The following is a 42,463-nucleotide window of genomic DNA, read 5'->3' on the forward strand; positions in this document are numbered from 1 at the left end:
TGAAAGGATAAAGCCCTGTGTGCAGAGAAGAAGGAACAATGATAATTCTCTAAGGCAGGTCATGAACGGAAGAAGATATCCGCTTATGATAGATGACTTCTGGATCGGAATAATGATCCTTGTCATTCTCTTTATCCATGAGGTGTTCTGTATTATCGCTGCTTCCTCCAGCTCGTTACTGATCTGGAGCATTGAGTTAAGTGAACTCCTTGAAGCAAATGGAATGTACTTAACTACGCCGGCGATGATCAGAAGTGTGTATGTGTTAAACAGATTGATGTGCTCATTTGAGAAGAGAATAAAGAAGGCAGCACCTACTGCGATTGATGGCATAAGGTAAGGGAGGAATGCCACGTTGTTAACGTAGTTTGCCCACTTATTTCTTCTCTTTTTAGCAACGGCGTATCCGATGAGTGTTCCGATGGTTCCTGCGATCAGTGCGCAGACAACAGCCAGGAACAAGGTTCCGAAGAACGCATGCCAGATGGTCTTGTTATAAAGAATACCTGGCTGACCATACATACCGTTTTCTGTGATGTTCTCGTTTGTTACCCACCACTTGTTTGTCAGATGTGCAAGGTTTCCTGTGTAGAGGAAGCTGTAATCACCTGGGTTTGGAAGGAAGGTCTCAAGCGCAAACAGAAGGATTGGCCAGATACTTGTAAAGAATGTGATAAGGATAAAGATTATTCCTACAAGATACTTTCCCACCTTACCGATCGAGAGCTTTGTGAGCTGTCCTGACTTACCTGTTACAGTGGTGTAGTTTTTGCGGCTCTTAAGTGAGAGCTGGTTCATTCCAAGGATCAGCACTCCGAAGATCATCATGATGATCGCAAGGATACTTGCCTCTCCGGTGTATTTACTGTTCATGGAAATGTACTTGGTTGAAAGTGTTGTAAGGTTTAAGTAGTGTGGTACCGGGTAACTTCCCATGGCACTTCCGAATACCAGAAGGATTGTGGAAAGAATAGCCGGCTTGATCATTGGAAGTGTTACCTTGAACATGATCTTCCACTTTGGTGTATCAAGAATTGTGGCAGCCTCTTCCAGGTTTGCGTCCATATTCTTGAAGATTCCTCCGATGAGGATGTAAGCAAATGGTGCGTAATGAAGTCCCAAAACCATGGCGCTTGGAAATACTCCCTGGCACCACCAGTGTGGCATGTAGATTCCAAAGATTGCTGCAAGCAGTCCATCTGATGTTCCGGTTATCTTGTTTGAGTAGAACATGTGCTGCCAAACAACAGCCAGTGTCCACTGAGGCATGATATATGGGAAGATGAAGATGGAGCTTAGGTACTTTTTGAACTTCATGTCTGTCCTTGTAACAAGGAATGCGAACAGTCCGCCAAAAAGAATTGATATAAGGCAGGTAAGTACTGACAGGATAACCGTGTTAAGAAGTGGCATCCACAGGTTTGTTCTTGCCAGCTTACTTGTGAAAAGATCTGTGTAGTTAACTATTGTGTATCCGGATACCCGCTTGGTCAGATGCTGATCAATGGTTCCTGGATGGATCGCAAAGGTATCTTTTACAATTGCGATTATTGGTGCGACTGTGGAAAAGGTCAGAACAATCCCAAACAGCAAAAGTATTATGTTCTGAGGCTGGGAAAACCATGTCTTTACCTTATTCTTGAAAATCGCACTTTTGTCTGGTTTTGCGATTGTCTGCATGTTATCTCCTTTATTATGGGGATGAAGCCATGGGCTCCATCCCCTAAATCTTAGATCTGCCGAGTAATGTTATCATTCACCTGGTGCGTAGTGATCAAGCACATCGATCCAGCTGCCAACTGAGAATGAAACTTCTGAGCAGTATGCAGGATCCTCAAGTACGAGTTCTCCTGTTGTTGTCCACCAGTCATATCCTCTGTCGTTCTTTGCTGGGAACTCATCTCCGCCGCCCTGAGAGTGATTGAATTTCTCTTCAACCTCTTTTGCAACGTTAGGATTTGCTGAGTAACCACCCATATCCTTGCCCCAAGGCTCAAAGCCTGCTTCTGTGCATGTCATGAAAGCAATGAATGCGCATGCTGTCCAAGGAAGAGGGCTGTTCTTTGTAAGGAAGAGGTAGTGGCAGTAGCCATATCCGCCGATTCCTGTGTAGCCATCCTGGTAAGCTGCAACGTTGATGTTGTTAACTGATACTGTAGCTGACTCCTCAACTGAACGGAGCTTTGAATAAACTAAAAGTCCTGACTGATCTGTAGCTGATGCATCTACAAGAGTGTTGCAGATAGGGCCATCATCAGTCTGCTCGTTGTAGTTGTTAACCCAGAGCTTGATCCATGCAAGAGCGTAAGCGCCGTTTGCACCAAGGCCAAGGTCGTTAGCATCTGCCTGCATCTCCTGGATAGTAGGCTCAAAGTATGCTTTCTTTGTGTCGTCAAGTTTGTCATAAGCTTCTTTAAGCCATGTAGCGTACTTGTCTTCTGTAAGCATCATAAGGAAGTTCTTTCCTACGATCTCAGAGTCAACGCCCATGAAAAGAGGATGTGATCCGTCATATACGAAATCCCAGCAGTTAGTGTACTGAGCACTTCCTGTGTTGTTGTACATAAATACCTTGTTAAGTGTCTGAAGAGGTAAAAATCCTTCGTAAGCATCAGCTGTAGTTCCATTTGCTTCTGCCCACTCCTTAGGAACAAAAGTCTTAAGGATATCTGTGTCTACCATCTTGGACTGGATCTGGTTACCATCCTGGATAAGAGTCATTGCAAATGTGCCTTCGCTCTTAAGTGAATCAGATGTGAGCTGCTCAAAGATCTTGTTGTTCTTTGGCTGCTGCCACTCGAACTCCATTGTGTAAGATGGATCGATTGTCTGTAAGTACTCTATGAATACTGGAAGTGCTGACTTACCACGGCTACTGTTTCCTACACCGTAGAATGTCTTTCCGTTAGACTCTTCGATAGCTTTTTTAGCCAGATCTTCCATTGACATGGTCTCGGCTTCAGCTATGATAGCGTCGATTCCTGTAAGCTCTGCTGCAGGTGCCTCTGCTGTCTGCGCTGCGTCAGCTGCTGGAGCTTCTGCAGTCTGTGCTGCATCTGTAGTAGCAGACTGTGTGTCAGTGGTAGCTGCCGGAGCACTTGCTGCGCCGCCGCATCCTGTCAGTGCAGAAACTACCATTGTGAAGGTTAAGATTGTTGATAATACTTTCTTTTTCACTTTGTTTCCTCCTTTTATATTTGCCTGATTTTTTTCTGAATAAAAAATGTACTTATCAGGCAACACTCTTTGCTTGATAAGTACATTCTAATTTTTTGTGATTTTCCTTTGCAGATGACAATTCTGATATTATTTGTAAATTCTTAACATATTTTTTATAAATTACTCAAGGCCCTTACTCTGGTAGTCTGAGGGAGTTTTCCCCACAAGCTTCTTAAAAGTATTGGAAAAATAGGCTATATCCTGATACCCGACTTTCTCCGCAACCTCATAGACCTTGACCTGTACATCCTTAAGATAATCCATGGCCATCTTTATCCGGTACTTGGTCAGATAGTTGTTAATGCTGATGTCAGTCTCTGACTTAAAGAGCCTTGAAATGTGACCTTCGCTTACGCTCATGGATTCTGCCAGAGCCCCAAGGGAAAAGTCACTATCCGGGTAGTGGTCTTCTATATATTCTATGGCTGACTGAACATAGCGGTTTGAGACTTCCTCTTTTTTCTTAAGAGGTATAAGCTGCTCCTCAAGTTCTGTGCTGGTGGCTGGCGCATTTGGATGAAGGTGCAAAAGGCGCTGGATCGATCCTTCCAGTTCACCATCTGAAAATGGCTTTAAAAGATAATCCGACACGCCGATCCTCACTGCCTGTCTTGCATACTCGAACTCGTTATAGGCAGTAAGAAAGATAACCTTGATGCCCGGAAATTTTTCAATGAGCTTTTCAGCGAGCTCTATTCCGTCCATTTTAGGCATTCTTATATCAGATACCACAAGGTCTGGCCTTGTATTTTCTGCTACTTCTAAAGCTTCAAGACCGTTACTTGCTTCTCCCACAACTTCGCAGCCAATAAGAGCCCAGTCTGTATCGCTCTTTATGCCCATTCTCACATATTTTTCATCGTCCACTATAAGTACTTTTGTCATATCATTCCCCTGTTGGCGCTTTCTCAAGATAAGGAAGAGTTACGATCATAACTGTTCCTCCCTCCGACGGCCTTATGGCCATAACACCATACTCTTTTCCATAGTAGAGTCTTATTATGGTGTTTACATTGTTAAGTCCAAGATGTCCTTCTAAAGTCTTGGTATCATCAGTGTTTAATGCAGTAAGCATCTCATCGCTGATGCCCTTGCCATCGTCCTGAACTGATATCTTAAGAAGGTCCTTTCCATCCTGCTGCTGACGCATGGCGGCTATATAAATGTGGCCGTTGTCCATTTCATCCATTCCATGGATGATGGCATTTTCAACGATGGGCTGAAGTATCAGCTTAGGGATCACCGCTTCCTCCACTTCCATCGGTACATCTATTGTGATGTCAAACTTATCGTCAAACCTGATCCTTTGAATATCGCAGTAATTCTCGATAAGCTTTAATTCCTGCGAGAGCTTGCAAAACTGCTTCTCTGAAATGCTGGTACGTAGGATCCCAGCAAGGGACGCTGACATTGTAGCAACCTCCGGAACATTGTTTGCCTTGGCAACCCACTTGATGGTATCTAAGGTGTTATATAAAAAGTGAGGATTTAACTGGGCCTGCATCATCTTGATCCTGGTTTCGTTGACAGTTCTTTCCGCCTGGACCCGCTCCTCCATAGTGTCCTTTAGCTGTGTTGTCATCTTGTTAAAGCCAACTGCCAGCTGCTCAAACTCGTCCTCTCTTTCCAGCTCTATCTTGGCGTCGAAATCTCCTTTTCTAAAGCGCTTCATCCCCTGAGCAAGAACGCTTATGGGCTTTGAGACATAGTTACTTAACCTGTTTGCCACAAAAAGGCAGATCAGTACACTTGCGATAGCTAAAAAAATGATTATCTGATATCCTGCTCTTACTGCAGTTTCATCGAGAGCTGGTGGCGTTATATATATTCCAAGAAGGCCTGTTGTTCCAATCTCATTGATATAAACGTTGCTATCAAAGCCCTTGTTGTAAAGCTCTCCTCCAAAGAAGTTTTCTCTGATAAGCGTAAGGGCCGTTTTATCTTTTGCTGAGCCCAAAAGGCAAAATGGCCTTAGGAACTGGTTCGTCAGCATGAATCCATCGTTGGCATTAAGAAGGCCCGACAGCTGCGATTCAAGCTCTGCCTGCTCAATCCTTATAACAACAAATCCTGGGACATCACCCTTTACCACCTGCCGTGCAACCATAAGGGCTCCGCCACTTCCTGACGCATCACCCGAATCTAACGTGTAGATGACCTTGCCCTCATTGTCCGATGCTTCCTTAAGAACCGAGTAGTATAGCGGAAGTTTGGCGGATTTATAGCCGCTTCTTGTGCTGTACATGCAGATTTCTCCAAGGTATAAGTCAACCACCGCAAAATCTCTCACCTGCCTGGTTTCCTCATAGAGCGCAGTGTATATGTTAAGCGCGTTTTTCCTTCCCTTGGATAAAGAGTCCGTAAGCACAGCGTTAGTAGCTATACCATCAATGGTGCCTTCCACACCTTCCAGTATCTCCCCAAGCTCCTTTTCGATCATGGCTTCCTGCTTGAAATCCCTAAGTTCATAGTCTGCTCTGATCCTGGCCTGGAACCCCTGAACTGTAAGAATGCCTCCTCCGATAACAAGGATAAGGGTGACTGCAAGAAAGGTTATGAACATCTGCCTTTTAAAGGACTGTCTGACAAATCCCATATCACTGCCCTCCTTGACTTGAGAGCTGATCCCACAGGGAAAAGACATCCATCTCTTCTTTTGCAGATTTCTTTACGTCAAAGTCTATCTGATCCAGAGAATTACTAAAGGAGTTTTCAAGATCTGTACGTACAGATCTCCTGTAGAAATTCTCAACTGCATATTCCTGGGTGTCATGGCTTACTATAAAATCTATGAACTTTCCCGCATTATAGCTGTGGGGCGCATTTTTTACCATAGCACACCCATCGGGAACAGCACTGGTTCCATCTTCAGGAAGAAGCATTGAGATATCTTCTCCAAGATCAATTCCCTTTTTTGCAGTTTCTTCAAGGGTTATCCCAATTAAAAAATCGCCGTTTGAAACTTCAGGAACCACCTGACCAGATGAAGGCAGAACTCTTCTGTCCAGCTGATCATAAAAATCAGGCAATATCTCTTTTGCATCCCTTTGAAGGATCTGCTCAATGGTGGAAATAATAGTATAGCTGGTTCCAGAGTTATGGATATCAGCGAAAGCTATCTGTCCCTTCCACTTTTCATCAAACAGCTCCTCCCAGGTCTTGGGAACTTCAGAGTAGGACACAAGTTTTTTATTGTATATAAAGACTATTGGCAGCTCAGTAAATGCCGTCCAATAGTTATCTCTGTCAACGTAAGTTTGATCAAGGTCCTCTTTTCCCTGGACCTCATATTGCATGAAGAGGTCCTTCTGGGCCTCGTAGCTCTCAATACCACCGCCAAACATAATGTCGCATTTTCCCTCATCGATAGCCTCTCTGACTTCGGAAAACATCTCAGCTGTTCCACCTGCATGGATCTCAACCCAAATACCTGTGCGGTTCTCAAACTCCCTGATTATTGGAAGGTATACTTCTTCCTTGTGAGAAGTGTAGACAATAAGTTGCTTTTCTTCCGGAACGTTGTATTTCTCAGAGATATACTGAATCTGTGCCTGTCTTTCACTGTTTCCGCAGGAAGAAAGCAAAAGCATCAACGCCTCTGCCACTATTGCTACTACTATTCTCTTTACCCTCTTACTTGCATGAACTTTGCGTTTCATCTTGTTACCCAATCAGACTATAATCTCTTTTGCCTTATTTTACTATACTACCACGACGTGGTGCACCTTGCTTACCTTGATTTACGCTTAACTTTGTGATAATATACTTATTGCGTGTTTCCGTAGCTCAGCAGGATAGAGCGTTCGCCTCCTAAGCGAAAGGTCGTGCGTTCGAATCGCATCGGGAACATTCGTGAAGGCTACAAGCCATGCAAAAAAGGATACATAAAGCTCGACGGGAATTTATTCACGAGAGAGCCTTTATGTATCCTTTTTTATAGGGCGCCAGCCCGCGACGAAGGAAGCTTAGCTTCCGAGTTCGCACATGGCTGTGGCTGAAGAACGCTTTGCTTCCGAGTTGCGCATGGCAAACATCTCCCTTCAATTGACATTTACCCATATTCCCATTATATTCAATATACCAAATGATACATATGTCATTATCTCTAGGAGGAATATGCGCCATATGAATAAACTTAGCAGACAGGAACAGGTACTTATGGCGACCTATGAAGCAACCATAAATTATTCCTTTCTCTGCCCGATCATCATGAGCATACTTGAAGTTTTTATGCTGATATATTCCATTGGCACCAAAGAGCTATATGGTGTTTATCTGTGGAGATATCGCTGTTTTTATATTGCCTTATTATCTGCAGCTGTTATTTTCATAGCCATAAACCTGTATGTAAGAGGTGACATTGGAAATCGATTCAAAATACTGAACATATCAAATCCTGTATTTGCAGCCTTTACTTTCGGATGGTCTTTGGCTGTCACTTATTCTGACGCTATTGTTACAGGTGTGGTGGATCAGACCCTTTTCATGACATTCTCGCTGATGGTACCACTTAGTATTTTTCTTCTTCCCTACGTTTATGCGGTCATTGTTTCCATTGCTGATATTTTGCTACTTTCTATCACTGTCTACTATACTCAGATCACTATGGGCCTCATCAACCTGATCGTTTTCTTTATTTTCCAGTTATTTCTTGGTATCAGTTTCTTTAAACTCAGGATCAAGCTCAGTGAAAGACTTGTGGAAGAACAGGAAAATGCAAACTTTGACAGCATGACAGGTCTCATGAACCGCCGCAGTTATCTTCAGTGGATGGAATCATTTGGAGAAACTGACCTCTCGAAGGACCTGACCTATATCTCCATCGACATTAACGGATTAAAAGAGATCAATGACAGTATGGGGCACCATGCTGGAGACATCCTGATCAAAGGGGCGGGGCAGTGTATCAGTCAGTGCTTTGCAGATATTGGCTCGGTGTATAGGATAGGTGGCGATGAGTTCGTAGTTATCCTTACGGCGGAAAAGGAATATGTTGATGCTAAGCTTTCTGATCTCGAAAACGCCATGAAGAAATGGTCTGATGAAAAGAAAATTCAGCTGGAAGCGTCTTATGGTGCTGCCAGGCATGAAGAAGCTATAGAGAGTGGTATCACGGAACTTGCCAAGTTGGCAGACAGGAAAATGTATGCTGCCAAGGAACAATTCTACCTGACCACTGGCAAAGATCGCAGAATAACATTTGCTCAAAGCAATTAGACAAAAGAAAGCACTTTTTATCGGGAGTAGTATGTACAAGTCCTCTATATTTTGGTTACAATCAAGTTGGAGGTTACATATGAACTGGACTAAGATAATTGAGGACGCCTTAAAGTTTATCGAGGAGAACATCACTGAAGATCTGACGGTAGGCAGGATTGCTCAGGAAGTAAATACATCCGCTTTTTACTTTCAAAAAGGCTTTTCCATGCTGTGCGGATACACTGTCGGAGAATACATTCGGATGAGAAGGCTGTCTCTTGCAGGAGAAGAGCTTGTTTCATCTGATATCAAGGTGATCGATCTTGCTGTTAAGTATGGCTATGATTCAGCAGGCAGCTTCACTAAAGCGTTTTCAAGATTCCATGGAAGCACTCCAACTGATGTAAGACTTGGTGGTGCAAGCATAAAAGCTTTTGCGCCGCTTCACATTAAACTGACTTTAGATGGAGGAAAAACTATGGAGTACAAGATTGTAAAGAAACCAGCATTTAAGGTAATGGGTGTTTCAAAGATTGTTGGATATGGAAATGGCTACAGCGATATCCCTAAGTTCTGGGATGAAGTTTTTTCCAAAACTGATAACAAGCTCATGGGTATGTATGGAGTTTGTCTTGATGACGAGGTTCCTGGAGATGAATTCCGCTACATGATCGCTGATGATTATAGTGAAGATGTGGCCGCTGCAGAAGGTTTTGAGGTAAAAGAAATCCCGGAATACACCTGGGCAGTGTTCCCCTGCCGAGGCGCAATGCCACAGGCTCTTCAGAGTGTAAATACCCAGGTGTTCAACGAGTGGCTTCCTGCCAGCAACTACGAGATCGCTTCTGGCTTTAATATTGAATTCTACACCGACGAAAAGAAATATCCACTTGGATCACAGGATCCCGAGTATTATTCAGAGATATGGGTTCCTGTTAAAGCTTAAAAATAATAAAAGAAAACAGCGGAAAATACGTTCTTGTATTTACCGCTGTAAATATAGTATTTCTGGTAGTTCTGGTTCTGACATACATTGTTTTTGAAAAATTAAATTCTGAAATATTAACCCCGCTATTATTTCAGGTCACTGGAAAACTCCAAAAGACTTGTGATGTATACCAAATCTGCAAGACTTGCTTCCGATAGTCTGCAGGCGCTGTCTTTTCGGCTTATAAATGTCAAATAGCCATCAAAATCATCTGTGGTTAAAAGACACACTACCATGCTTCTGAAAGCCTTTTCATCCATAAAGCTGTAAATATCAGCTTTTTTCTCCTTGTCAATTTCGTGGATGTTGACCACAGCCATCCTGTTAGCATCAAAAAAAGCTGTTAAGTTTTCTGAGGCCAGTATTGGAAGCTGCGTTTCTGACGGATTAATTATGACCTTATCTTTCTCAACATTTTTCTCAATACCTGCCACACTTTTATAGTCGGCCTTTTTGATCACATAAATGTAATCGATGTCATATGTTTTTGACACCCTCTCAATTATCTCACGTATGGTATGACTCTTCCCTGTAAGATAGTCCCTCATAAGGTCTCTTATCATTCTGACCTTGGATGAGTTCATGGCAAGATGCTCAACCGGAGTTACCATCTTTCCATTAAGTCCGATTATTCCATGAACTTGGGGCTGATAAATTATATATCTGTTTCTGCCTTTGATTTTGGCAGTGTACAGCATATGATCAGCCAGCATAAAGAGGGAATCGTAGTCCCTGGCATTATCCGGGAAAAGAGCTCCTCCAAGGGATACGGTAATATCAAGCTTATCACCGAAGTTATGATACTTATCTCTTACCGTGTCCTTGATCTTTCCTAAAATCTCTCTGAGCTTGGCCTCTGTATTTATCTTCTCAAGAACCAGCATAAATTCATCTCCGCCGATCCTTCCCACTACTCCGTTTTCACCTACACAGTCCTGCAATATATGGGCCACGTCAATGATAACCTCATCTCCGCGCATATGTCCAAAGGTATCATTGACTGTTTTAAAATGATCTATGTCCATGAGAAATGTATAAAAAGACCCCGACTCCGGATCCTCTATCAGCTCGTGGAGATAATCGATCACAGCCTGCTTGCTCAAAAGCCCTGTCATCTTGTCATAGGTTCCGCTTATGTTTTCTGACTTCATGATCTGAATGTCAGTCATATCAAGAGTTATAGGGCCATCAAAGGCAAGGGATTTCTCTATGCTGGATGCCATCCAGTTCAGCTTGCCTATGTAAGTCCTGACTCTGAAACATGTAAAGCCTGTGCTCCCGGGATTTACTGCAAAAATCGCATTCCGAAGCTGCATCACATCCTGGGGAGGTATAATTTGATCCAGGTTAAAGATCTGGTCCGTACCGATATACTGTAAAAATACATCATTGCACTTAAGTACATTCAGATCTTTATCAATGGATATGTAGAATTTTTTGAATTGCTTCATACGTTCTACCTCATTTTTCAAATCTTGATCCTGCAACCTGCCCATTGACATTATATCTGGCAAACTGATTGGAGTAAAAGCCCTGGAAATTCTTTTCCGTCACATCGACACGGCCCTCTGCCACATCACTGTGCCTTCCGGAATAGTCATCATCTTAGCATTAGTCCTCATATCAGAGCTGGATTGCTGTCTTAAGTGCGATCTCCATCATATCTGTAAAGCCTGTCTCTCTTTCTTTTGCAGAAAGATCCTGATCCTTAAACAGATGATCAGAACATGTAAGGATAGTGAGGGCATTCTTTTTAGCTTCTGCTGCGTTCATGTAAAGGGCAGGTGTCTCCATCTCTACTGCCAGAGCACCGAAGTTTCTGTAAAGCTCGCTCTCATTGCACTTCTTGTAGAAAGCATCTGAAGAAAGAACATCTCCTACATGGTATGTAACGCCTTTTTCTTTTGCGATGGCTACTGCCTTCTCCAAAATCTCAAAGCTTGCTGTAGGAGCAAAAGTTCCTGGAAGACCATACTGGAATCCGTAGTTGGAATCTGTATGTGCGCCCTGAGCAAAGATAATGTCCATGACATTTACCTTGTCCTGAAGTCCGCCTGCACTACCAACTCTGATGATGTTATCAACATCGTAGAAGTTAAAGAGCTCGTAAGTGTAAATACCAATTGATGGAATTCCCATTCCATGTCCCATTACAGAAACTTCTTTTCCCTCGTATTTACCGGTAAAGCCCAGCATTCCTCTAACTTCATTTACACACTTTACGTCTGTAAGAAAATTCTCTGCTATAAATTTTGCCCTTAGTGGATCTCCAGGCATAAGAACTGTTTTTGCGAAATCACCTTTTTCTGCACTGTTATGTGGTGTTGCCATAGTCTGTCTCCCTTCTTATTTTAGTTGGCATTTGGGAAATTGATAAATCCCTGCATCCAAATGTTACCTTTAAATCTCCTGCCCACTGCAGGTTCTCCTAAAAGATCTGCCTCATTGATGCACACATCAAACTCAAGCTCATTGCAGTTGATCCTCATGATATGCACATTCTCTCCAGTGTAGCTGTTAGTAACCTTCCTAGCATCAATTACTTCTCCAAGAACTGAGTACTGGTCGCATTCAACACCATATGGCATAAAGTAAGTATCTACAAGGCTGTAGATATCTTGCTTTCTTATCTTTTTTGAAAGGGTCGTATAAAGGTCCATATCATCCAGAGTCAGTGACTCGATGGCTGTCTCGTCACCTCTTCTGGCATTGTTTATCAGTTTGTTTCTATAATTTAATTTCTTTTTTGCTGCTTCCTTCTCTTCTTCCGTTTTGGCTATTGGCATAAGGATCTGTCCCTTCACCGATAGGGCTGAAAGATTGAGCGTAGTTCCTTTGATCGGGAACTTGTCTTCATTTTCATACTTCACATATGGAATGATGTTCTGAAGATAGAAAATAAGCGTAACTCCAAGCCTCGGCTCATTGCAGACTCCGGCGTAGGAATAGGTAGCAGCATGTCTTTCTACATTAAGGTCCTCTTCTGTACTGACAGCTGAAGGGATAAGGTATGGATAGTAATATTCATAGATGAACTTATCCTCTTCATCAAACTCACCGCAGACCGCAAGGCCTATGCCATCAGCATAATCCCTGCAAAACTCTGCAAGCAGTATTCCCTCACTATTTGATACATAAGCTCTTTTGTCTGAGTTCTGGATAGAGCTTGTAATGAGAGTTGTGAGCTCTTTTCTATTTTTAATTTGTGAGAACCCAACGGCACGCAAAAATTTATGCAAGGATATCTGCCTCTCTTATTACTTCTTATTTGGGATGAGAACTTCCTTTCCTCCCATGTATGGGCGAAGAACCTCAGGGATCTTAACTGATCCGTCGGCCTGAAGGTTGTTCTCAAGGAATGCGATAAGCATTCTTGGTGGAGCAACAACAGTGTTGTTAAGTGTATGAGCAAGATAGTTACCATCCTTGCCCTTGATCCTGATCTTAAGTCTTCTAGCCTGAGCATCTCCAAGGTTAGAGCAGCTGCCAACTTCGAAGTACTTCTTCTGTCTTGGTGACCAAGCCTCTACGTCGCAGCTCTTGCACTTAAGATCTGCAAGGTCTCCTGAGCAGCACTCAAGAGTTCTAACTGGAATATCAAGGGATCTAAACAGATCGACTGTATTCTGCCAGAGCTTGTCATACCAGGTCTTAGAATCTTCTGGCTTACAGATAACTACCATCTCCTGCTTCTCGAACTGATGGATACGGTAAACACCTCTCTCCTCAATTCCATGAGCACCTTTCTCTTTTCTAAAGCAAGGTGAATAGCTGGTAAGCGTAAGAGGCATCTGCTCCTCAGGAATGATCTGGTCGATGAACTTACCGATCATTGAATGCTCAGAAGTTCCGATGAGGTAAAGATCCTCACCCTCAATCTTGTACATCATAGCTTCCATCTCAGGAAAACTCATAACACCTGCTACAACATTTCCATGGATCATGAAAGGTGGTACGCAGTATGTAAATCCTCTGTCAATCATGAAGTCTCTTGCATAGCTGATAACAGCTGAGTGAAGTCTTGCGATGTCGCCCATGAGGTAGTAGAATCCATTACCTGCAACTCTTCTTGCTGCATCAAGATCGATTCCAGCAAAGCTCTCCATGATATCTGTGTGATAAGGGATCTCAAAGTCAGGAACAACTGGATCTCCATATTTCTGGATCTCAACATTTTCTGAATCATCTTTTCCGATAGGAACTGACTCATCGATGATCTGTGGAATGATCATCATCTTTCCTGTTACCTGCTCATCAAGCTCCTTCTGCTTTGCTTCAAGAGCTTCAAGCTCAGCAGCCTCTTTTGCAACTTCATCCTTAAGTGCCATGGCCTCATCTTTTTTGCCCTGGCCCATCAAAGCACCAATTTCCTTAGAAATCTTATTTCTATGAGCACGGATCTCATCAGCCTTCTGCTGATTGCTTCTTCTCTCCTCGTCAAGCTTTATCACTTCGTCTACAAGTGGAAGCTTCTCGTCCTGGAATTTTTTCTTGATGTTCTCCCTAACTGCGTCAGGATTCTCTCTTAAGAATTTAATGTCGATCATTGTGATCTCCTCCAACTTAATATATTTTAATCAATTAAATTTTATACCTTTTATCTTCTGTTTGTGCTTTCCAGCGCCTTATCCAGTGCTTTCTTTTCTTCTCCAGACAGTTCTACGTCTGCAACTCCTGCATTTATATCTTTTGCATAAGAGTAGTTGAGGCCATCTGTGCTATGTACTGAATTAAGTAAAAATCCATTATCATTCTCATCCAGCATACACAGAGCAAAGCTAAGTTTTCCTCCGCTCTGATTGAAAGCATCATACTTCTCAAGACCAATCTTCTGGAAAGTGTTATTCATACGTCTGTTGATGTCGATGATGTCTTTTCTGTTTTTATCGTTCTCGGCCCTTATCATTCTGTTGTCATGGAAGAGACCAACTATCTCATCCTCAAGGGAAGATGCTTCTTTTCCCTTCATGAACTTATTGTACTTCTTCTCAAGTTTTCTGAACTTAGCGTTAGTGACAATGAAAAGTACAAAAAGAACTATTACAAGAACAACTAATGCGATGAATAATATTCCAGGATCAAGACTCCCCAGTCCTATTGCAGAAAAAATATTGCTGTTCATTTCTCCCCCTGACGATTACTCTTTACATAATCTGTTTATTATCTTTTCAAGATCATCGTTATTATAAAACTCGATCTGGATGACGCCTACTCCATCGCCCTTAGAGGTAACCTCTACTTTTGTGCCAAGAGCCTGCTTGCACTTTTCAGATACGTCTGCATATACAGCGTCGATACTTGGGTTGGCCTTGGTCTGAGTTTTCTTCTTTGTCGTTTTGCCAAGATTCTTTACAAGCTTTTCAGTTTCACGAACGCTAAGGTTACTATCAAATACCTGCTGAGCAATCTCTTCCTGATCAGCTTCATTTGTTATGGACAAAAGAGCTCTCGCATGTCCTGCGGTAAGCATTTCTCCAATTACCATATCCTGAACTTTCTTGGTAAGCTTCAAAAGTCTCATGGAGTTTGTAACATATACACGGCTCTTGGAAATCTTCTCAGCTACCTGGTCCTGTGTATAACCATGATTATCAATGAGCTGTTTAAAAGCAAAAGCTTCTTCAATAGGATTGATACCTACACGCTGCAGGTTTTCGATGATGGCTATTTCAGCAATTTCTTCATCAGTAAGATTCTTTACTACTGCAGGAACTTCCTTAAGTCCTGCCTTTCTTGCTGCTCTCCATCTTCTCTCACCTGCTACGATCATGTACATTCCATTTCTCTTGGTTACAAGAAGCGGTGTAATGATTCCGTGCTGTTTGATGGAATCTGCCAGTTCAAGAAGATCATCTTCATTAAATGTCTTTCTTGGCTGATCCTTGTTTGGTTCAACTTCTGTTATCTTTAAGTTCTGTACCTGTCCATCTGCTGGCTTAGCCTTGCTGGATGATACTTCCTCATCTTCTCTTTTTGTTGTTGGGATCTTAGCTGGGATTATAGAATCAAGCCCTTTTCCAAGTCCTCTCTTTGCGCTCTTAGCTGCCATTATATCCTCCGGATGCTATTAAAATTTTCTATCTATAACTTCTGCTGCAAGAAGTCTATATGCCTCTGCACCTGCTGACTTTGGTTCATACAGGTTAATGGGCATTCCATAACTTGGTGCTTCTGCAAGACGAATATTTCTTGGGATGATTGTCTTATATACGTTCTCTTCAATATGTTCTTTTACATTCTCTACTACCTGAAGAGAAAGATTTGTTCTCGAATCAAACATTGTGAAAACTACACCTTCCATTTCCAGATCTGGATTAAGTCTGTCCTTCACAAGATTGACTGTGTGAACTAACTGGCTAAGTCCCTCAAGAGCATAATACTCACACTGTATTGGAACAAGCACTGTATTAGCTGTAGTCATAGCATTGACTGTCAACATACTAAGAGATGGTGGACAGTCAATTATTATAAAATCATAATTATCTTTTACACTGCTGATTGCATTCTTAAGAATAAATTCCTTGTCATCTGCATCGATAAGTTCTATCTCTACAGCTGCAAGATTTACATTTGATGGAATGATATCTACATTCTCACATACATCTTTTGTGATCGCTTCATCTGTAGTTATCTCTCCAATGAGCAGTTCATAGATGGTATTTTCAAGTTCGTTTTTATCAAGTCCCAGGCCACTGGTTGTATTACCCTGTGGATCAGTATCAATAACAAGAACCTTCTTTCCTTTTTCACCAAGAGCTGCTGAAAGATTGATAGAAGTTGTGGTCTTACCTACTCCACCCTTCTGGTTTGCTATCGCAATTACTCTTCCCATATTTCCTCCACTTTACTCAAAACGCTATATTGATTGTATCACAATTTATAATCTATAGAATAAAATAACTTATATTTTTACCCTGGTACTAGATATAGGGATTCAAATTTGTTTCACTAAAATATACAATTATAATCTTTAAAAATGTTTCACGTGAAACTTCCACAATATCTTGGGTATAAATGTTTCACGTGAAACAATTATTTGTATAACAAATTGTTCTGAATTTGAATGTTTCACGTGAAACAAAAAAATCTATAAATCAATATTTAGGATAATGGTTGCTTAGATGGTGTACCAGCTTTGCGAGGATATTTTTTAGATGTAGCTTCAACCTTATCAACTATACAGATAGTTCTGCTTACATCTGAGTCTGGTAAAAGAAATTCTTCTGAAGATACAAGCTTTCCTCCCAGAAGATGAAGTGCACCTTTCGCAGCCTTAAGTTCATCCTGAGCTTTCTCACTCTTATAAGCGATGAACTTACCACCTACCTTTACATATGGAAGACAATACTCAGATAAGGTAGACATATTTGCTACTGCTCTTGATACTGCAATGTCAAAACTCTCTCTTAGTGTTCCCTGTTTAGGAGCGCAATGATCTTCCGCCCTACCATGAATTGTCTTAATAGAGCCTTGATCATTTAGTGATAACTCATCAATAACTTCATTTAAAAAATTCAGCCTCTTGTTAAGTGAATCCAAAAGAATAACATTTAGATTTGGAAATACTATCTTAAGTGGTATACCTGGAAAGCCGGCTCCTGTTCCAATATCTATAAGAGAATAATCTGATGATGTAAAATCAAAATACTTATAACTGGATATGCTATCTACAAAATGAAGTTTGCATACATCATCAAACTCAGTAATTGCTGTAAGGTTCATAACCTGATTCCACTTGATCAGTAGTTCAAAATATTTATCAAACTGCTGAAGCTGTTTATCAGATAGTTCTATACCAAGAGAAGAAAAATCTTTTATCATCTGTTCATATTTAGTTCTCATTGGATTGTCCTCTTCTTAATGAATCAAGGTAAATAACAAGTACTGTAATATCTGCAGGATTAACTCCACCTATCCTTGAAGCTTGTCCAATATTTGTTGGTCTGAACTTTTCAAGTTTCTGTCTTGCTTCAAGTCTTAAACTAGATACGTCTCCATAATCAATATCAGCTGGTATTAATTTCTTTTCAAGCTTTTTAAACTGCTCTACCTGACGGAGCTGTCTATTAATATAGCCTTCATATCTTATAGTAATTTCTACCTGCTGCTTAACAGACTCTGGAAGTTCTTCTCTATCAGGATCGATCTCAGCAATATTATCATAGTTAAACTCAGGTCTACAGATAAGTTCTGCCAAGGATGTAGCAGTCTTAAGTGGAGTTGAATCATTCTTTTCCATGAATGATTGTATGATAGGATTAGCTCCAACCTTAGTATTTTTAAGTCGCTGAACTTCTTTATCAATAAGTGTCTGCTTATTTAAAAGAGCATCATACTTTTCCTGACTGATAAGTCCTACCTCGTATCCTTTTGCCCTAAGTCTAAGGTCCGCATTATCCTGTCTGAGAAGGAGTCTGTATTCAGCACGGGATGTCATCATCCTATAAGGCTCAAGATTTTCTTTTGTTACAAGGTCATCAACCAGAACTCCAATATATCCCTCAGACCTGTCTATTGATAAAGGCTCTTTTCCAAAAATTTCCATGGCAGCATTAACACCAGCATATAATCCTTGAGCTGCTGCTTCTTCATAACCACTGCTACCATTAAACTGTCCAGCAGAAAATAGACCATGTATCTTTTTAAGCTCCAAATTAGGATGAAGCTGACCAGGACAAAGGCAGTCATACTCAATAGCATAAGCACTCTTTACGATCCTGCAATTTTCAAGACCAGGAACTGTTCGATACATAGCAATCTGAACATCCTCTGGAAGAGATGAACTCATTCCATCTATGTACATCTCATTTGTAAAGGTACCTTCAGGTTCAACAAATACCTGATGTCTCTCATGATCAGGGAATTTAACAACCTTATCCTCAATAGATGGACAATATCTAGGACCAACACCTTCGATAATACCTGCATATATAGGTGATCTATCTATGTTATTTCGTATTATTTCATGTGTCTTTTCGTTAGTATATGTCAGCCAACATGATACCTGTGGTCTTTGTACATCTTTAGGATCAGTATCAAAAGAAAAAGGAATAACCGGATCATCACCAAACTGCTCGGTCATTTTTGAATAGTCCAAAGTCTTTCCATCCATTCTTGCTGGTGTTCCAGTTTTAAATCTTCTAAGTTCTATTCCTGCTCTTAGTAGTGATTCTGATAAAAGGTTTGAAGGCTGAAGTCCATTTGGTCCGCTATAGGTTATTGCTTCTCCTGTTAGACATCTGCTCTTAAGGTAGGTTCCAGTACAAAGGATAACTGCCTTAGCCTCATATATGATTCCTGAAAAAATCTTTACGCCAGTGATCCTTCTTTCATATCCCTGACTTTTCAATTTTTCATCAGTGATGTCCTCATATAAAAGTTCAGAAACTTCAGCCTGCTTTACGGTAAGATGGTCCTGAGCTTCAAGAATTCTTTTCATCTCTTTTGAATATTCCATCTTATCAGCCTGGCAGCGAAGTGAATGTACAGCAGGACCTTTGGAAGTATTGAGCATCTTGGACTGCAAAAAAGTCTTATCTATTACTTTTCCCATCTCTCCGCCAAGAGCATCGATTTCCCTTACCAGATGTCCCTTTGATGATCCACCGATATGTGGATTACAAGGCATAAAAGCAATGTTGTCAGCACTCATTGTAAATATATAAGTATCCAGACCAAGTCTGCTACATGCAAGAGCAGCTTCGCAACCAGCATGTCCAGCACCAACAATTGCTACATCAATTTTTTCTCTAACTTCAACCATAAATCATTTACCCATACAGAACTTTGAAAAAATCTCTTCGACCAGATCATCTCCTACTTCCTGACCGATGATCTCTCCGAGAGAAGAATATGCATTGCTAAGATCAATAGTATAAAAATCTTCCGAAAGATCTTTTTCAATACTATCAACTACAAGTTTTAAACTATCAAGTGCTTCTTCAAATAATTTCTTGTGACGAAGGTTTGTAATATAGGTTTCCTGCTTGGGCGCAAGCTCTCCATTAAAGAAAATGTCAGTAATGGCGTGCTTTAGCTCATCCAAACCCTCTCTATTCAATAAAGAAGTTGTGATGATAGGAAAATCTATGCTATTACAATCTGAAAACAGCATAGGAAGGATATCTTTTGATATTTTAATATCTGGTGTCAGATCATTTTTATTTAAAATAACAATAGTCTTCTTGCCTTCGCATAGTTTAAAGATATCTTTGTCGATTTCTTCAACATCAGATGTAGAGTCCAGAACATAGAGACAAAGATCAGCTTCAGCAATTTTTTCTTTTGCTCTGTCTACACCAATCTTCTCAATAAGATCTTCTGTCTCTCTTATTCCAGCAGTATCTATTAGATTAAGAACAATATCATCAAGACGAACTGTTTCTTCAATTACATCTCTGGTTGTTCCAGCAATGTCTGTAACAATTGCCCTGTCACTTCCAGAGAGCGCATTTAATAAAGATGACTTACCAGCATTAGGCTTTCCGATAATAACAGTTTTTATACCATCTTTTCTTATGATGCCTTCATCTGCTGAACTAAGAAGCTTTGATATTTTATCTATCATTGGAAGGATCTTACTTTTCAGCTCAGAAGAAAAACCAGTAAGATCATAGTTTTCCGGATCATCCAGAGCTGATTCGATATACGCCATCTCATATAAGATTTCTTTTCTTAGAGAAACGACCTCATCATATATGTTTCCTGAAAGCTGTGCTCTTGAACTTTCAAGTGCAAAAGAGCTCTGAGCTTCGATGATGTCCATGACAGCTTCAGCTTTTGTCAAATCAATCCTGCCATTTAAAAAAGCTCTCTTAGTAAACTCTCCTGGTTCAGCAAGTCTGCAACCATTTTTTAAAAGAAGAGATAAGACTTCATTCATTACCAGCATTCCGCCGTGGGAATTGATCTCAATCACATCTTCACAGGTATATGAGTGAGGAGCTTTCATAAAAGAGATCATAACTTCATCAACAATCCTGTCACCATCAACTATATATCCATATCTTATGGTGTTTGGTTCGTGACTTGTTAAATCTCTTTCCTTCTTTCCGGAAATATAGAGTTTGTCACAAATTGAAACTGCTTCCTTACCACTTACTCTGATGATACCAATACCAGCATCAGTCATGGCAGTTGCGATAGCACATATTGTGTCATCATTAAAACTTCTAAGTACGTTACCCATAGTATTTTTACCTAAACAAAACCCCTCAAGACAAATCTCGAGGGGTATCTAGTTAAGATTATTTCTTTAAAGTAACAACTACTCTTCTGAAAGGCTCATCACCTTCACTGTGAGTTGTAACATATCTGTCGTTCTGAAGAGCTGAGTGAATGATCCTTCTCTCATAAGGATTCATTGGCTCAAGAGCAACTGACTGTCTTGTCTTCTTAACCTTAATTGAAATATTCTTAGCAAGGTTCTCAAGAGTAGCTTTTCTTCTTTCACGATAATTCTCTGTATCAACTTTTACGTGGATATAATCCTGAACATCTCTGTTGACTACCAGTGAAATGAGATACTGAAGTGAATCAAGAGTCTGTCCTCTCTTTCCGATAAGGACACCCATCTCTGCTCCGCTAAGTTCAACATCGAGAATGTTCTCAGAAGCATTGAACTTGGTATCTACCTTTACTTCCATCTTCATGGCATCGAAGACTTCTTTTAAGAAAGCGTTTGCTTTTGCGATAAGTTCATCGCCATTTACATCTGACTTCTTAACTTCTTCTTTCTTATCTTCCTTAACTACTTCTTTTGTTTCTTTCTTAACTTCGCTCTTTACTTCCTTAGGTGCTGGAACTTCTTCCTGTACAGGTTCAGCATTTTCTTCCTTGATCCTAGCCTTGATCACAGCAGGCTTACTTGCAATTCCTAAGAATCCTGAAGAACCATTTGAGATAACTTCATAATCAAGTCTGTCGCTTGTTACCATAAGTGTTTCACAAGCTTCAGTTATAGCATCATCCACATTTTTTGCGGAAAATTCCTGGTATTCCATATTTCCTCCTCACAAAGGTTACTTATTTTGTATTTTGTTCGTTAAACTCTTTTACCATGTTTGCTTTTGCTAAAAGAGAATCTTTTCTGATGTTCTTGTTTGCGTAAACATCCTGTGCTTTCTTAAGCTGTTTTTCTTTCTCAGCTTCGCTTATAGAAGAATTCTTAACAGTATTAAGATCACCACTTCTTGTTGAAAGATTAGCATAAAGGTTCATCTGCTTGGTAGACTTCTGTTTTTCAAGCTTCTCTTTATACTTAGCTGTGTTCTTGGCAATCTCAGCGTCGATGTCGATCTTATCAATATGTCTGTTGATAACAATCTGCTGTATTGATCTTACTACAGCACCTGCAATCCAGTAGATACCCATACCTGCAGGAAGACTTAAACAGAAAACTGCTGACATGATAGGCATCATGAGGTTCATTGTCTTCATTGACTGCTGCATCTGAGCTGTTGGATCATTAGGATCAACCTTGCCATTATCGTTTGCAGCCTGTGGCATGAGCTTTACATTGATCCACTGTGTAAGAGCTGCAAGCAAAGGAACAATAACTCCTCCGATAAGAAGAAGGAAATTCTTGTCAGCAAATGCAGTCTTCATTGTATACATAGGTGTATCACCAATGTTAAGACCAAGGAAATTGTTAAATCTAAGAAGTGCTGTGTGTGTGTTCTCAATTGATGCTGTCAGTGAAGGGAACTGAGCTGTTAAGCTGCTCCAATCTGCAGATGAAGCCTTGTTGAGAACATCAATAAATGTGTTCTTGATGTAAGTAGTATCACCAGCAGTAAAAGCTGCATCTGTGAACTGCTTTTTAAACTGACTGGCACTTGAAAGATTCTGCAAAAATTCTGCAGCTCCGCTTGTACCCATAAGATCCTCTACAAGTGGAGAAAAAGAATCTCTTACAATATTAACATAAGCAGGAATTGAATAGATAACACGGTAAAGAGCAAAGAGGATGGGCATCTGAATGAGAAGCTGAAGACAGCTACCAGTCTGAGATACACCATATTTAGCATAGACCTCTTTTGTTTCCTGCTGCATAGCAAGCATGGAGTCGTTATCTTTCTTTCCCTTATACTTGTCCTGAATAGCTTTAAGTTCAGGACTCATCTTGCTCTGAAGCTTAGAAAACTTCTGCTGCTTGTATGTCAAAGGCAACAGACATAAATAAATTACAATAGTGAAAATGATGATAGCAAGACCAATGTTTGGAATACCGATAGCATTTAAAACATTGAAAATGCCATTCATAAGATGACCGAGCAGCCAGGCTACTGGTCCAACAATTCTACCCTGATACTGGGTAAGTAAAACTCCCGTCAAAATATACCTCCTCGAATCAGATACTAATTACCCGAAATTTATGGGACCGGATCATAACCACCACTTGAAAATGGATTACACCTAAGTATCCTCCATGCAGCAAGTAGTCCCCCTTTAATGGCTCCATACTTTTCTATTGCTTCCAGTCCATACTCAGAACAAGTTGGTATGTATGGACACTTTGTTCTCTTTAATGGAGAAATGTACTTCCTATAAAGCTTGATCAAAAAAATTAAGATATGTTTCATCTTAAACACCGCCATTTTTTCTTATGCGGGCCTTCCCTGCCAGGCTAAGTAGAGACTCCTCAATATCAAAATATGTGGCGTCCTGCGCACAGGCTCTGGCAACGACTACTATGTCCAAACCACTATTGAACATATCTTCATGTAGTCGGTACGATTCTCGAACAAGTCTTGCAAATCTGTGCCTTACAACACTGTTCCCAACTTTTTTACTACATGAAATCCCCAGCTTGTTACAAGAAGTCCCATTTTCCCACACATACATTACAATAAACTTATTGGCAAAGCTTTTACCCTTCTCATAACAGTTACGGAAATCATTTGTCTTTTTCATTGAATCTGAAAAAAGCATCGTATCATCCTTTATATATAAGGAATAAAAATTATCAAGATGAAAAAAGGTCACATATCTGTGACCTTTAAAATCATGCTGATAATCTCTTTCTTCCCTTAGCTCTTCTAGCAGCAAGAACCTTTCTGCCACCCTTAGTAGCCATTCTAGCTCTGAAACCATGAACTCTGGCTCTCTGAAGCTTATGAGGCTGGAATGTCATCTTCATATTAAAACACCTCCTTCTTGAACAGACTAACCTTCTATTAAAAGGTCCATTAAATGAGATAATGATCTCAAAATTGTCAATTGATTACATCCTGTGTGGAAAAAATCTTTATCATTATAATAGATAAAAAGGGCTTGGTCAAGCCATTAATCCAAGGTTTTTAAATGAAAAAATAATTTATATTTTTTTGAAAAAATAATAACCCACATATAGTAGAGTAAAAAATTATCCACACCAAAATGTTGATTTTGTGGATAACTTGTGAATAATTATTTTTCATTAAAAGATATCCACATTTTTTCTGGATTTTGTGGAAAAAGCTGTACATAAAATGGACTTATTTTTTAAAAAATCCAGTATTTAAGCCATTTGTCATGGTAGATATTTAATGGTGGAAAATAAGTGGTTTTTCCACAACCATAATTATAAATCATTTTTCCACTGATTTTTAAAAAAGTTATCCACAATTTCAGTCTGTTTGATATTTAAGGGCTTTTAATATAAAATAGAAAAAGTCTAAATTTATGCTTTGTTGGGGTTTTTTTATGCAATCATCTAATGAAATCGTTGAAAAATTAAAGGAAAATTGGGAGTCAATCAAGGTTACCATCAAAAATGAAGCTGGTATCACTGACATTTCTTATAAAACCTGGATTGATCCTCTCTCCGTCTATGGTTTTGAGGACAACACTGTAAAAATCCTTATACCTTCAGACAATTCCTTCACACTTACTTATATAGTTAATCACTACGTTGATTTCTTTAAAGTAACGATCTCTGAGTTTTTGGAATCAATGGTGGATGTATCTTTTATTTTAAATAAGGATACTATTAATAATGAAGAAACACATGATGATTTTCCATCAGCAAGTGATGAAACCCAGTCATCTTCTAATATTGTCTACGAACAGGCCAATCTAAATCCAAGATACAGATTTGATACCTTTGTCGTAGGTAGCAACAACAAGTTTGCTCACTCTGCTTCACTGGCTGTTGCTGAGTCACCTGGAATTTCTTATAACCCTCTTTTCTTATATGGAGGACCAGGACTTGGTAAGACTCACCTTATGCATTCAATTGGTCATTTCATTATTGAACACAATCCACGTGCTAAGGTTTTATATGTTACTTCAGAGCAGTTTACAAATGAAGTTATCGAATCCATCAGAAGTTCAAGAGCCGAGAACATGACAAGACTTCGTGAAAAATACAGAACTGTTGATGTTCTTATGGTCGATGACGTTCAGTTTATTATAGGAAAGGATGCAACACAGGAAGAATTTTTCCACACCTTTAATGCTCTTCATCAGGCTGGTAAACAGATAATCCTTTCATCTGATAGACCTCCAAAGGAAATGGAAACTCTTGAAGAGAGATTCAGATCAAGATTCGAGATGGGTCTTATAGCAGATATCCAGTCTCCTGACTATGAAACAAGGGTTGCCATCCTTCGTAAGAACGCTGAGAACTTTGGACGCAGCATTGGCGATGATGTCATTGATTATGTTGCTTCAAACATCAAGTCAAACATCAGAGAGCTTGAAGGAGCTCTTACCAAAATCATTGCACACTCAAGACTTAATAATGTAGAGATTACTTTAGACAACGCCAAAGATGCTCTAAAGGATATCATCTCTCCAGATACTACCAAGATCATTACTCCACAGCTTATCGTTGATACAGTTTGTGAACAGTACGGTATCAAAAAAGATGACGTGGTTTCTAAAAAGAGAAACGCTGAGATTGTTCTACCTCGCCAGGTAATAATGTATCTTTGCAGAGAACATACTGATGCTTCTTTAGAAGAAATTGGAAAACTTCTTGGTAAAAAGGATCACACAACAGTTATGAGCGGAATCAGCAAGATAAAATCAATGATTCCAACAGATGAGGATCTTAACAAAAACTTGGATATCATAGTCAAGAAGTTAAATCCTTCTCTTTGATAAAAGATATTACCCACATATTGTGGATAACTCAGAGTAAAAAAGTGAATTACCAGAGGATTAATTGTTGATTAAGGGTGGATAAGTATTTTCCACCCTTTTTTTAAAAAATTTGGCTTGTTTATAACTTTAAACTTTTCAACATGTAATTTTTTGTTTTCAACAGCTAAAAATTTGTAAAAAAGCCTTTAAAATTGTATAATAGAATAGGTTTTACACTTATCAACATCTATTAATACTGTTTTTATTATTTATTAATAATTATTTTATAGTTACAAACTTGAAGGGAGTATTATCCAAATGAAATTCGTATGCTCTAAGTCTAATCTTGTGAGTGGACTACAGATTGTATCAAAGGCTGTTCCTTCTAAAACAACAATGTCAGTCCTTGAATGTATCCTTGTAGATACAACAGAAGGGATCATTAAGTTTATAGCCAATGATATGGAGCTTGGTATCCAGACCATTGTAGAAGGAAATATTATAGAAAGAGGTTTTGTCGCAATTGATGCCAAGATCTTTGTTGACATTGTAAGGAAGCTTCCTGATAACGAAGTAACTATTGAAGCTGATGCATCCAGCAAAGTTACTATCAGCTGCGAAAAGGCAAAGTTCAACCTCATTGGAAGAAAGGGAGATGACTTTACTTATCTTCCAACTATTGAAAAGATAGACGGAGTAGAGGTTTCTCAGTTTACTCTTAGAAATGTTATTCAGCAGACTATTTTCTCTATTGCAGAAAACGATGCCAACAAGATGATGGGCGGAGAGCTTTTTGAAGTAGATGGAGATAATTTAAAGCTTGTATCCCTTGATGGACACAGAATTTCTATCAGAAAAGTTAAGCTTGGATCAAACTATCCATCAAAGAAGGTAATAGTTCCAGGTAAGACACTGGGAGAGATCAGTAAGATCTTAAGTGACAGCACAGAAAAGCAGGTAAGCATCTATTTTACTGACAAGCATGTTTTATTTGAGTTTGATAAAACAACTGTAGTTTCAAGACTTATTGAAGGTGAATACTTTAGTATCGATCAGATGCTCTCAAGTGATTATGAAACAAAGATGAGCATCAACCGCAAGGAATTCCTTGATTGTATAGACAGAGCAACTCTTCTTGTAAAAGAGGGAGATAAAAAGCCTGTTATCATCTCTGTTACTGATGGAAAGATGGAACTTAAGATCAATTCCACAATCGGAAGTATGGATGAGGAAATTGATATAGAAAAGCAGGGTAAGGATCTTATGATTGGCTTCAATCCTAAGTTTCTTATTGATGCACTCAGAGTAATAGAAGATGAGACTGTAGATATTTATCTTGTTAACCCTAAAGCTCCTTGCTTTATAAGGGACAAGGATTCAACATATATCTACCTTGTACTTCCAGTAAACTTTACAACAGTTGATTAAAAAGGATTTTCATGGAAACAATTAAGCTTAGAGAAACAGATGACTTTATAAAACTTGGACAGGCCCTTAAAAAGGCAGGTCTTGAGGGTTCAGGCGTTGATGCCAAGATGGATATTCAGTCAGGACTTGTAAAAGTAAATGGAGAAATAGAAGAAAGAAGAGGCCGTAAGCTCTACGACGGAGATGTATTTGAGTTTAACGGAACACAGGTAAAAGTAGAGAAATGATAATAAAGTCATTGGAACTGGCCGATTTCAGAAACTATGACAATCTCAAAATAGATTTTAGCAGTGGGACCAATATCCTTTATGGTGATAATGCTCAGGGTAAGACCAATATCCTTGAGGCAATCTATGTTTCTGCGACAACTAAGTCCCACAAGGGCAGCAAAGACAAAGAAATCATAGGATTTGGCAAAGAAGAAGCACATATTAGGACCATTCTTGAAAAAGATGGTGCTGAATATCGAGTAGATATGCACCTTCGAGGAAACAGGTCCAAGGGAATTGCTATTGATGGGCAGAAGATAAAAAGAGCTTCAGACCTGATTGGCATGCTGAATGTGGTATTTTTTTCTCCAGAGGATCTTAGCATCATCAAAAATGGTCCTTCTGAAAGACGCAGATTCATGGATATGGAGCTGTGTCAGTTAGATCAGATATATTTAAACAGCCTTTCTAAATACAATAAACTTGTAGTCGAAAGAAATAAGGTTCTTAAGGATCTGTTCGAACACCCTGAAAACAGTGTACTTCTAGATGTTCAGGACAAACAGCTGTGTGAATATGGATCCATCATCATCAAAGCTAGAGAAAAATTCATCACTGAGCTTAATGAAATAATAAGGCCCATTCATGAGAAACTTACAGGAGGAAAAGAACTGCTGTCTGTTTATTATGAGCCTAATGTGGAACAAGCTGAATTTGAAAAGAAATTATCTTCTTCCAGAAAAAAAGACATCTATGCCAAGCAGACTACAGTTGGACCACATAAAGATGATTTTTCATTTATTGTCAGAAAATCAAGTGAAGATGATGGCATAGACATCAGAAAGTATGGTTCCCAGGGTCAGCAGAGAACAGCATCACTTTCTTTAAAACTATCAGAGATAGAAATAGTTAAAAAATCAAAGAAAGAAAATCCAGTTCTTTTGCTTGATGATGTTTTATCTGAACTTGACAGTAACAGGCAGAACTATCTTTTGAATACCATTGGAAATATTCAGACTATCATCACCTGCACTGGTCTTGATGAATTTGTTAATAACAGATTTGAAATAGATAAACTGTTCCGTGTAACTGATGGAACAGTAAGTAGTGAAAATTAAGGAGTAAAAAATGAGTAACGAAGAAGTACAGTACGGCGCCGATCAAATTCAAATCCTTGAAGGTCTTGAAGCTGTAAGAAAAAGACCTGGTATGTACATTGGTACTACAGCAAGTAGGGGATTGCATCACCTTGTCTATGAGATAGTAGATAACTCAGTAGATGAGGCCCTTGCTGGTTTTTGTGACCACATAGAAGTTACGATTAACCAGGATAACACTATTATCGTTAAGGATAATGGACGTGGTATTCCTGTTGATGTTAACCACAAGTCAGGTCTTACCGGTGTAGAGGTAGTATTTACAATCCTTCATGCAGGTGGAAAGTTTGGCGGTGGAGGTTACAAGGTATCTGGTGGTCTTCACGGTGTTGGTGCATCAGTAGTCAACGCACTTTCTGAGTGGCTTGAAGTCCAGGTTACAAGGGATGGAAAAGTATATCAGCAAAGATATGAAAGAGGAAAGGTTTGCTATCCTCTTAAAGTTGTTGGAGATGCTCCTAATGGCGAAACAGGTACAAGAGTTTACTTTAAGCCTGATGCAGAGATCTTTAAAGAGACAACTGTATACGACTTTAACATACTTAAACAGAGACTTCGTGAAATGGCCTTCCTTACAAAAGGTCTAAGGATCACGCTTACAGACCTTCGTGTTGAAGAAGGTGAGGACCCGATAGTTCAGACCTTCCACTACGAAGGCGGAATAAGTGAGTTTGTTCAGTACCTCAACAAGAGTAAAACCGCTCTTTATCCAGAGATCATGTACTTTGAGGGAAACAGGAACAATGTACAGGTTGAAGTTTCACTTCAGCACAACGACTCCTATACAGAAAGTATCTATACTTTCGTAAATAACATAAACACTCCTGAAGGTGGTACGCACCTTGAAGGATTTAAGGCTGCTCTTACCAAGACATTTAATGACTATGCAAGAGCAAATAAGATGCTTAAGGACAACGAAGAAAACCTTACTGGTGAAGATATCAGAGAAGGTCTTACTGCAATCATAAGCGTAAAGATTGAGGATCCTCAGTTTGAGGGACAGACCAAGCAAAAGCTTGGAAACTCAGAGGCAAGAGGAGCTGTAGCAGGTATTGTTGGTGAACAGCTCACATATTTCCTTGAGCAGACTCCTACAGTAGCTAAGCAGATCCTTGAAAAAGCTATTCTTGCTCAGAGAGCAAGAGATGCTGCAAGAAAAGCAAGAGACCTTACAAGGCGTAAGTCCGCCCTTGACGGTTTTGGTCTTCCAGGAAAGCTTGCAGACTGCTCTGAAACAGACAGATCAAAGTGCGAGATTTTCATCGTAGAGGGAGATTCCGCCGGCGGATCAGCTAAGACTGCCCGTAGCCGTGCTACTCAGGCCATCCTTCCACTTAGAGGTAAGATTCTTAACGTTGAGAAGGCAAGAGTTGACAGAATTTACGGAAACAACGAGATCAAGTCCATGATAACTGCCTTTGGTACAGGTATCCATGATGACTTTGATATAAACAAGCTTCGCTATGACAAGATCATCATCATGACCGATGCGGACGTAGATGGTGCACATATTGCAACACTTATGCTCACTTTCCTTTATAGGTTCATGCCTGAGCTTATCAAGGAAGGACACGTTTATCTTGCACAGCCACCTCTTTACAAGCTTGAAAAGAACAAGAAGGTCTGGTATGCATACAGCGATGAAGAGCTTAACAAGATTCTTCTTGATGTAGGAAGAGACCAGAACAACAAGATCCAGAGATATAAGGGTCTTGGAGAGATGGATCCAGAGCAGCTTTGGGAGACAACAATGGATCCGGAAAGAAGAGTTCTTCTTAGAGTGAACATCGACGAAGAGAGCGAATCTGATATTGATGTAACATTTACAACTCTCATGGGAGATAAGGTTGAGCCCAGAAGAGAGTTTATTGAAAAGAACGCTAAGTTCGTTAAGAATCTTGATATTTAAGGATTGATAAAATCCATAGAATTGAGGTAATAAGATGGCTGATAACAACAACATCAACAACAATGATCTGTCAGATGATGTCTTTGACAAGACAACCACTGACAGAATAAAGGAAGTAGATCTTCAAAAGACCATGGAAGCTGATTACATCGATTACGCCATGAGCGTAATCGCATCCCGTGCGCTTCCTGATGTAAGAGATGGTCTTAAGCCAGTACAGAGAAGAATTCTGTACTCAATGATCGAGCTTAACAACGGTCCTGACAAGCCACATCGTAAGTGTGCTCGTATCGTCGGCGATACAATGGGTAAATATCACCCTCATGGTGACAGCTCAATTTACGGTTCATTGGTAAATATGGCGCAGCCATGGTCAATGAGATATTGTCTTGTAGACGGACACGGAAACTTTGGTTCAGTGGATGGAGATGGCGCAGCTGCCATGCGATACACTGAGGCTCGTCTTACCAAGATCTCAATGGAGATGATCGCTGATATCGGAAAAGATACAGTAGATTTCGTTCCAAACTTTGATGAGACAGAAAAAGAACCTTCTGTTCTCCCCAGCCGTTACCCTAACCTTCTGGTAAATGGTACAACTGGTATTGCGGTAGGAATGGCAACTAATATTCCTCCTCACAATTTAAGAGAAGTTATAAACGCTGTTGTCAAGATGATCGACAACAAGGTAAATGAAGACAGAGATACTGAGATTGAGGAAATCCTTGAGATCATCAAGGCTCCTGACTTCCCTACAGGTGGTATCATCCTTGGAACAAGAGGAGCAGAAGAAGCCTACAGGACAGGTAGAGGTAAGGTTGTAGTAAGAGCTGTTACTGATATTGAGCCTATGAACAACGGTAAGAACAGAATTGTTGTTACCGAGCTTCCATACCTTGTAAATAAGGCAAACATGATCGCTAAGATCGCTGAGCTTGTTAAGCTTAAAAAGCTTGATGGAATAACAGCTCTTCGCGATGAGTCAGATAGAGAGGGTATGCGCGTTGTAATCGAGCTTAGAAGTGATGTTAACCCTAACATCATGCTCAACAAGCTCTACAAGCACACCCAGATGCAGGATTCCTTTGGAATCATCATGCTGGCTCTTGTTAATAACCAGCCTAAGGTAATGAGCATTACAGAAATGCTCACCTACTATATCAAGCATCAGGAAGAGGTTGTAACAAGAAGAACAAAGTACGACCTCAACAAGGCAGAAGAGAGAAACCATATCTTAGAAGGTCTGCTCATTGCCCTTGATAATATCGACGAAGTAATAAAGATCATCAGAGGATCTGAGACTGTAGCTATAGCCAAGGAACAGTTGATGGGAAGATTTGGTCTTTCCGATGTTCAGGCTCAGGCTATTGTTGACATGAGACTTCGTACACTGACAGGTCTCGAAAGAGATAAGCTTGAGCAGGAGCACGCTGAACTTCTTAAGAAAATTGAGGAATTAAAGGCTATCCTTGCAGACAAGAAGCTCCTTCTTGGAGTTATCAAAAAAGAAATTATTGAGATTTCTGATAAATACGGTGATGACAGAAAGTCACAGATAGGTCATGATGACTCTGATATTGATACAGAGGATCTCATTCCTAATGTGAATACAGTAATTGCCATGACTGATCTTGGATATATAAAGAGAATGTCAATTGACAATTTCAAGTCTCAGAATCGTGGTGGAAAGGGAATCAAAGGTATCACAACAATTGAGAATGACTTTGTTGAAGATATCCTTATGACCACAACCCATAACTATGTAATGTTCTTTACCAACACAGGAAGAGTCTACAGGCTCAAAGCTTACCAGATTCCTGAGGCATCAAGAACATCCCGTGGTATGGCTATAGTTAACCTTCTTTCCCTGGCACCAGGTGAAAAAATTTCAGCTATGATCCCAGTTAAAGGATTTGAGGATGAGGAGAAATCTCTTTTCATGGTTACCAAGAAAGGTACAGTAAAGAAGACTCCTATCACAGAATTTTCAAATGTTAGAAAGACCGGACTTGCAGCAATAAACCTTAGAGATGATGATGAGCTCATTGAGGTTAAGACTGTTAAGAAGAACTCTGAGATATTCCTGGTTACCAAGAACGGAATGTGCATCCACTTTGATGAATCTGATGTGCGCTCAACAGGCAGATCTTCCATCGGTGTAAGAGGAATGATGCTTGACGATACAGATGAGATCGTAGGAATGCAGATCAACACTCAGGGCGATTCACTTCTTATCGTATCTGAGAATGGATATGGAAAGAGAACTGATCTTACTGAATTCCACAACCAGTTCAGAGGTGGTAAGGGCGTTAGATGTTACAAGATAACAGAAAAGACCGGAAATGTAGTTGGTGTTAAAGCAGTTAATGATGACAACGAGATCATGATGATCACTAATGCGGGCATTATTATCCAGCTACGAATGAATGATATATCAGTTCATGGAAGAGTAACATCCGGAGTTAAGATGATCAATCTTGATAAGGGCGTTACAGTTGCCAAGATTGCCAAGGTAAGAGAAAAGATCTCTGATGGTGAAAAAGATATCGATAATATCGATGATATCGCTGAAAATGTAGATGAAGAGTCTTAAGTTTTTTAGCATTCTTGTGGGGTGAGAATCTTATGAACATTGGACTTCTTGTAACAGAACTTGAGGACAAAGAAGTAAAGAAAATATGTATAGGTGCTGATAAGGCAGCAAAAGAAAAGGATGTGAACCTGATAATCATTCCGGGACAATACATTCTTTCTGATGACAAAAGTGGCGAAAAGCCCTTTGATTATCAGTACAGCGCGCTCTTTGACTACGCAGGTTCTAAAGATTTTGATGCACTCATTATCGATATTGAGAGGATTGGTTCAAAATCCACGATTCTGAAAAGAGAGGCCTTTCTTAAGAAATTTGAGAATATCCCCGTCCTGACTCTTTCTGAGCAGGAGGGATACCCCTTTGTCAATCCGGTAGAAGACGGGATTGATAAGCTAAAACAGCTTGGATATGAGGCTGTATGTGATGCGGTATTTTACGTAAAGAATCAGATACTGCCTCCTGTTGAAGCACCACAGACCTTTAACTATGTTGAGAAGCCTGATTCCTATACCCTCAACATGTTATCTGATATGAGTTATTTTCTTTTCCACAAGAAGTACGATGCTGGAACAGCCTACAGTAGTTTTGTAAGTCTTGGACTTAAGCATGGAATTAAGAACAGCGCTATTTTGCTCTTTGATAAAAAGGTCAGAAATACCACAAAATATCCATGGACAATGCCAGAAAACATCCGTGTAATGAGCGCCATTATGAATGGTCAGGAGATGAATTTTACTGACAGCAAGATGGAAGTGGGAACAGACAGTGTTTTTTCAAATGTCATCAAAGGAAAGAGTGCTACTTACATATTAGGAGACATCTTTGTTGGTGAGTATCAGCTGGGACTTATGATATATGAGTTCCATCCTGATAATCTTGTGGACTATTTTTACACAAATATGACCAGTCTCATTACTGGTGTTTCAAGACTTTCTTACCTTGAGAGGGAGCTCGAAAAGACAACTGAAGAGCTCTATGAAGTACAGGAGGAGCTTGCAAGAGACGACTCTGTTCTTGATCATATCGGAGATCAGGACTACCTTACAGGTGGACTTAACAGAAGAGGCTTTTTTGCAAAGGCCTATGATCTTCTCAAGGATAACTTCGTTGATGGAAAGTACGCAGTTGTTACCTATATCCACATGGAATCCCTTAAGCGGATCAACGATATGTATGGCCATGAGGAAGGTGACAGAGCAGTTAAAAGAGTTGCGAAAGTTCTGGAAGAAGTATTTGGAGGCTGTATCTACGGCAGAATCAGGGGCGATGAATTTGCAGTCCTCATGATAGAGGATGAAGAGGGAAGATCAGAGTCCCTTCGCGAGGAGATGCAGAGCCAGAACGCAAAACTATTGGAAGAGCCTGGAAGATATATAAATCATCTTCAGTACTCAATTTGTGAATTCAGCCATGAAGAGAACCTCTCTCTTCGTGAGATGCTTAAGGAAACAGACGAAAACCTTAAGAGAATAAAGGGTAATCTATAATGGCAAAAAAGCTAGTGTCATGGAATGTAAATGGTCTTAGGGCCTGCGTATCAAAGGGATGTTTTGACGAGTTCATGAAAAAAGAAGATCCCGATGTTATCTGCCTTCAAGAGACCAAGCTTCAGGAGGGACAGATAGATCTTGAACTTCCTGGATATGAGAAGTACTGGAACTATGCAGAGAAAAAGGGCTATTCCGGGACAGCTATTTTTACAAAAGAAAAACCAATCTCAGTTTCCTATGGACTTGGAATTGAAGAGCACGACCACGAGGGAAGAGTTATAACTGCAGAGTATGAGGACTATTACCTCGTTACAGTGTATGTTCCAAATGCCAAGGAAGACTTATCAAGACTTGAATACAGACAGGTTTGGGAAGATGATTTTCTTAAGTTCATAAAGAACCTTGAGAAGACAAAACCTGTGATATATTGTGGGGACTTAAATGTAGCCCACAAGGAGATAGATCTTAAAAATCCAAAGCCAAACAGAGGTCATGCTGGTTTTACAGATGAAGAGAGAGCCAAGTTTGATAACGTGGTATCATCTGGTCTTGTGGACAGCTTCAGGTATTTTTACCCTGACCTTGAAGGCGCTTATTCCTGGTGGTCCTACAGATTTAACTCAAGGGCCAAGAATGCAGGGTGGCGTATAGACTACTTTATAGTGTCAGAATCTATCATGGATCAGGTAGAGGATGCCAAAATATACGCAGATGCTCTTGGTTCAGATCACTGTCCGGTTGGACTTATCTTAAAATAAAACAAAAATAATGGGCTGATAAATAATAAGTATTTATCAGCCCTTGTTTTTAGATAAGTTTTTGAATAAATGAATCTACTTTAGCCCAGTAGTTAACCGGATCTTTGACTACTCCTTCAATGTGACCAGATCCAAGGATCATCAGGTACTGCTTCTTGCAGGAAGCTGCTTCGTAGAGTCTTGAGCACATATGAGGATCAATAAATGTATCGTCATCTCCGTGGATAAAGAGAGTTGGAGTTTTAGATCTTGTAACAGCCTTGATAGGAGAGACAAGGTTAATATCGTAGCCAGCTCTTATGTAGATGATAACTCTTGAGATTAAAAGAGCAATTGGAATTGGAACAAATGAACCCTTAAAGAGCTTGTATGCAGAAGCAAACTGTTCACGAAGGGTTGAGTAGGAGCTGTCAGCTATGGCGCCCTTTACGTTTTCTGGAAGATTTTCACCTGTTGTCATCAAGGTAGTTGCAGCGCCCATGGACATTCCGTGAAGAAAGATCCTGGCATCCTTATCTTTTTTGATGAGAAAATGGATCCATTCAATGATATCAAGCCTGTCATCAAGGCCGTAGCCAATATAGTTTCCTTCGCTTTTTCCAAAGCCCCTAAGGTCAACGAGCAGGCAGTTTATTCCCTTTTCAAGGTAGTGCTTTGCAAAGATTCCGTTAGATTCATGATTATCCCAGATTCCGTGGATAAGTATCACATAGTTATGGGATTCTTCATCTGCTGGGATGTAGCTAGCATGAAGATCAAGCTTATCAACTGACTTAATGAAAACGTCCTGCCTGTCTGGATGATTCCTGACAAATTCCCTTCCCTCAGTGATGGATATGTCATAGTCTTTTTCTCCATCCTGATGTTCATGGGGTTTTGTGGAAATCTTGTAGATATAATCTGAAAAAGCATAAACTCCGCCAAGAAATGCAGTGACAGCGGAGAGTTTTAGAAAAGTATTCTTTTTGCTCATGGAAATGCCCTTATCTTCCTGTAAATTTAAATATATATTAACATCTTTTACTACCTGTAACAAATTATGATATACTCTTTTCGAGTTTTAAACGTGGAGAAATATAATGGGTTTTAATTCCTTTAATTTCATACTCCTGTTTTTGCCAGCACTTCTTATAATCTGGTTTTTACTTAACAGGTCAAAAAAATATATCCTGGCAGATATTTTTCTGACAGGTATGTCGCTGTACTACTATTACACTTTCGGAATGTCTTTTCTTCTGATCCTTCTTGGGAGCATTGTTGTAAACTATGCTCTGAGCATGGTGATAGAAAAAAAGCCTTCATCTGCAAAGATAGTAAAGGTAATAGGAGTTATCTTTAACTTATCGCTTTTGTTTTATTTCAAATATCTCGGATTTTTCATGGACAACGTAAGTGCCATCACAGGTACTGATCATTTTACAAAAGAGATACTAATGCCTATAGGTATTAGCTTTTTTACCTTTGGACAGATTTCCTTTATTGTAGACAGGGCAAATGGAGAAGCCAGGAATTATAATTTCCTGGAGTATGTCCTGTACACAGCCTATTTTCCAAAACTCATTCAGGGTCCTATCGCTTTCCACAAGGAGATGATAGACCAGTTTAGTGATAAGAGTCTTCGCCAGTTTGACAGCGACAGGTTTTCAAAGGGACTTATGAGCTTTATCATAGGGCTTGGAAAAAAAGCTATCCTTGCAGACACCCTTTCTAAAGCAGTTAATTATGGGTTTATGTACACCCATTCTCTTGATACACTGACAGTTATTGTTGTTATGCTAGCCTATACATTCCAGATCTACCTTGATTTTTCGGGGTACTGCGACATGGCAGGCGGTGTAAGTCTTATGCTGGGGTATGAGCTTCCAATGAACTTTAACTCTCCTTATAAGGCTGCAACATCAAAAGAACTGTGGCAGAGATGGCATATGACTCTTTCAAGGTTCTTTATAAAGTATGTGTACATACCTCTTGGAGGCAGCAGAAAGGGAAAGGTAAGGACTGTAATAAACGTCCTTATAGTCTTTGTGCTTAGCGGACTATGGCATGGAGCTGGCTGGACATACATCTGCTGGGGACTGATGCAGGGACTTTTAGTTGTTTGGGATGATCTGGGAATTGTAGGTGTTAAGAGTGATCACGAAGATGGTTCATCAAAAAAGCCAAGGTATCTTCTTAGAAAAGAACCTCTTATCATGATTCCAAGAGCTCTTTCAAATGCTCTGACTTTCCTGATGTTTGTTATATCCCTGATCTTCTTTAGATCTCAGGACATGTCATATGCTATCGCAATGTTTAAGAGAGCTGCGTTCTGGACATATCCAGGATTCCTGCTAAGGACAGCATCCCAGCTGGAGATTGGAGAAAACTATGTTCTTCGCCAGATCTTTTTAAGAGGAAATCTTCCTGGTGGAGAAAATACTGTATACATGATGACTATGATAGTTCTTTTACTGGTTTCAGGATTTATCATGACAAGAAAGAACACAAACGAGATCATAAAGACCACGAAGATGACCACAAAGACAGCGCTTTTACTGGCTATTACATTTATATGGTCCTTTATTTCACTATCAAATGTCAGCACATTTATTTACTTCCAGTATTGATCAAAGGTATAAAATGGCAAAAGAAAATTCATCTATCAATTTCATAAAAAAGCTGTTTGTCATGATCCTTGTGATGATGGTGCTAGTGGCGGGAACAGTGTTTGTCTTTGATCCCTTTTATCACTACCATAAGCCATGGCTTGGACTTAAGGCTGTTCTTAACGACAAGGAGTACCAGTGCATAGGAACACTAAAAAATTTTGACTATGACGCCCTGATCGTTGGATCTTCAGTTATGGAAAACAACGACAACTCCTGGTTTGACAGCGCCTACGGAGTAACCTCCATAAAGGCCATCAGGTCCTACGGAGCTACTGCAGATCTTTGCTATCTTTTAGACACAGCCTTTAAAGATCACGATATCAAGTATGTTTTCTACAATATCGATCCATCATCTTTAAGCCAGGAGCCAGAAACCACCTATGAGTCCACAGGTTGTCCAATGTACCTTTATGATGACAACCCCTTTAATGATGTGCCATATCTTTTCAACAAGGATGTGCTTCTTGAAAAGATTCCTTACCAGGTGGCAAACTCCTTTGTTGGAGACTATAATGAGAACCTGTCATACAACTGGGCAAAGTGGAAGAGCTTTAGCAAAGAGCTGGCTCTGGGCTTGTATCACAGGTCAACAGAAGTTGTGGACATGATGGATGAGACAGTTTATGACGAAAAGGCAAATGCCAACATAGACCTTTTGGTTTCGCAGGTAGAGGCCCATCCTGATACAGAGTTTATCTTTTTCTATCCATCTTATTCAATGTTGTGGTGGGACATGAGCTACAGAGCAGGCGAGACAGATGCGATCATCCGCTGTGAAAAAGAGATGACAAAAGCTCTTTTGCAACATAAAAACGTAAAGGTTTTCTGCTTCCAGGCAGAGGAAGAAGTTATCACAAACCTTGATAATTACATGGATACTATCCATTTTTCTCCTGAGATCAACAAACGGATGCTGGACCACATTTTAGCAGGAGAGTATGAACTAACTCTTGATAACTACGAAGAAGAGATAGATAAAGTAAAAGCTTTTTCGGACAAGGTGCAAAATGAGCTTATAGGATACTATGAGGACAATGGTCTTCTTAACTATAAAGCTGAATGGGAATAGTTCTTTTTACATAATTCAAAAAATGTTATATTATATTAAACTGCAATCAAAGAAAAAAGAAGGAAATAAAAGTGAGCGAACAGGCTACTAAAAAGATCGTTCTTACAGGTGGCGGAAGCGCAGGACATGTAACACCAAACATCGCCCTGATCCCAGCCCTTAAGAATGCAGGATTTGAAATATATTATATTGGTTCTTACAACGGTATTGAGAAAAAGCTTATTGAGGACTACAACATTCCATATTTTGGAATTTCTACAGGTAAGCTCAGAAGGTACTTTGATCCCAAGAATTTTTCTGATCCATTCAGAGTAATGAAGGGATTCTCAGAAGCAACCAAGCTCCTTAAGAGGATAAAGCCCGATATCATCTTTTCAAAGGGCGGATATGTAAGCGTTCCGGTTGTAAGAGCAGCGAGCTTTTTAAAGATTCCTTATATTGTCCATGAGTCAGATATGACACCAGGTCTTGCCAACAAGCTCAGCATGACAGGAGCAAGGAAGATCTGTTGCAACTTTCCAGAGACCATGAGGATCCTGCCAGCTGAGAAGGCTGTTCTTACTGGAACTCCCATAAGGGATGAACTTTCACAAGGTTCCAGAGAGGCAGGTAAAAAGCTCTGCGGATTTGAAGATGACAAGCCAATACTTATGGTAATAGGTGGAAGCCTTGGTGCACAGTCAGTCAATGAGACAGTAAGGTACGCTCTTCCAAGACTTCTTCCACATTTCAATGTTGTGCATATCTGTGGAAAAGAGAAGATGGACAACCTTAAGCTCTCTGTTCCAGGCTACAAGCAGTTCGAATATGTTAAGAACGAACTTAAAGATATCTTTGCAATGGCTGATATTGTTGTTTCAAGAGCAGGTGCCAACTCGATCTGTGAGCTCCTTGCTCTTAAAAAGCCAAATATCCTCATCCCTCTTTCAACCAAGTCAAGCAGAGGAGATCAAATGCTTAACGCAAGAAGCTTTGAGCAGCAGGGATTTTCTATGGTCATCGATAATGACGACCTTGATGAGGACATTCTGGTTGAAACAATTGGAGATCTTTACAACAACAGAGAGAAATTTGTGGAAGCCATGAGTAAGAGTAATCTTCATAGTGCAACAAACACAATAGTGAAGATCATCTTAGAAGAAATACAGTAACAATAGGAGCAACATAATGACATATAAGACAAAGGGAACATGTTCCACACAGATAGACCTGGATGTGGTTGACGGACTTATCAGAAATGTTAAGTTCACAAACGGCTGCAATGGAAATCTCCAGGGAATAAGTAAACTTGTTGAAGGTATGAAGGCAGAGGAAGCTATTGAAAAGCTTCGCGGGATCAAGTGTGGTTTTAAAAATACCTCATGTCCTGATCAGCTTTCTTACGCAATTGAGCAGGCTATGAACAACTAAAATTGTCACTATCGGATTTACTTTTTTACCTTTTGATTCGTATAAACAACTATAAAGGAGATAAAAGTTATGTCTGAGATGAACGATTTATTACGTAAAGAAAAAACCAAGAACACCACCGTGTTCGATACTACAAAGAAATCAGAGTATCTTCCTCAGGAGATGGTCAACCCCTACGACATGCAGGGCTCTATCATGGCGCCACCTCCGGCTTTTGAGACCAAAAAAAATGTTAAGGTCAAGTACAGTGCTGAAGACATGAAGGCCCTTGGAAAGCTCACAGATAATATTGAAAAGATCAATATTGATGATATCAATGTCAAGGATGATGAGAGCATACACAAGTATGACAAAAAACTTGTGGAAATGACCAGGACATTAAAAGAGTTTGATAACATGTCCAGGATATTCCCGGATTTCTTCAGAGAGCTTCCTGCATCCAGGAAAAAGATTGTGGGTGAAAAGATCACCAAGATGCGCAGGATCTATGAATTCTGCCTTCTTAATAACAAACGCAATGAGGAGGATGAAGTTCTGCATTACAAGCAGACAGAGAGAAATGCCATAACTCCTCCTGATAAGCCACCAGTAGACAATTACGGTTCAGAAACCTGATGAATGCTAAAAACGGCGCTGCACTTAGATGTGCAGCGCCGTTTCTTTTGTTTTATTATCCGAAATATCTCTTAAGGAGTCCTGCGAATGCCTTGCCGTGTCTTGCTTCATCTCTTCCGATCTCATGAACAACATCGTGGATGGCATCAAGGTTAAGCTCTTTTGTTCTCTTAGCAAGATCAGCTCTTCCCTGTGTTGCTCCATACTCAGCTTCAGCTCTAAGTTCAAGGTTCTTCTTGGTGGAATTTGTAAGATCTTCGCCAAGGAGCTCAGCAAACAGTGCAGCATGCTCAGCTTCCTCCCAGGCTGCCTTCTCATAAAAGGCACCAATCTCTGGATAACCCTCTCTTATAGCAACTCTTGCCATTGCAAGGTACATACCAACCTCTGAACATTCACCATTGAACATCTCGCGGAGAGACTGCTTAACATCATCAGGAGCGCTGCTAGCTACGCCAAGAACGTGCTCGCAAGCCCATACCTTCTCGCCGTCTTCCTGCTTGGTGAATTTCTCAGCGGGAGCTTTACACTTAGGGCAGAACTCCGGCGGCTGATCTCCCTCATGAATGTAACCACAAACCTGACATACCCATTTCATAGTACAAATCTCCTTTCTTGCGCTTAGCGCCAATGCATCTTTATGCATTACCGTATCGGTGTCTTAATTTAGCATAACATATTGGAAACTAAATTCCGTGAAATTTATAATTATTTTATAAAAGACTTAGCATTTATTTGAAAATTTATTTCATTCCAGAGGTTAATAAGAGTTATAATATTTATGTGTCAGATTAATTTATCCACTTTTCGAAAACCTATGGAGGATGCATTTTATGAATATAGTCAGTGAGAAAATAAAGAGTCATTACGACACGCTCCCTGCTTCAGAGAGGCTTGTTGCAGACTATGTCCTTGAGAACAAGGATGCTCTTTTCCAGCATCCCATAAAAGAACTGGCAACTCTTTCCGGAACAACACAGGCTGCCTGGACCAGATTTGCGCAGGCAATTGGATATACAGGACTTAAAGACCTTAAAAATGCATATTATGCAGAGGCCAACACCACTCTGGAGCAGACAGATAAAGGAGGGCCAAAGATTGCCTTTAAAGATGTGAATGAATATACATCTCTTCAGTCAATTGCCGACAATATCTGCGCTACAAGTGTACAGGCCGTGCAAACAACCTACAGACTCTTTGACGCTGGAACCTTTAGCGAAACAGTATCCGATATTGTAAAAGCTAAACAGATACAGGTTTTTGGCGTAGGTACTGCCAGCGTAGCAGCCTATGACTTATACTGCAAACTCCGTAGAATACACTACAATGTGGTATTCAACCATGATCATCACATGAACCTGATGACAGTATCTCAGATCGGTCCAGAGGACGCTGCCATCTTCTTTAGTGACAACGCCAAAAACACGGAGATCATGCAGCTCTTTTCTATTGCAAAAGAGAGAAAAGCTGTTACAATAGCAGTTACGAAGCTTGGAAATAATGCTCTTACAACGGGATGTGATCATGTTTTATTTGCAACATCACCTGAGATAGATAAAAAGAGCGGAATCACAAGTTCAAGATTTGCACAGCTTTTCATTGTAGATACGCTCTACACTGCAATTGCTAACAGAGACTATGAGAACATTAAAGGTTATCTTAAGAGTTCCTATGATGTTTTCCACGACACAGCAAGAGAATAA

The 42,463-nt window shown here is 40.0% G+C and carries 38 protein-coding genes and 1 tRNA gene; 17 read left to right on the top strand and 22 right to left on the bottom strand.

Annotated elements, in window-relative coordinates; genetic code table 11:
• From J6I68_RS07140 to J6I68_RS07160, 5 genes are all read right to left on the bottom strand, one after another.
• On the bottom strand, positions 1-1,680 hold a 1,680-nt coding region (locus tag J6I68_RS07140; protein ID WP_292218940.1), incomplete at its 3' end, for an ABC transporter permease.
• 72 nt (positions 1,681-1,752) lie between these two features.
• A complete protein-coding gene (locus J6I68_RS07145) occupies positions 1,753-3,138 on the bottom strand; it encodes a hypothetical protein (protein WP_442861722.1) in 1,386 nt (461 codons plus the stop codon).
• A gap of 201 nt (positions 3,139-3,339) precedes the next feature.
• Positions 3,340-4,104 (bottom strand): response regulator transcription factor, encoded by a 765-nt coding sequence (locus tag J6I68_RS07150; RefSeq protein WP_292218945.1) that lies wholly within the window; start codon positions 4,102-4,104, stop codon positions 3,340-3,342.
• A gap of 1 nt (position 4,105) precedes the next feature.
• On the bottom strand, positions 4,106-5,815 hold the full coding sequence (locus J6I68_RS07155) for a sensor histidine kinase (RefSeq protein WP_292218947.1): 1,710 nt from the start codon (positions 5,813-5,815) through the stop codon (positions 4,106-4,108).
• 1 nt (position 5,816) lies between these two features.
• A complete protein-coding gene (locus tag J6I68_RS07160; RefSeq protein WP_292218950.1) occupies positions 5,817-6,878 on the bottom strand; it encodes an extracellular solute-binding protein in 1,062 nt (353 codons plus the stop codon).
• 116 nt (positions 6,879-6,994) lie between these two features.
• On the opposite strand from J6I68_RS07160, the gene J6I68_RS07165 reads away from it, so the two are divergent.
• The 3 genes from J6I68_RS07165 (at position 6,995) to J6I68_RS07175 (ending at position 9,364) form a co-directional block, all read left to right on the top strand.
• Positions 6,995-7,068: transfer RNA gene (locus J6I68_RS07165), tRNA-Arg, on the top strand.
• Positions 7,069-7,344: 276 nt separating this feature from the next.
• Positions 7,345-8,436 (top strand): GGDEF domain-containing protein, encoded by a 1,092-nt coding sequence (locus J6I68_RS07170; RefSeq protein WP_292218951.1) that lies wholly within the window; start codon positions 7,345-7,347, stop codon positions 8,434-8,436.
• A 79-nt stretch (positions 8,437-8,515) separates the two neighbouring features.
• On the top strand, positions 8,516-9,364 hold the full coding sequence (locus J6I68_RS07175) for an AraC family transcriptional regulator (protein WP_292218954.1): 849 nt from the start codon (positions 8,516-8,518) through the stop codon (positions 9,362-9,364).
• Positions 9,365-9,492: 128 nt separating this feature from the next.
• On the opposite strand, the gene J6I68_RS07180 is transcribed toward J6I68_RS07175, so the two are convergent.
• From J6I68_RS07180 to rpmH, 15 genes are all read right to left on the bottom strand, one after another.
• Positions 9,493-10,857, bottom strand: coding sequence for a GGDEF domain-containing protein (locus J6I68_RS07180; protein WP_292218956.1), 1,365 nt, complete (start codon positions 10,855-10,857; stop codon positions 9,493-9,495).
• Positions 10,858-11,029: 172 nt separating this feature from the next.
• Positions 11,030-11,737, bottom strand: a complete 708-nt coding sequence (gene deoD, locus J6I68_RS07185; protein WP_292203869.1) for a purine-nucleoside phosphorylase — start codon at positions 11,735-11,737, stop codon at positions 11,030-11,032.
• Between the two features lie 20 nt (positions 11,738-11,757).
• Complete coding sequence (locus tag J6I68_RS07190) at positions 11,758-12,645, bottom strand: DUF3881 family protein (RefSeq protein WP_292218960.1); 888 nt, start codon at positions 12,643-12,645, stop codon at positions 11,758-11,760.
• Between the two features lie 18 nt (positions 12,646-12,663).
• Positions 12,664-13,953, bottom strand: a complete 1,290-nt coding sequence (gene serS / locus J6I68_RS07195) for a serine--tRNA ligase (protein ID WP_292218962.1) — start codon at positions 13,951-13,953, stop codon at positions 12,664-12,666.
• 50 nt (positions 13,954-14,003) lie between these two features.
• Positions 14,004-14,528, bottom strand: coding sequence for a DUF4446 family protein (locus tag J6I68_RS07200; RefSeq protein ID WP_292218965.1), 525 nt, complete (start codon positions 14,526-14,528; stop codon positions 14,004-14,006).
• A gap of 15 nt (positions 14,529-14,543) precedes the next feature.
• On the bottom strand, positions 14,544-15,455 hold the full coding sequence (locus J6I68_RS07205; RefSeq protein WP_292218966.1) for a ParB/RepB/Spo0J family partition protein: 912 nt from the start codon (positions 15,453-15,455) through the stop codon (positions 14,544-14,546).
• A gap of 18 nt (positions 15,456-15,473) precedes the next feature.
• Positions 15,474-16,238, bottom strand: coding sequence for a ParA family protein (locus J6I68_RS07210; protein ID WP_292218967.1), 765 nt, complete (start codon positions 16,236-16,238; stop codon positions 15,474-15,476).
• A 269-nt stretch (positions 16,239-16,507) separates the two neighbouring features.
• Positions 16,508-17,248 (bottom strand): 16S rRNA (guanine(527)-N(7))-methyltransferase RsmG, encoded by a 741-nt coding sequence (gene rsmG, locus J6I68_RS07215; RefSeq protein ID WP_292218968.1) that lies wholly within the window; start codon positions 17,246-17,248, stop codon positions 16,508-16,510.
• Positions 17,238-19,169 (bottom strand): tRNA uridine-5-carboxymethylaminomethyl(34) synthesis enzyme MnmG, encoded by a 1,932-nt coding sequence (gene mnmG / locus J6I68_RS07220; protein WP_292218970.1) that lies wholly within the window; start codon positions 19,167-19,169, stop codon positions 17,238-17,240. The genes rsmG and mnmG overlap by 11 nt, the downstream gene beginning before the upstream one ends.
• Before the next feature lie 3 nt (positions 19,170-19,172).
• Positions 19,173-20,594 carry a tRNA uridine-5-carboxymethylaminomethyl(34) synthesis GTPase MnmE gene (gene mnmE, locus J6I68_RS07225; RefSeq protein ID WP_292218972.1) on the bottom strand — a complete coding sequence of 474 codons (1,422 nt, stop codon included), beginning with the start codon at positions 20,592-20,594 and terminating at the stop codon, positions 19,173-19,175.
• A gap of 58 nt (positions 20,595-20,652) precedes the next feature.
• Positions 20,653-21,408, bottom strand: coding sequence for an RNA-binding cell elongation regulator Jag/EloR (gene jag / locus J6I68_RS07230; protein ID WP_292218973.1), 756 nt, complete (start codon positions 21,406-21,408; stop codon positions 20,653-20,655).
• Positions 21,409-21,430: 22 nt separating this feature from the next.
• Positions 21,431-22,741, bottom strand: coding sequence for a YidC/Oxa1 family membrane protein insertase (locus J6I68_RS07235; protein ID WP_292218978.1), 1,311 nt, complete (start codon positions 22,739-22,741; stop codon positions 21,431-21,433).
• A gap of 38 nt (positions 22,742-22,779) precedes the next feature.
• The gene (gene yidD, locus J6I68_RS07240) at positions 22,780-22,989 is read right to left on the bottom strand and encodes a membrane protein insertion efficiency factor YidD (protein ID WP_292203880.1); all 210 of its coding nucleotides are present in this window, start codon (positions 22,987-22,989) and stop codon (positions 22,780-22,782) included.
• A gap of 1 nt (position 22,990) precedes the next feature.
• Positions 22,991-23,338 carry a ribonuclease P protein component gene (gene rnpA / locus J6I68_RS07245; RefSeq protein ID WP_292218980.1) on the bottom strand — a complete coding sequence of 116 codons (348 nt, stop codon included), beginning with the start codon at positions 23,336-23,338 and terminating at the stop codon, positions 22,991-22,993.
• Between the two features lie 73 nt (positions 23,339-23,411).
• The gene (gene rpmH, locus J6I68_RS07250; RefSeq protein WP_013282343.1) at positions 23,412-23,546 is read right to left on the bottom strand and encodes a 50S ribosomal protein L34; all 135 of its coding nucleotides are present in this window, start codon (positions 23,544-23,546) and stop codon (positions 23,412-23,414) included.
• 545 nt (positions 23,547-24,091) lie between these two features.
• Here rpmH and dnaA point away from each other — a divergent pair.
• The 8 genes from dnaA (at position 24,092) to J6I68_RS07290 (ending at position 35,018) form a co-directional block, all read left to right on the top strand.
• Positions 24,092-25,492 carry a chromosomal replication initiator protein DnaA gene (gene dnaA / locus J6I68_RS07255; RefSeq protein ID WP_292218982.1) on the top strand — a complete coding sequence of 467 codons (1,401 nt, stop codon included), beginning with the start codon at positions 24,092-24,094 and terminating at the stop codon, positions 25,490-25,492.
• Positions 25,493-25,792: 300 nt separating this feature from the next.
• Complete coding sequence (dnaN, locus tag J6I68_RS07260; RefSeq protein WP_292218985.1) at positions 25,793-26,902, top strand: DNA polymerase III subunit beta; 1,110 nt, start codon at positions 25,793-25,795, stop codon at positions 26,900-26,902.
• A gap of 11 nt (positions 26,903-26,913) precedes the next feature.
• Positions 26,914-27,129, top strand: a complete 216-nt coding sequence (locus J6I68_RS07265; RefSeq protein WP_120741362.1) for an RNA-binding S4 domain-containing protein — start codon at positions 26,914-26,916, stop codon at positions 27,127-27,129.
• Entirely contained in the window at positions 27,126-28,229 is a 1,104-nt protein-coding gene (recF, locus tag J6I68_RS07270) for a DNA replication/repair protein RecF (protein WP_292218986.1), read from the top strand. The genes J6I68_RS07265 and recF overlap by 4 nt, the downstream gene beginning before the upstream one ends.
• A gap of 10 nt (positions 28,230-28,239) precedes the next feature.
• Positions 28,240-30,177, top strand: coding sequence for a DNA topoisomerase (ATP-hydrolyzing) subunit B (gyrB, locus tag J6I68_RS07275; protein ID WP_292218987.1), 1,938 nt, complete (start codon positions 28,240-28,242; stop codon positions 30,175-30,177).
• 34 nt (positions 30,178-30,211) lie between these two features.
• Positions 30,212-32,770 carry a DNA gyrase subunit A gene (gene gyrA, locus J6I68_RS07280; RefSeq protein WP_292218989.1) on the top strand — a complete coding sequence of 853 codons (2,559 nt, stop codon included), beginning with the start codon at positions 30,212-30,214 and terminating at the stop codon, positions 32,768-32,770.
• A 32-nt stretch (positions 32,771-32,802) separates the two neighbouring features.
• Positions 32,803-34,257: a GGDEF domain-containing protein gene (locus J6I68_RS07285; protein WP_292218992.1), complete on the top strand. Its 1,455-nt coding sequence runs from the start codon at positions 32,803-32,805 to the stop codon at positions 34,255-34,257.
• Complete coding sequence (locus J6I68_RS07290; RefSeq protein WP_292218996.1) at positions 34,257-35,018, top strand: exodeoxyribonuclease III; 762 nt, start codon at positions 34,257-34,259, stop codon at positions 35,016-35,018. Before J6I68_RS07285 ends, J6I68_RS07290 begins: the two co-directional genes overlap by 1 nt.
• A 49-nt stretch (positions 35,019-35,067) precedes the next feature.
• Here the strand turns inward: J6I68_RS07290 and J6I68_RS07295 are convergent, their stop codons facing one another.
• A complete protein-coding gene (locus J6I68_RS07295; RefSeq protein WP_292218999.1) occupies positions 35,068-35,991 on the bottom strand; it encodes an alpha/beta hydrolase in 924 nt (307 codons plus the stop codon).
• 106 nt (positions 35,992-36,097) lie between these two features.
• On the opposite strand from J6I68_RS07295, the gene J6I68_RS07300 reads away from it, so the two are divergent.
• The 5 genes from J6I68_RS07300 (at position 36,098) to J6I68_RS07320 (ending at position 40,760) form a co-directional block, all read left to right on the top strand.
• A complete protein-coding gene (locus tag J6I68_RS07300; protein WP_292219001.1) occupies positions 36,098-37,624 on the top strand; it encodes an MBOAT family O-acyltransferase in 1,527 nt (508 codons plus the stop codon).
• Between the two features lie 13 nt (positions 37,625-37,637).
• The gene (locus J6I68_RS07305; RefSeq protein ID WP_292219004.1) at positions 37,638-38,735 is read left to right on the top strand and encodes an SGNH/GDSL hydrolase family protein; all 1,098 of its coding nucleotides are present in this window, start codon (positions 37,638-37,640) and stop codon (positions 38,733-38,735) included.
• Between the two features lie 71 nt (positions 38,736-38,806).
• The gene (locus tag J6I68_RS07310; RefSeq protein ID WP_292219007.1) at positions 38,807-39,886 is read left to right on the top strand and encodes an undecaprenyldiphospho-muramoylpentapeptide beta-N-acetylglucosaminyltransferase; all 1,080 of its coding nucleotides are present in this window, start codon (positions 38,807-38,809) and stop codon (positions 39,884-39,886) included.
• Between the two features lie 16 nt (positions 39,887-39,902).
• Positions 39,903-40,145 (top strand): TIGR03905 family TSCPD domain-containing protein, encoded by a 243-nt coding sequence (locus J6I68_RS07315; protein WP_292219015.1) that lies wholly within the window; start codon positions 39,903-39,905, stop codon positions 40,143-40,145.
• A 69-nt stretch (positions 40,146-40,214) separates the two neighbouring features.
• Positions 40,215-40,760, top strand: coding sequence for a hypothetical protein (locus J6I68_RS07320; protein ID WP_292219019.1), 546 nt, complete (start codon positions 40,215-40,217; stop codon positions 40,758-40,760).
• 55 nt (positions 40,761-40,815) lie between these two features.
• Here J6I68_RS07320 and J6I68_RS07325 read toward each other — a convergent pair whose 3' ends face one another.
• Positions 40,816-41,358, bottom strand: a complete 543-nt coding sequence (locus tag J6I68_RS07325; protein ID WP_292203894.1) for an NADH peroxidase — start codon at positions 41,356-41,358, stop codon at positions 40,816-40,818.
• A gap of 235 nt (positions 41,359-41,593) precedes the next feature.
• Here J6I68_RS07325 and J6I68_RS07330 point away from each other — a divergent pair, with 235 nt between their 5' ends.
• Positions 41,594-42,463, top strand: coding sequence for a MurR/RpiR family transcriptional regulator (locus tag J6I68_RS07330; protein WP_292219022.1), 870 nt, complete (start codon positions 41,594-41,596; stop codon positions 42,461-42,463).

The organism is Butyrivibrio sp., assembly GCF_017940685.1.
In the GTDB taxonomy this organism is placed as follows: domain Bacteria; phylum Bacillota; class Clostridia; order Lachnospirales; family Lachnospiraceae; genus Butyrivibrio.

Bases quoted from the DNA above. Each gene is read 5' to 3' on its own strand.
- J6I68_RS07145 (WP_442861722.1), bottom strand. From the start codon at position 3,138: ATGGTAGTTTCTGCACTGACAGGATGCGGCGGCGCAGCAAGTGCTCCG.
- J6I68_RS07150 (WP_292218945.1), bottom strand. From the start codon at position 4,104: ATGACAAAAGTACTTATAGTGGACGATGAAAAATATGTGAGAATGGGC.
- J6I68_RS07155 (WP_292218947.1), bottom strand. From the start codon at position 5,815: ATGGGATTTGTCAGACAGTCCTTTAAAAGGCAGATGTTCATAACCTTT.
- J6I68_RS07160 (WP_292218950.1), bottom strand. From the start codon at position 6,878: ATGAAACGCAAAGTTCATGCAAGTAAGAGGGTAAAGAGAATAGTAGTA.
- J6I68_RS07170 (WP_292218951.1), top strand. From the start codon at position 7,345: ATGAATAAACTTAGCAGACAGGAACAGGTACTTATGGCGACCTATGAA.
- J6I68_RS07175 (WP_292218954.1), top strand. From the start codon at position 8,516: ATGAACTGGACTAAGATAATTGAGGACGCCTTAAAGTTTATCGAGGAG.
- J6I68_RS07180 (WP_292218956.1), bottom strand. From the start codon at position 10,857: ATGAAGCAATTCAAAAAATTCTACATATCCATTGATAAAGATCTGAAT.
- deoD (WP_292203869.1), bottom strand. From the start codon at position 11,737: ATGGCAACACCACATAACAGTGCAGAAAAAGGTGATTTCGCAAAAACA.
- serS (WP_292218962.1), bottom strand. From the start codon at position 13,953: ATGATCGACATTAAATTCTTAAGAGAGAATCCTGACGCAGTTAGGGAG.
- J6I68_RS07200 (WP_292218965.1), bottom strand. From the start codon at position 14,528: ATGAACAGCAATATTTTTTCTGCAATAGGACTGGGGAGTCTTGATCCT.
- J6I68_RS07205 (WP_292218966.1), bottom strand. From the start codon at position 15,455: ATGGCAGCTAAGAGCGCAAAGAGAGGACTTGGAAAAGGGCTTGATTCT.
- J6I68_RS07210 (WP_292218967.1), bottom strand. From the start codon at position 16,238: ATGGGAAGAGTAATTGCGATAGCAAACCAGAAGGGTGGAGTAGGTAAG.
- rsmG (WP_292218968.1), bottom strand. From the start codon at position 17,248: ATGAGAACTAAATATGAACAGATGATAAAAGATTTTTCTTCTCTTGGT.
- mnmG (WP_292218970.1), bottom strand. From the start codon at position 19,169: ATGGTTGAAGTTAGAGAAAAAATTGATGTAGCAATTGTTGGTGCTGGA.
- mnmE (WP_292218972.1), bottom strand. From the start codon at position 20,594: ATGGGTAACGTACTTAGAAGTTTTAATGATGACACAATATGTGCTATC.
- jag (WP_292218973.1), bottom strand. From the start codon at position 21,408: ATGGAATACCAGGAATTTTCCGCAAAAAATGTGGATGATGCTATAACT.
- yidD (WP_292203880.1), bottom strand. From the start codon at position 22,989: ATGAAACATATCTTAATTTTTTTGATCAAGCTTTATAGGAAGTACATT.
- rnpA (WP_292218980.1), bottom strand. From the start codon at position 23,338: ATGCTTTTTTCAGATTCAATGAAAAAGACAAATGATTTCCGTAACTGT.
- rpmH (WP_013282343.1), bottom strand. From the start codon at position 23,546: ATGAAGATGACATTCCAGCCTCATAAGCTTCAGAGAGCCAGAGTTCAT.
- dnaA (WP_292218982.1), top strand. From the start codon at position 24,092: ATGCAATCATCTAATGAAATCGTTGAAAAATTAAAGGAAAATTGGGAG.
- dnaN (WP_292218985.1), top strand. From the start codon at position 25,793: ATGAAATTCGTATGCTCTAAGTCTAATCTTGTGAGTGGACTACAGATT.
- J6I68_RS07265 (WP_120741362.1), top strand. From the start codon at position 26,914: ATGGAAACAATTAAGCTTAGAGAAACAGATGACTTTATAAAACTTGGA.
- recF (WP_292218986.1), top strand. From the start codon at position 27,126: ATGATAATAAAGTCATTGGAACTGGCCGATTTCAGAAACTATGACAAT.
- gyrB (WP_292218987.1), top strand. From the start codon at position 28,240: ATGAGTAACGAAGAAGTACAGTACGGCGCCGATCAAATTCAAATCCTT.
- gyrA (WP_292218989.1), top strand. From the start codon at position 30,212: ATGGCTGATAACAACAACATCAACAACAATGATCTGTCAGATGATGTC.
- J6I68_RS07285 (WP_292218992.1), top strand. From the start codon at position 32,803: ATGAACATTGGACTTCTTGTAACAGAACTTGAGGACAAAGAAGTAAAG.
- J6I68_RS07290 (WP_292218996.1), top strand. From the start codon at position 34,257: ATGGCAAAAAAGCTAGTGTCATGGAATGTAAATGGTCTTAGGGCCTGC.
- J6I68_RS07295 (WP_292218999.1), bottom strand. From the start codon at position 35,991: ATGAGCAAAAAGAATACTTTTCTAAAACTCTCCGCTGTCACTGCATTT.
- J6I68_RS07300 (WP_292219001.1), top strand. From the start codon at position 36,098: ATGGGTTTTAATTCCTTTAATTTCATACTCCTGTTTTTGCCAGCACTT.
- J6I68_RS07305 (WP_292219004.1), top strand. From the start codon at position 37,638: ATGGCAAAAGAAAATTCATCTATCAATTTCATAAAAAAGCTGTTTGTC.
- J6I68_RS07315 (WP_292219015.1), top strand. From the start codon at position 39,903: ATGACATATAAGACAAAGGGAACATGTTCCACACAGATAGACCTGGAT.
- J6I68_RS07320 (WP_292219019.1), top strand. From the start codon at position 40,215: ATGTCTGAGATGAACGATTTATTACGTAAAGAAAAAACCAAGAACACC.
- J6I68_RS07325 (WP_292203894.1), bottom strand. From the start codon at position 41,358: ATGAAATGGGTATGTCAGGTTTGTGGTTACATTCATGAGGGAGATCAG.
- J6I68_RS07330 (WP_292219022.1), top strand. From the start codon at position 41,594: ATGAATATAGTCAGTGAGAAAATAAAGAGTCATTACGACACGCTCCCT.